Origin of the sequence: Microcoleus sp. MON2_D5 (assembly GCF_036701905.1) — a bacterium.
In the GTDB taxonomy this organism is placed as follows: domain Bacteria; phylum Cyanobacteriota; class Cyanobacteriia; order Cyanobacteriales; family Microcoleaceae; genus Microcoleus.
The window spans coordinates 1-51,206 of the sequence record NZ_JAUBRM010000056.1 but is presented as its reverse complement, the minus strand read 5'-3'; the positions used below and the strand labels follow the sequence as shown (position 1 = coordinate 51,206).

The following is a 51,206-nucleotide window of genomic DNA, read 5'->3' as shown; positions in this document are numbered from 1 at the left end:
TGCTAAATATAATCTTTTCAATTTTCCTAACTTGAAAAGATTTGATGCCTTTTCACAATTCATATAGGATTGCTATACAACAAGAGTTAGGAAACCTGCTGCGTGCCCTTGCCAACCCTGACGGAATTTATGCCACAGCACGAACCCCTGAGAGCATCACTCCGACAACATTTGAGCAGTTTGCTGCATACAAACTACTGCCAAAATTGGTCTGATGAATACTCATATATTTTGTGTTGCTTTCAGCATAAGGCGTGGCTCATTTGGTAATCCAGCTATCTCAAAAGCTGATTTCTTTGTAGAAGAATCATCACTCTTGAGCAACAACCTACTTCCAACGTAATTGGCTAGAGTTATTCTATCGTGATTGTCAGAAATTGTTAGGATTATGCCTAGTATCCCGTCAGAGGAATGAGCCGTCTTTATGGGCATTGAATATTAGTATTTTGGGTCTACCGTTTGGTAATTTGGTATCAGTTGAAGGGTGAATTGCGTCCTTGCTAAGGGCATCACAATTTTTAACTACTTTTACGGAGATATTAAAAGCTTTGACAACAGCTATATCTTATAGATTTGTGGGTGCGCTATAAGCCAACAGTGACCTATTTCCTGTCGAGCAAGCTAGTTTGGGCTTGAAATTTGTTTAAGCCCCGTTAGTTGTAGGTGCATGGTAAAACAACCGATTTCTCCGTCATTCCCTAGAGATAATCAAAATTAGGGGTGAGTGCTTTTCACTTACCCCTGCTATTTTTTGTCAGCCGTTTAACCAACAAATTGCAGCAAGAAATCGCCCAAACAGCGGCGCAATTGCTACTAGATAGCCTTGTCGATACTCAGCGTCAAAATCGCCAATACTCCCAGCAAATGACCGGCGCTCATGCAAGCCAGAAATGCCGGCACGCTAACATTGTTGAACAAAGACGGGAAGGGCAAAGGCATTTTCGGCCCGACGTGGGGATACCAAATTCGGCGGCTGAGAACTAGCAAGGCTAAGATATTGCAAATAAACATCACCAGAGGCTTTTGCCAATTTCCTGATGCTGTGTCAGTCACAGTCGATGCTACTACTGCCAGTAAATTTGAGTTAATCATTGTTGATGCTCCTATTTTTCATAAACTATCAGAAATGCTCGATGAGATTTCTTTCCACCAATATAATAGCAGGAGCGATCGCCTTTACGTAATAAATATCTGTTGCTGTCAATATTCACCGCGCCAGCGACATCGCCCCCACCCGTAATCATCGAATCACAGCAAGAAGTCTCTTAATGCCATTCAAAAGTAACGAAAGATACAAAGGGACAAAACCATACTCGCTGCCATTTGTAACTTTTAGCCTGTCTGGCAGTGGCGGCATTTACTCACGCTGCCAGACAGGACAGACAGCTACTCATTACTGAGCAATGTAGGTAGGCAGAAAGTGAAGGATGTCACGCAGAACGCTATATCCAGCGGCGTCCCACAGCAAATAAGCTAAGAAACCAATCATCGCTAAGCGACCGTTCCAAAGTTCTGCTTGCGGGTTGAAGCCAAACAGAAAGGCATTCCGATCTTTACCGTTGTAAGCATTAGCCGTAGGAGGCACGTTAGTAGGACGAGTTTCCATGTTTTTACATTCCTTAACAATGTTCGCTTCTCATGGTAGCGACCTAATTTCTGCTTTGCTATCTGTCTCTAGGCCCATGATACACACAAGTCTAAAGGAGGATTTTGAAACAAAAAATAAAGTGTTAAGTTTTGTTGCGCGAAATTTTTCAGCGATCGCGTGTATCTGTAAATACTAAATACAACTGCAAGCTGAGGTGGCCACTGTGAAAGGCTCGATCGCCCCGTAGCGACAAACAACGGCGCTGGTGACTCGACAAGACTGAATCCGCGCTCTGCTAGAGGCAAGAAAATTTATTAAATTTGAACTTAAAACCCGAACACGATCGCCCTTGAGTTAACTAAAATAGGAGATAAACAGATCGATCGGGAGAAACAGTTATCGAAACCATCTACGGCCATCTTCAAGGTTTAAAGTCCAGCCAGCTCAAGCAACTCGAAAAGCTGTACCACCAGCGACTACCGGGCGATCGCATCACCACTGCAGAATTCGCCCAGCGCGTCGCCGCGATCAGCACGGAAATAGACAAACCCATCTGCACCTACATCAACCGCCGCGGACAAGTAATTCGCGTCGGCGTGGGTACACCCCGCCAAACGCAGATTGCGCCCTTAGAATTACCCCGCTACGGGGGAGGTCGCCTCAGCGGCATTCGCTGCATCGCCACCCATCTGAAGCCAGAAACCCCAAGCGAAGCAGCTCTCACAGCAATGGCAATTCAGCGCCTCGACGCCCTCGTTTGGCTGACACTGACTGGGGGAGGATTTCAGCGCCGCGGCGGCGGTGCGACTGGTTACATCCAAGAAACTTATCTCGCTCACTTGATACCCCAGGGAGACCAACCAAATTTTGAGTTCTCTGTTTTGAGCGCTCAGTTAGAACCAGATTCAACTGATGAAATAGAAGAGCCTTCAATTCAAAAGTCACTAATCAAAACTCAACACTTTCCCTGGAAAATATCAGAACCGCTAAATTTGGACGAACTCGCCAACCAAGACTTTCTGGATTTGGTGGAAGGACTCGAAGCAGAGTTTGAAGCAGAGTTTGTCGCTAAGCAGGTCGATGCAGACCAAGATAAAGTGCTGTTGGTAGGTGTAATGACTCAGCACATGACTCAGTTGGAGTTTGAGGACGGGCTCGCAGAAATCACGCGGCTGGTTGAAAGCGCGGGGGGTCAGGTGCTGCAAACAGTGCGCCAAAAACGATCGCGCCCCCATCCGCAGACAGTCGTCGGCGAAGGCAAAGTTCAGGAAATTTCCCTCGCCGCTCAAACGGTTAGCGCTAACCTCGTGGTATTCGATCGCGACCTTGCCCCCGCACAAATACGGAACTTGGAAACTCAGATAGGTATCCGGGTCGTCGATCGCACAGAGGTAATTCTCGACATCTTTGCCCAAAGAGCTCGAACGAGCGAGGGTAAATTACAAGTCGAACTCGCTCAGCTAGAGTACGCCCTGCCCCGGCTCAGAGGTCGCGGTCAGGCAATGTCGAGACAGGGTGGCGGCATCGGTACCAGAGGTCCCGGGGAAACCAAACTAGAAACCGAACGGCGGACGATCGCCAAACGCATTTCTCGATTGCAGCAAGAAGTAAATCAACTCCTGGCGCACCGATTCCGGCTGCGGCAGAACCGCCATCATCACGACGTACCCTCAGTGGCGATCGTCGGCTACACCAACGCCGGTAAATCGACTCTGCTCAACCTGCTCACGAATTCCGAGGTCTATGCCGCCGACCAGTTATTTGCCACCCTCGACCCCACAACTCGACGGTTGACCATTCCCGGCGTCACCGGGGAACCCCTGTCGCTCGTCCTCACAGATACAGTGGGCTTTATTCGCGAACTTCCCCCCGCCTTGATCGACGCTTTCCGGGCTACCCTCGAAGAAGTCACTGACGCCGATGCTTTGCTGCACCTTGTCGATCTCTCCCATCCGGCGTGGCAGAGCCAAATTCGATCCGTCATGAATATTTTGACAGATATGCCCGTCACTCCCGGGCCAGCCCTTGTAGTTTTTAACAAAATAGATGCCGTAGATGGAGATACTCTCGCCCTCGCCCGGGAAGAATTTCCTCAAGCAGTATTTATTTCTGCTGCCAAAGGTTTGGGGATGGAAACTCTCCGCGACAGATTAGCTCAGCTCATTCAATACGCCCTCTACCCTCGGTAAATACTGAAATATTTCTTTTGGGTAGTTGACATGGGGGAATATACGTACATATACTGAGGACAGATCTAGTCGAACTATGAGATTATAAAAGAGTAGTCAGATTGTGCATTGCAAAGTACAATACAGCATCTCTATTTTGCGATCGGTTAAATAAATAATTTCCGGAGGCCCCGGTCAAGGTAAAAACACTCTTTGTTAATGGCTGTAACGGCTATTGGTTCAGAGGTTGCAAAAAGATGTTGCTTCACTCTGGCCCAACCACGGTACGCGACGTAAAGGTGAAAGAGAATAATATTATTATTAAAGTGTTTGGGCACTCACCTCAAGCGCTATACTATCTTTTACAGACGTCCGCCAGAGAATACATCCATTTATTGTAAGAACTCTAAAATCCTTGCCCGTCGTACAGCGCTAATCTCTAGGACTATTTCTATTTTTCGATTTTACCACTGTTTAACTAAATAGTTATGTGTACGCCACTGGCAAAACTAGCAATTGGACTCTCTGCCACAATGGCAACAGCGTTTTACTATCTAGCTGCCGCCCCTCCGGCTTCAGCACAAGTAGATGTGTGTGGGCCTGGAAATTTTTCTAGTGCCTGTACCCCCAGCCAGGGATCAACAGCAACGCAACCGGACCCGCCATTGGCGACCCAGCCGAGCTTGCCCGAAATATACCCAAGCACACCTTCGAGAAACTCAACTTCTATTCCTGAACCGGGTACTGCGATCGCAGTCCTACTGACAGGTGCAGGCATGATCTGTTCGTGCAGAAAGCGAAACAAGCAGGTTGGTCCGCAGCGCTAGGCAGGCTGAGGACCAACCTGTTTGCCTTCCCAATGTCTCCGTTTATTTAAGCATGGGTATTTGTTTACTTAATATATAAAATAATAAAAACTTGTATACAAAATAACTTCACACCTAGCTTGTGCGCTGCAAATAGAGCCGGATGTTGAAGGAAGAAAGCTATAGCGACTTCAGTCAGGGTAAAAACAAGGAAGAAGGCAAATGCACTTCCCGGGAAGGGTTTCAGCAATGAATAACCTCCGGTGCAACGCCGAGAAGGTTGCTAGATGTAATAAAAATTAAAATATAAAAATTAAAATAAGATTGGTTAAGATCAATCCCTCGGACAGTTTTTGAGAGTCAACCGTATAATAAGGGTTTCAAGGCTCCAAGGCAAGTTCGCTACCAACGAAAAATCAAGGGTTTCAGCCTAGGAACTAAAAACAGTCCGCACTAGGGTTAAGATTACAATTAAAAAATATTGTTATTGCTTGAGCGTCCATGACCCCTAAAGTAGAAATTTACACTTGGAGAACCTGCCCGTTTTGCGTTCGTGCCAAAGCACTGCTAAAGCGAAAAGGGATTGATTTTACAGAGTACGCGATCGACGGAGATGAAGCAGCACGGGCTCAAATGAGCGATCGAGCCAACGGAGGCCGTACCCTGCCACAAATATTCATTAACGACCAACACATAGGTGGCTGCGACGACATCCACAAACTTGATGCTCTAGGCCAGCTAGACCCGCTGCTAGCAGCAAAATGAGGCATTCCTTGTCGAATTTTCAGTTAGCCCTAATTTTCCTGCGACCAATTCTTAATTTTAACTGACAATGAAATTTGCATTCATCATCGATCCCCTCGCGCGACTAATTCCAGGACACGATACCAGCGTAGCGCTGATGGAGGCAGCTCAAGAGTTGGGCCACGAAGTCTGGGCGACTCAAGCCAACGAACTAAGCGTCATCGGCGGCAAAACCTGGGCAATGCTGAGTCGGGTAGCCCTCACCCCAGTCAAACTGGTAGATGGACGCTGGGAGGCTGCTGAGGCTTGGTATGAGGTGGAACAGCCTACTTTGCAGCCTCTGGAAGCAATGGACGCAGTATTTATGCGGACAGACCCCCCAGTCAACATTCCTTACCTCTACGCTACTTACCTTTTAGATGGCATCGATCCCACTAAAACTTTGGTAGTTAACAGTCCCAAAGGATTGCGGGCGGCCAATGAAAAGATGTATGCTTTGCAATTTGAGGGAGCGATCCCCGAGACAATTGTTTCTCAAAACAAGCAGGTAATTCGGCAATTTGTTGAGAAAAAAGGAGCAGCAGTTCTTAAACCCTTGGGTGGCAAAGCTGGCGAGGGGATTTTGTTCTTGGAAGCCGACGATCGCAATCTTAACTCCCTGGTGGAAATTAGCACTCAACAAGGGCAAATTCCAGTGATGGTTCAGACTTATCTGCCGGAAGCAAAAGAGGGAGATAAACGGATTATATTGTTGAACGGCAAGCCCATTGGTGCTATCAACCGCATTCCCACTGGCAATGAATTTCGCGGCAACATGGCCGTCGGCGGCCGAGTGGCAAAAACCGAAATCACCGATCGCGAACTGCAAATTTGCGCTCAGTTAGAAGCCGTGCTGCAACGGGACGGACTGTACTTTGTCGGCATTGATATCATTGGCGGTTATCTCACAGAAGTTAATGTTACCAGCCCTACAGGGATCAGAGAAATTGACTTGTTTGACGGCGTTAATTTGGGCAAACAAGTAATTGAATGGGTGGAGAAGGAAGAAGGAAGAAGGAAGAAGGAAGAAGGATGAGGGAAGAAGGAAAGCACAACACAGATTAGGACACGGATACACGGATTAATTATCGAGCGTCAGGCAGATGTTGCAGTCGTTAGTTATTTGTTAGTTGCTACCAATTCCCAATTCCCAATTCCCAATTCCCAATTCCCAATTCCCAATTCCCAATTCCCAATTATTAAATTATGTCAAAAATTGGCGTTGCAGTAGTCGGTACAGGTTTCGGTCAAAAAGTACACCTTCCCGGATTCCAGGCCCATCACCGGACAGAGGTTGTGGCTGTTTACCACCGGAATTTAGACAAAGCAAAGGATCTCGCCTCTACCCACAATATCCCCTACGCTTGCGACTCGATCGCCGATATAGTAGCGATCCCCGAAGTAGCGGGCGCCAGCATTTCCACACCGCCATTTTTGCATTTTGAAATGGCAAAAACCGTCTTGGAAGCAGGCAAGCATTTATTATTAGAAAAGCCCACAGCCCTAACAGCAAATGAAGCCAGGGAACTATACCGATTGGCCAACAACGAATCTCAAACCGATTTTAAAAATGGTGGTTCGAGAGCAATTGCCACAATGGATTTTGAGTTTCGCTTCATCCCCGCATGGCAAATGCTAGCAGAATTATTGGCAGCAGAATATGTGGGAGAAAAGCGTTTAATTAAGGTTGATTGGCTGGTGTCGAGCCGCGCTGATGCGAGTCGCCCCTGGAATTGGTACGCGCAAAAAGAGCGAGGGGGCGGAGTTTTGGGCGCGACAGGTTCTCACGTTTTTGATTATATTAGCTGGCTGTTCGGCCCGCCTCAGAGGCTTTCTGGGCATTTGATTACAGGAATTTCGCGGCGGCCCGATCCGAATGATTGGGGAAATTTAAAATTAGTTGATGCCGATGATTCGTGCACGTTGATGTTGGAATTAGCCGGGGGAACTCCTTGTCAAGTTTGTTTGAGTTCTGTTACTTATCAAGGGCGAGGACACTGGGTGGAAATATACGGGAGTAAGGGTACGTTGGTGTTGGGAAGCGATAACCAGCAAGATTACGTCCACGGATTTCGCTTGTGGGGTTCCCAAGGTGGAGAACCTTTAGCTGAAATCAAAATTCCTCAAAGATTGGAGTTTCCTCAAGTTTATCCAGACGGGAGGATTGCACCGTTTATTCGAGTAGTAGATAGGTGGGTAGAAGCAATAGATGCCGGTAAATCGTTGATACCGTCGCTCAGAGAAGGGGTTTACTCGCAGTTGTTGATGGATTTGACCCAGGAGTCGAATGCTACGGGAACTTGGGTAGATTTACCGAAGATAGATAAATTTTTGGATACTAAGTAAAAGTAAAAACTGCCAAAGCAATCTCACGCACTCGATCGCACCCCAAACCCGATAAACTACAAATAGAGAAACTCAATCCAACCCTATATCCAGAGTCGGTAGTTGTGAATGGCGCGCCCTGAAAGTCCTTGCCTCAGTATAGCGATCGCTCGCCTGAGAACCGCTGGGGCAAACCATTTTGCCACTTGGGTTCTACAAGCTCCCTATCCCAGCGGGTACGTTCACCACGACTGTATGTGGCCCGATACCCTATCTCAATCTTGGAAAGCTTGGCAGGAAATGTTTTCGCCCTCCGGGACAATTCACGAATTGCCCCTAAATCCTGATGGCAGTTTCGTCTCGCCGGAAAACAACCAGAATATACTGGCAGAAACTGAACAACGAAGTCCTCAGTCGCTAGACCTCGCTCCAGCGACGCCCTCTGTGCCGCTGCACCTCGGCCAGCGGGGGTGGGGCGACAAAGGGGATCAGCATCCGCCTCGGCCACCGGCAAGCTACAGCAGCCGCCTGATGCAGCATTTGGGGATTAATCTTTGGCAGTGGCTGTTTGAAGGGCCGATTCAGGGTAGTCTCCAGGAAAGTAAAGGTATCGCGATCGGGCAAAATCTACCCCTGCGAGTGCGCGTAGACTTGCGCGAACCGTATTTAATTGCTTTACCTTGGGAAATTATGCAGCCTCAAGCCGGTCAACCGGCAATTTCTCTGTCGCAGCAACTGCTGTTCAGCCGCACTACCAGCAATGTTGAACCTTTGCCACCCCTGCAGCCTGCAGAGTCGCTCAACATTTTGCTAGTTTTGGGACAAGCAGAACCCGGCCGCGGTGCTAATTCTCAATTTTCCAACAGCAATAACGGTCATTTGCAGTTGGGAGAAGAAGCACTCGCCTTAGCTGGCATTCTGGAAAGTGCTTTTCAAACCGACGACAGCGGCAAATATTTTGACATCAGCGTTCCGACTCGCGTCGATACTCTGATCGAACCTAGTCCGGCGGAACTAATTTCTCGGCTGGAAACGCAAGCTTACAACATTCTGTTTTACGCCGGCCACGGGATACCGGGCCCCGACGGCGGCTTGCTATTTTTGGGGCCGGAAACGGCGATTAATGGTACTGAACTGGCTCAGGTTTTAGTTCGGTGCCGCGTGACTCTGGCAGTGTTTAATGCCTGCTGGGGAGCTCAGCCGGCGGTGGAGAGGCTGCACTCAACTAACGGCCAGCAACAGGCGATCGCCCGTAGCAGTTTGGCTGAGGTACTGATCCATCACGGGGTGCCTGCGGTGTTGGGGATGCGGGACTCGATCGCCGATCGCGAGGCCCTGAGTTTTATCCAAACTTTTGCCCAAGCTTTGGCCGGACGGATGTCGATCGATCGCGCAGTCGCCGTCGCCCGACAGCAGTTACTAACGCTCTACAAGTTCAATCAACCGGCTTGGACGCTGCCTGTGCTGTATATGCACCCTGAGTTTGACGGTCAGCTAACTGAGCCGGTAGATGACCTCAAAACAGAATTGCCTTTAAATTCTTCTACTTGGCTGGGACGCTTGCCGTCTTGTGCTTATTTGCGGGGGCGCGATCGACCAAATGCCAAATCCACCGAATCGACCAATCAGGTTTGGCCGATTCGCGCAGGTATGGTTCGAGTCGGACGCTGGGAAGAAAACGACGTAGTGATTCGAGAACAGTGGGTTTCTCAAAAACACGCCGAGATTTTCTGCCGAAACACTATCGGAGATAGCCGGGGCGAACCTAGCTACTTCCTGCGCGATTTTTCTCGTTATGGGACTCTAGTTTTGGGGCCTGAGGGATGGCAGAGAGTTCACCACCAAGAATTGCTGCTGCGATCGGGCACTCAGCTAAAATTTGGCAGTTCTCAAGGTCAGATTTTTGAGTTCACTATTGAGGTTGCTAAAACTTCGGGCTACAGTGAGACTGATTGCGGAACGAATTAAGGTGCGCGTGTAGCTAATGAAGGCAAGCGGCGAGTGGCACAGCAAAGTTCTGGGCGTTGAGTCTCCAATCTGAATTTAAAAGAGTTACTTACCACTGATAGCTCCCAACTAGCTCTTGGCACAGTCCCCCTTCTATATTTTCCTTTTCCCCCTGAGGTATTACATCATGGCTACCCAATCTCCTGATTCTGAATATTTTCGCGACTCACAAACTCAGGCCCAGATGGAACTTCTCGCCACAATAGTTCAGACTGATGTTGCTTATCCCTGGAATCCTGCACAGCTTGAATCAGAATCTTATTTGGCTGCCCTAGAGCAGGAATTTGCGCTATCTGATTCCTTCAGCGACAGCGATATTGCCCTGAAGTCGCAAGTTTTATTCTCGCAATTAGAACAAGTTTGGCTGACGACTGCTCTGCAAAAGTCTTTGCGCGAAAAATTTGCTCGCGTTCCTCAAGATTTTCTGGCCAGCATCGCTCAAAGCGTGCAAAACGCAACTGTTAAGTATCAATCTTTAGCTGACCAAATGGTAGAGTGTGTCTTAGATATTTTGCCTCAGTGGGCTGAGGAAGATTTGCAGGTGTTGGCACGTCCTTTGGCTTATGCGATGCGAGATGTTGATTCGGAAGGGGCGGAATTAGTCATGGCTACTAAAAGACCTTGGGCCCAATTGTCCGAAATAGAACAAGCCAGAGTTAGTTTGGCTGTTGCCCGCTATGCAATCTCGCAATTAGAAATTGCTGATTAGTTTTTTGATGGCTGGGTTTTTGGGCTGCGATAGCGGTAATTTTTTTTAAATTAATATAAAATTAATCTACCTTTAGTTAGATGTCAAATTCGTCTAATTGTTAAGTCCTATGGATTGCTATAGTTTGATATAGCAATCCTATTTGATTTGTAGACAAGATAATTTTTTTTGAACTATAGCAAGCGCGCCCGACGGTTAGGACTCAGATGTGGCAGCATTTTCAATAAGCTTTTTAGGGGTGGCGTCCGAGAAACGGCCCCCAATAAAAATTTTTTATTGTGGAACAGGCCCGAAAGCCTTTTGCAGCAATGTCAGCAAAAGGTAAGTTAGGAGGTTCTTAATTGCTGAAATCCTTGCCCAAGATTGCTTCTGACCGAAAGCATCCAGGATACAAGCCCCCGAATTTATCCGTGGGGTCAATGCTTCAATCTAAAATCTAAAATCTAAAATCTAAAATCGATTGAGTTCTCTCGCGACGATAACTAAAGCCTTTTTCCTTCTTCCTTCTTGCTTCTGCTATATTTTGCCAGGTTTGGACTCGCTAAGAAGTTTGGCAACACCAAGCAAGATGAATTATCATACAATGGTCAGAATGTTAAAAAATGTAAATATAATAATTGGGGTGTGTCGGAATTTTCAACTGAATTAAAAAGTGGACAGCAGGAAACCGTTACTGTTGTATGCACGATCGGGACTTTAAAATTATTTTATGACAACTTCAAGATTTGATCTTCAAGACTTGAAACGCCGCTTTTGGCGGATTTCGCGGGTGCCGACGGCCACGCTAGTCGTGTTGGGGGCGGTTGCTTTCGCAGGTGCGATCGCTGGGGCCTGGTTTGCCCGTGAAGGTACAGTCAGCGGTATTTTTGCCACAATCAACACTTGGCAGCAAAACCCGCCTGTGTGGCTGCAAGTGCCTGCTACGAGCAAGATGTATTTGTTAGTGCCGACTATCGCGCTTGTCTCCGTTGCTTTAGCTGCAATTAAAATTTCGCCTCAACCGCAGAAATGGTCGCGCGCTGTGGTAGTTGCAATAGTTCTGGCTTTAACCATTCGCTACGTTTTATGGCGATCGCTCGCTACTCTAAATTTAACCGATCCCCTCAACGGTATCTTTAGTTTGGGGCTGTTTTTCCTAGAAATGCTACTGGTTTTCAACACCAGTATTCAACTGTATTTAATGCTGAGAATGAAAGACCGGCGTCGAGAAGCCGATCGCATGGCAGTTGCAGTGGAAGCTGGAAACTTCACCCCGTCCGTAGATATTTTTATCCCAACTTACAACGAACCGGCTTTTATTTTACGGCGCACTGTAATCGGCTGTCAAGCTTTAGATTATGCCAACAAAAAAGTATATTTGCTCGACGATACTAAGCGCCCTGAAATCAAGTTGCTGGCAAAAGAACTGGGATGCGAGTATATAACCAGACCCGATAATATTCACGCCAAAGCTGGAAACATTAACCATGCCACAGGCTTAACTCATGGAGAACTAATTGTAGTTTTCGATGCAGATTTTATCCCAACTAAAAACTTTTTAACTCGAACAGTTGGATTTTTTCAAAATCCCGAAATCGCCCTCGTTCAAACACCGCAAAGCTTTTACAACCACGACCCCATCTCCCGTAATTTAGGTTTAGAAAATGTGCTCGCGCCGGAAGAAGAAATATTTTACAGGCAAATTGAAATCATCAAAGACAGCGCCGACAGCGTGGTTTGTTGCGGTACATCTTTTGTAGTTAGGCGGAGTGCTTTAGAAGCAGCGGGAGGCTTGGTCACAGATTCAATCTGCGAAGATTATTTTACCGGAATTCGGCTGTCAGCAACCGGATATCGCTTAGTTTATTTAGATGAAAAATTGAGTGCTGGTTTGGCGGCTGAAAATATAGAGGCTCATCTAAATCAAAGGCTACGCTGGGCGCGAGGCACGCTTCAGGCATTTTTTATTGATTCTAATCCTTTAACAATTCGCGGTCTCACATTCGTACAAAGGCTGTCTCATTTGGAAGGATTGCTGCACTGGTTTACCAGTTTAACCAAGGTTTTATATCTGTTGATACCTTTAGGTTATTCGTTTTTCGACATAATTCCTTTGCGGGCAAGTGCGCGGGAATTGCTGTACTTTTTCCTGCCTTACTATTTGGTGCAACTTACTGTGTTTTCTTGGCTGAACTGCCGATCGGGATCGGCTTTGCTTTCCGATATTTATTCGTTCGTCCAGTGTATTCCTTTAGGGGTGACGGTAGTGAGTTCCATGCTGAATCCCTTTGGGAAAGGGTTTCAGGTGACGCCAAAAGGAATTGCGAGCGATCGCTTTAGTTTTAACTGGAATTTGGGATGGCCTTTGATTGTCTTGTTCGCAGCTACAGCAGTCAGTTTGTGGCACAATTTACACATTAATTTAGTTAGAAATGTTGGCACCGTACAGTCAATATCAGAAAGTGCACATTTGTCAAAAGGAATGAGTTTGGGATGGATTTGGAGCGCTTACAACCTGCTGATGATCGGGATTGCATTACTGATTTTGGTGGATATTCCTAAGCCGGACATTTACGAATGGTTTAATTTACGCAGGGTTGTACAATTGAATATTGGCGGTCAAAGTTTTTGGGGTGTAACCACTGTAATTTCGGAAAGTGGCGCTGAAGTTGCTCTGACGCAGTGGCCAAGTTTTGCGGTGAAAAATAAAGGCAGTAAAGAGAGTTTTACAGCAGCAGAAATTTTGCCAAAATATGCCTTTGAGACAAGTTTATCGCAGGGTAAAATAAAAGCGGTTCCTCGAAGTGCGGCAGTCAAAGCGAGGAACTCGCTAGCGCCGTCTGTTCTTGAGTTGGGTACTAAGGGGAGTTTGGCCAAAAGTTTGATTGATTGCGATTCGGCGACTCTGGAAATTATGGAAGAGAAATGTTTTATTCCTGTGGCTAAGATTGAGTTGGTGAGCGATAAATCTCAGTTGGAGTCGAGTTTTCGGGATGGGAAAGAGTGCAGTTTTGGGGAATTTCCCACTGTGCGAATTGCGTTCGATCGCCTGAACATTAGCCAGCACCGCTGTTTGATCGAAATGCTGTACTGTCGCCCGGGCCAGTGGAAGCGGCAGGAAACTCCCGGAGAATGGCGATCGCTGTGGCTGTTGTTGAGAATCGCTTTGAAACCGAGGGCTGTTTTTGAGAGGAATAGGCCAGTTAGGCCGATCGGAGTTTCGCAACTTTAGAGTGAATTTTTCCTAGTTGGGAATTTTGCACCGCTGATATAGCAATCCTCGCATCATTTGTGAAATTCTTACCGACTCAGAGCGGGTTCGGGGAGGGTTGGGGTGGGGTAAAAATTTACGACTCCTGCAAGGATTGCTATATCAGCAGATGAAGGCTGAGGAATTTTTAGATTACCTTACCTCATATCTTTTAAGTAATCGTGCAAAAATATTTATACATTTTCAGTTAGCAAATAGAGAAATTTTTCAAGATTTGGAGAGATTCTTGCGGTGGTTCTGCGCCAATGTCGGTTTGGGTTTGCAACTGGGCAATCAAATAGCAGAATATGGGGAGGATCTATTTGGCAGCCCGGTTAGCTGCAAGATGTACTTCGAGCAGTATTTGCTACTCTCAACAACCAAACCCTTAGTATTAGCTTTAGACGATATCGATCGCTTGTTTGCCTATCCCAATTTGACGATCGACTTTTGCGGACTTTTGCGAACTTGGCACTCCTGAAGCCAAAAATCGGGGAATTGGGCGAAAACTCCGGTTAGTCGTGGTACACTCCACTAAGCTGTATATCCCGCTGAGCGCAAATAAATCGCCGTTTGATCCGGAACTACCGCCCTTTAACAGCGAGCAAGTGCAGGATTGGGTGAAACGGCAAGGACTGGATTGGTCAGCGGAAGATGCCCAGCAACTGACGGGTTTTGTAAACAGGAATACCTATTTAGTACGGGTAGGTCTTGATCGTATCGGGCGTGGGGATGTCACTCCAGAGCAAGTATTGCAAAACTCTCCCATCTCTGCCGGAATTTATAGCGATCGCCTAAAACGACAACTGTGGAACTTACAACAGCAGCCAGAGTTGCTGGCAGCCTTCGTGGGAGTTGTCAAAAGCAGCACACCTGTGGAGTTGTATTTAGTGGAGGAATTTAAGTTGGAAAGTATGGCGTTGGTAAATTTACAAGGCAATCTGGCGACGGTAAGTTGCGAGTTGTCTAGGCAGTATTTTGGCGATCGTTTGAAGTAGCAGTCGATCAGATTTTTCAGGAAGACCGAGCGAGCAACGCTAAGTTGTCATTTGTATCATGCTACGTTGTTTTGCTTGCTTTGCTTTTATCCGAGCTGCAATAACAGCTAAAAGAGCTTAACAACTTACCTCTTAGCAGCTTTAATTATATAACTAGCAATTTGCGTTACTACCATAACTGAAACACATTTTGCGATCGCTGGGAGGAAGTTACATTTGAAAACGGGATCTTTAACTGTTGTCGGGACGGGAATTCAATTAGTTGGTCATCTGACCTTAGCAGCGAAGGCGTCGATCGAGCAAGCTGACAAAGTTCTGTTCGCCGTAGCCGATCCTGTTACTGCTAAATGGCTACAGACACTCAATCCCACCGCAGAAGCCTTACCTTACAATACCAACAATCAGCGGCGTAGAGAAACTTATCGAGAAATGGTCGATCGCATTTTGGCTGAAGTTCGTCAGGAGTTGAATGTTTGTGCTGTTTTTTACGGTCATCCCGGTGTCTTTGCTTACCCTACCCATGAAGCAATTAAACAGGCGCGTCACGAAGGCTTTCGGGCGCAAATGTTGCCAGGAATTTCAGCCGAAGATTGCTTGTTTGCAGACCTCGGTATTGACCCAGGACGCAATGGATGTCAAAGTTTTGAAGCGACAGATTTTCTGATTCGGCGGCGGAAATTTGACCCGACCAGTGCTTTAATTTTGTGGCAGATTGCGACGATCGGCAATCTGGGTTTTTATCAAGAAGAGATTCTATTGCGCGGTCTAAACGTGTTAGCTGAAGTTTTAGAAACATACTATGGTTCTGACCACGAAGTAATTGTTTACGAAGCAGCGGTTTATTACCCGGTTTGCGAGCCAGTTATCCAGCATATTCCTCTGTCTAAATTGGCTGAGATTCGTGTTACTCTAGTTTCGACACTTTATGTTCCGCCTCAAGCGCCTGCACCTGTAAACAGTGAAATGATGGCACGGTTGGGTATGTCTTTTGTTAAAGAAACTTAAGGTATTTTGCAAAGAGAATGTAGTAAAAACTACACTTTTTATTCAGCAGATAAAAAATGTATGTGTTAGAGGAGAAAAAATGTGGTAATGTCGCTTTATATAGAACAAAACCCCGACGATGCTAGGGCTCTGGCTCATCATGGTGAACACCATCGGCTGACGGGACATTTTGAAGCAGCTTTAGACGATTTCAACCGATCGCTCGACTTGGAGCCTAACAATGCTTGGGCGATCGCACACCGGGGCGAAACCTATTATTTGATGAAACGCTATCAGGAGGCATTCGCAGATTTCAACCGCGCCATTGAACTGAACCCTGATTATAATTGGGCGATCGCACACCGAGGCGTAACCTACCGCTTTCTGGGAGAAGCATATTACACAAAGGCACTGGCTGACTTGGATCGAGCAATTGAGCGTCAGCCGGATTACGTTTGGGCGATCGCTTATCGCTGTCGCGTTTATGAGTTGATGAAGTGTTACAAGCAATCCCTGATTGACTTCGATCGAGCGATCGCCCTTGACGAAACCATATTTGCGGGGAAAAATTGGCAAATTGAGAAAGGGTTGATTCTTTGCTATGACGGTCAATATTCTGAGGCGATCGCCTGTTGCCAACAGAGGTTGCAACAGGTTTCCGATGACACTACAGCTTTGTACTGCATCGCGGTATCTAAGGCGCGCTGGCAGGGATTAGACAAAGCCGCAAGCGAAATCGAGCGATCGCGGACAGCATTACTTGCTCAATGGGAAACAGGCGATCGGGGAGATATTCTGTACCGACTCTGCGGCTTGGCAATTTTGACAGGGAACTGCGAACAAGCATGGCAATATCTGCGAGAAGCTATTCCTATCAATGATGAAGCCATTGAGTTAGTCGGTCACGATCCAGCTTGGTTGGATTGGCGGGACGACCCGAGAACTCAGGCATTACTCGCTAGTTAAGTGTTTGAGAAAACAAATTTCAAGTAATTAAACATCAAGTGTCTTTTCAGGAGAATTTTATGCAGATGGATATCAGCGATATGATGATGGCTCAACAAGCAGAAACTCTTCGCTTGTCAGGGGCTTACGAACAGGCGATCGAGATATTTGAACAACTCCAAATGTATCCTGACAATGCTTGGGTTAATGCTCACTTAGGAGCAACCTATTACCATTTGATGGATTATGGGAAAGCAAAACATTATTTAAAGAAAGCGAGCGACAAAAACGATAAGTATTTCTGGGCTCATGCACAGCTAGGTGAAACCTATCGTCTTCGAGCAATTACGGAAAATAACAAAAGACCAGAATATGTTGAATTAGCTATCGAGCATTTCCAAAAAGCGCTTGATAAACCACCAGAAGACAGCAACTATGCGTGGGCCTTAGCTCACTTGGGGGCAACCCATCGCCTGTATATAACTAAGGGTATCAGCCAATTCCTGAAGGAGCCGATATCTCAGCAACCTAATCCAGAGAATTATTGCGGAAAAGAAAAGATAAAACACCACGCCGAAGACGCTTTGAAATGCCTTAACAGAGCGATTGAACTCATGCCTACATACGCTTGGGCATGGGGTATGCGATCGACAGTTTACAGATTGACTCAAGACTACGAAAATTCATTCTGGGATTTGGGAGTTGAAGCTGTAATAGCTCCCAGTATGGAGATTATGCAACAGTCTTCTTCTCCCGTTCCATTCTTGAAAAGTGGCAGGGTAAATCTTTACGAACACGCTTTCTTGTCTTTTTATTTGACCAAGAAACACTCAGACCCAGAGGATAAAAAAATACACTACATTAGGGCGATCGCTTTTCTCCAACAAGCTTTGATACTTAGTCCAGGGGACTTGATGGCTAAGCTAATTCTCACCATAATTGAGGCTAACCAAAAGAAGGAAGAAAGGGGGTCATTAAAACCCAATGACATTAAAAATATTCAAAGAAAATTAGATCAGTTTTTTGCAGATACAGAAGTGGAGTTTTGCCAAAAAGGTAAAAAGCTATTGCGACATCAAATTAATGTTCCAAAACCGTCAGTTAGTATCGAGCAGTTGAAATGGATAAATAGTCATGCTGAGGAGGGACATAAATTAAAGAAGCTTGTTTTGGAAGAGGTGATCAAGAACCCTACATCAGGTGTTGAAAAAGAGCCTCAATTATGGCTATGGAAAAACTTTGAGGTGACAGAGATGTGGAGTTATATTCTTTTCTTTCTTGCCGAAGTAAGCCATATTCTGGGAAACAAAAGTAATATTGGTACAGAAACGGCTTATCTAGAGCTTGCATTCCTCATCAATCCTTACTACGTTACAGAAAGGCTTTATCAAACTCCAGTGTTTTCACATGAACACAGAACAAAGATATTTAAAAAGTTGCACGATGATGGAATAGTGTTAAAATTTTCTGAACCCAATTAATGAAACCCTTAATTGCCAGAAAATCAACTGAAAAAATCAATGACGATTAGTTTAGTTCTTCACTGTTCGCGACCTTAGAGATTTAGGAGAATATCCCATGAGTAACCTATTGGATTTATTAACAGATTTAGCACTTGACACGAAGAAACAAAGTGCTTTCCTCAATAACCCCAGTTCCTTAATGGAAGAAATGGGTTTAACGGAAGCAGAACAAACTGCAATGATGAGCGGTGAAAATGCTAAAATTGCCGCACTCTTTGCAGACGAACGAGTGCCGCTTGCCATTACTGCCGTCGATCCCGGTCCCGATCCCTTGCCAGATCCAGACCCTTTTCCTCCTTCTCCACCGTCAGACCCCCAACCTGACTCTAACTAGGATGTGGTATTGAAGTCAAACCACTAATAATTTTATACACTTGGGAAAGTAGATTGATATTTCACAAGCTCAAACCGCACTTGTTGCGGTTTTTTATCCTCAAAACCTAACTATGCAAAATTACCAAATTACTGAAAAACTGCATGAGAGCAGTAACTCGTTAGTCTATCGCGGATATCGGCAAGCAGACAATCTGCCTGTTATCCTCAAAATGCTCAAACAAGCCTATCCTTCACCTGAAAAAATTGCCTGGTTTAAGCGAGAGTATGAAATAACCCAAAACATTAACTTACCAGGGGTAATAGATGTTTACAGCTTCCAAAACCTAGAAAATCAGTGGGTAATTGCCTTAGAAGATTTTGGTGGTGAATCCCTCAATCGGATAATCGCTAAGAAGCAATTTACAATTGCTGAATTTCTCCACCTGGCAATTGAGATTGTTGACATTCTCGGTCAGGTTCACCAACAGCATATCATTCATAAAGATATTAACCCATCAAATATTATTTTAAATCAGCAGACAGGTAAGCTGAAGCTAATTGATTTTGGCATTTCCACAACACTGTCGCGAGAAAACCCAACCTTTCTTAACCCGAACGTATTAGAAGGAACGCTGGCTTATCTCTCGCCAGAACAAACAGGTCGCATGAATCGAGCCATTGATTACCGCACTGATTTTTACTCGCTGGGCATAACCTTTTATGAATTACTAACCGGACAGTTACCTTTCCCCACGAATGATGTTTTGGAATTAGTGCATTGTCATATTGCTAAACAACCTACCCCACCGCACGAACTCAAACCAGAAGTTCCACCAATTATTTCGACCATTGTGTTGAAATTAATGGCAAAAAATGCTGAGGAACGCTACTTGTCAGCATATCAAATAAAGGCAGATTTACAAGAATGTCTCAGACAGTGGCAGAGCAAAGAGCAAATTGACCCTTTCCCAATCGCTCGGCACAATATTTCCGATCGATTTCAAATTCCCCAAAAACTGTACGGGCGAGAACGGGAAATTTCTGCCTTATTAGCTGCTTTTGAGCGAGTTAGTCAAGGAACCAGTGAAATGATGCTGGTTTCTGGATATTCTGGGATTGGAAAAACAGTATTAATCCAGGAGATATATAGGCCGCTGACTCGCCAACACGGTTATTTTATTTCGGGTAAGTTTGACCAATTTCAACGAGATACTCCCTACGCATCCTTAATTCAGGCATTTCGTTCATTAGTACGGCAGTTACTAACAGAAAGCGATACCCAAATTAGCAAATGGCGAGAGAAGTTACAAGCGGAATTAGGGGAAGCTGGAGGGGTAATCGTTGAAGTTATTCCTGAAGTAGAAATAATTATTGGTTCCCAACCACCCCTACCAGATCTCCCGCCAGCAGAACAGAGAAATCGCTTTAATCGGGTTTTGCAAAAATTTATTAATATATTCACACAACTCGAACATCCCTTAGTAATTTTCTTAGACGACTTACAGTGGGCAGATAGAGCCTCGCTAGAATTAATTCAACTGTTGATGACAGTAGCCGATAATAAATATCTATTTCTAATTGGTGCATATCGGGATAATGAAGTAAGCGAAGCACATCCGCTAACTCAAATTTTGGAAAATATTGCCAAAGCAAAAGTAACAACCATTAATAAAATATTTTTGACACCTTTAGCCTTAACCGATATTACGCAACTTTTAGTTGATACGCTTTTTGCGGAATCAAAAAATGCTAAGCCACTTGCCAAATTGCTCCAGCAAAAAACTGGTGGTAATCCGTTTTTTATCAATGAATTCTTAAAATCCCTGCATTCTGAAGCATGGTTATATTTTAACTACGAATCTCAGAAATGGCAGTGGGACTTAGAACAAATAAAAGCGCAACCAATTACAGATAACGTTTTAGATCTGACGAGCAAAAATGTAAAAAAACTCCCGACAGCAACTCAGGCAGTATTAAAATTAGCAGCTTGCGTGGGGAATCAGTTTGACTTGAGAACGCTGGCGATTATCTATGAAAAATCCCTCCAAGAAACAGCAACAGATTTACGGTCAGCACTCCAATCCGGTCTAGTTATACCCCTCAGCCATGCCTATCAGTTGGCGGAACTTAATGTAGCAGGTTTGTCCGATCAGTTAGTTGCAGAATACAAATTTGCTCACGATCGCATTCAACAAGCAGTTTACTCTCTCATCTCCGAACCTGATAGACAATCAGTACATCTGCGCGTGGGCAGGTTGTTACTTCAAAATACACCATCTGAAGAAGTGGCACAGAAGCTGTTTGATATTGTCAATCAGTTGAACAAAGGCCGAGCGCTGATAGATCAACAAATAGAGCGATACGAGTTAGCTCAATTAAACTTACAGGCAGGTAAAAAAGCCAAATCTTCAGTGGCTAGCCAACCCGCTTTCAATTACCTTCAGATCGGCTTAAGTTTGTTAAATAAAAAGAGTTGGTCGCAGCAGTATAACCTTACCTTGGATTTGCATTTAGAAGCAGCAGAAACAGCTTATACAATTGCCAACTACGATGAAATGGAGCGCTTATCTGGGGTAGTTTTGCAAAAAGCCAAAACGCTGTTAGAGAAAGTAAAAATATATGAAATTAAAATGCAAGCTTATTGCGCCCAAAGGAAATTCCTAGAGGCGATCGACATTGGGCTAGAAGTTCTGAAATTACTTGGGGTAGAATTACCGCAACGACCGAACCAATCCGATCTGGCACAAGAGATGGAGCAGATAAAATCTGCTTTAGCGGGCAGGCAAGCCCAGGATCTAATCGACTTACCGCAAATGACCGACCCGTATAAACTAGCAGCTATGCGGGTGATGAACTACTTGTTGGGTCCTGCGTTCATAGCAATGAATCAACTGAGCTTATTAATTTGGTGCCGACAGGTTAATTTATCGATTCAGCATGGTAATGCTGCTAGCTCTGCTTTACCGTATATAGGTTACGGAATGATCCTCTGCTCGTCAGGAGAGCTTGACACTGGCTATCAGTTTAGTCAACTTGCTTTGAAGCTACTGGATCGATTCAAAGATAGAACATTTAAAGCAAGAATTTATGCAATATATAAGACATTTATCAAGCATTGGAATGAACCGCTCAAAGACACATCTTCTTTGTGCATGGAAGCTTATCAATGTGCGATAGAAACAGGAGATATTGAATATGCTGCTAGTATTACCCTTAGCTATGCTTACGCTTTGTACCTCAGCGGTGTGGAGCTGATCGATGCCAAGAAAGAAATGGCGAAAGCCCTTGAATTTACTTATCAAACTCAACAGGAAGCATACATTCATTGGGGTAAAATCTCTATGCAGGCGATCCTGAACATGGGGGAACAAGTAGAAAATCCCTGCTGTTTGATTGGTGAAGTATACGACGAACAAAAGATGATACCCGTTCATCAAGCAGGTGGCGATCGAACTGGGCTCATGCACGTTTATTCACATAAAGTTATCCTCTGTTATCTTTTCGAGGAATTTCAGCAAGCTGTGGAGAATGCAGACCGCTTTGAAGAATACTCAGCTAATGCAGGCTCCTTTTTTATTCTCCCTGTTGTCTATTTGTATGATATGTTAGCCCGACTAGCGCTCTATCCTAATTCCTCAGAAACGCAAAGAGAAGAAATCCTGACAAAGGTGGCTACTAAACAAGAAAAAATGGAAACATGGGCAAAGCAAGCTCCCATGAATTACCTGCACAAATTCTATCTAGTGGAAGCGGAACGCGATCGCGTATTAGGCAACGATAAAGATGCCAGAGAATATTACGATAAAGCCATCATCTTAGCCCGCGAAAACGAATATCTCAACGAAGAAGCCCTCGCCTACGAACTAGCAGGCAGGTTTTATTTAGCCAGAAATCAAAATCATGTTGCCCGTCACTACTTGCAAGATGCCCACTATGCTTATCAGCGCTGGGGGGCTGTAGGTAAAGTAAAAGATTTAGAAGGGCGATACCCGCAGTTTTTAGCCATTCAGTGGCTTGGTTCAACCAGAACAGATACTGACAATAATACCATCAATCCAGTCACCACAACTGGTAGAAATTCCGGGGAAGCGCTAGATTTTGCCGCAGTAATGAAAGCATCCCAAGCTATCTCCGGTGAAATCGTTCTCGAACAATTGTTAAACCAGGTGATGAAAACTGTAATTGAAAACGCAGGCGCTCAAAAAGGTTTTCTCCTTCTGAATCAAGGCGGGAATTGGGCGATTGAAGCCGAAGCTGCAGTAGAATGCGAGATCATTACCATTATGCAATCCCTTCCCGTAGATTCTGTAGATCCTGCCACCGGAATTCCCTTGCTGTCAACCGCCATAGTTAACTACGTCGCTCGCAGCCAAGAAAATGTAGTATTAAATAACGCCACCGATGAAGGACTATTTACTGGGGATTCTTACATTACCGCAACTCAACCCAAATCGATCCTCTGCACTCCCCTACTCAATCAAGGCAAACTAGGTGGTATTCTCTACTTAGAAAATAATTTGGCGATCGGTGCATTTACCTCGGAAAGAGTCGAAACTTTAAAAATCATTGCCGCTCAAGCTGCGATATCCATTGAAAATGCAACTCTCTACGAAAAATTAGAAGATTACAACCGAACTTTAGAGCAAAAAGTAGAAGAGCGAACCGCACAATTAGCCCAAGCTAATGCAGAAATATTGGGTTTGAACGAACGGCTCAAAGTAGAAAACCTTCGCATGAGTGCCGAACTAGATGTAACTCGCCGCCTCCAACAAATGATTTTGCCTCAACAGCAGGAATTAGAGTCAATTGAAGGGCTAGAAATTGCTGCATTCATGGAACCGGCTGATGAAGTTGGCGGCGACTACTACGACGTACTAAATCACGGCGGTAAAGGCACAATAGGCATCGGCGACGTGACAGGACACGGTTTAGAAAGCGGCGTGTTAATGATTATGGCTCAAACAGCAATTCGCACTTTGTTGGTTCGCAATGAAACCGACCCAGTTAAATTATTGCAGACAGTCAACCAAACGCTTTTTGACAACGTAGAACGCATGAATTCCGGTAAAAATATGAGCCTTTCGTTGCTGGAATATCGGGACAACACCCTGCGTTTGAGCGGACAGCACGAAGAGGTGATTGTCGTGCGTTCCAGTGGCGAAGTAGAGCGGATTGATACCATGGACTTAGGCTTTCCCATCGCCTTGGAAGCAGATATTGCCGATTTCATTGCTTCTACTGAAATACAGTTAAATTCGGGGGATGTTGTCGTACTCTATAGTGATGGAATTACGGAAGCTTTTAATATGAAGGACTCTCAGTACGGTATCGAGCCATTGATTGAAGTTATTGCCCTTCACAGGGGACAGTCAGCAGCAGAAATCAAGCAAGCTGTTATTGACGACCTGCGGCGATACATCGGGGAACAAAAAGTATTTGATGACATTACTTTGGTAGTAATTAAACAGAAGTAAGTATGGAAAAATTTAGTTGAGGAATGATACCGAGAACACGGCACTGCCTTTCGTCGTGTCAACTTAAGCTTTTAGTTTATCAGTCCTCCCGCCTATCCGGCAGTCCGCCAGGGGTTGAAACCCCTGTCTAATAGCTAAAGTCCTCTGAAGAGGACTCATGAGTTTAAAAAATTTTCTTCTCAGTCCTCTGGAGAGGACTTTAGCTTTGAGGCGGGGAATTCATTCCCTGTCGGACTGTCGGACTACCTGTTTAACGTTAAGTTGACACCAATGGGCACTCGCGGTGTCTCTACGGTCAAATAATCAAGAACACTTAATGAGAGATGTAATTCTCACCCGATTAATTGTAGGCAAATGGCACGGCCGTGTCCTGATTGGGGGTAATATTAATTCCGATGCAAGCGGGTTTGATATAATTACTCATCTTGTTAGCATTTCTGCTGGATAATTCAGAGAACTTATTACTGAATGTGATCACCTAAATTTCGCGATCGCAAATAGTTTACAAACCGGATATCGGCACAAACTCGTAACCGTAACTCGTGCGATTTCCGGGTTTAACACTTACTAATTGGACTGCTCGATTGCGATCGCCCGAAGGTAAAAACCGAATCGGGCCGGATGCTCCATTTGCCGAAAAATCTGACGCCGATAAAGCTTGTTGAATGCCTGTACGAGTCGGATTGCGCCCTAAACCGGCAATTAACGCGATCGCCGCATCGTAGGCTAAAGCTGTGCGCCAACTTACTTCAGCATTCCAAAGTTGTTTGGATGTTTGGGGAAAGTTTGACTGCGGATCTGCGAGAATGTGCCAAGGAACAGCCAGCACCATATCTGTTGCTCCTGCGCCACCGATTTGCAGTGTTTTAGCACTATAAGCACCGTCTCCCGCTAGTAATGGCAGCCGCTTGGCGTTTACTTGCACTACTTGCAAAGCTTGGTCGAGCGTGGCTGAATTGGATGCTAACAGAATCACTTCTGCTCCTTGGGCGATCGCACTTTTAACGCTATCGGCCGCATTAAAATTGCCATTAGCAAAGTCAAATTCCAATAGTATTTGTCCTCCATCTCCGTAAATAGCAGTGGTGAATTCATCTTTTAAAGATTTGCTGTAACTGCTGGCAGAATTGAAAAATACAGCAGCTTTTTGCTTTTGCAATTTTTCCACCATATAGCGGGAAAGAGCATTAGCCGCAAAGCGATCGCTCGGCACAGTCCGAAATATATTCTTGCCAACTCCTGAAAGCTGCACAGAGGTACTTGTCGGAGAAATTGCTACTAATTGTTTTTGCTGGTAAATCTTGCTGGCTGCTAGGGTTGTATCTGAACCAAAATGCCCGATAACTCCTAAAATTTCCGAGTTATTGGCTAAAGCACTGGCAATTTGGGCCGCCATTTCTGGCTTGTTGTCATCGTTAGCAATTAACACTTTTAATGGAGTGCCGCTAATGCCGCCGCTTTGGTTGATTTCATTTTGAGCTTGAGCTACGCCCCGCATAATTTCTAGAGCAGCATTGATATCGCCGCCAATGGGAACTGCTGCGGCAATTGTGTAGGATTTTTGATCGCCGATGCGGGCGTTGTTGAGGTAAATTAGTGCTTCTGGATCGTTGCGATTGGTTTTCAGCGAAGCTTGTAAGTCGGAAATAGCTGCGTTATAGTTGCCAGATGCGATCGCCTTTACTGCTGCTTGTTTGGTGGTTGTTGCTCGCTCGGGAATTAACAGTTTTTGTCCGGCACTCAGACGCTGCCCTATTGCCTCCTCTGACTGCGGCGAATTCCCCGTCGCAGAGTTGGGAAATGTCTGATTTTGGGGTGATAAACCTCCGAGATTGATGCCGCCTCGGCTTGTGAGCCACCAAATACCTGCACCGGCTAGCCCGATCGTAATTAGGAGCGATAATACCAGAACCGCGGTTTCGTTTTTTTGGGACATGGCGGCAGAATTTTAGATTTTAGGTTTTAGATTCAAAGAAGGAAGGAAGTTCGGCAACGAGAAATGTACGGGATGTAGCGCATTTAATAAGAAGTTTTCCTTCATTTAATAATTTATATAGCAATTATTCTACTTGTACTACTGGAGATAGATGATTTTTGGCTGACATCTACATACATTTTAGCGCGTGGTAATTTATTTTATCTTGATATTCTAGAATCTAGCAGCGTAGCAGCTTAGCTCCCAGTGAAGTTGACTCTGATACCTGCAAATTGTCCCGTCTCAGAGGGTTTGGCTTCTTCGTCGTATTGGGCGCTGCTGGGGGTGGGAGGCTTTTCTGGCGTGATTTCTGGTGCTGTTTGAGGCACCGCGTCTCCTGAGCCTGGGCTCAGCGGGGGTGCGATCGGGGTGTTGTACAATTTGAGGATGATTCTTGTGGGGAATAGGGGTTAGCGTCCCGCCTGCTGTGAAAATACACGCCTTCGGGCGACGAGATCCCATCCCACAAAACAATCAAAATCCCCCCGCTATTATGCAACGCCATAAATAGGGCTGTGGCGATCGCGATCGTCACGTTATAAAAGCCTCTACCATCGGTGCTTATTCTGAGGCTTGCTGTGGTATCAGGTGGTTGTTTTGACCGTACCACAAGCTGATTGCTGCGATCGCTATGCAGCCAACTAGGGCCAACAGGGAAGCTGGCATTTCTCCTGTTTTTTTTTCCATCCTTTAACTCCTTGCTCGCGCCTATAACGCCTAGAGTAAAGAGTCGCTGGCTTATAGCTTGCTTAACTTGTTGACTGCCGTTTTATTTGCGGTCATACTTCCTACTAGGGTAGAACAATCAGCTAAATATAGTTTGTTGGGAATCTACTTTATAGGTTTTTTTATATTGCTTAGTTTTTTGTAAAAATTTTTGAGCGTTTCATATCACAATTATTTGATAAATGGTTTTTCTTAATTAAATCTTTATTTTTCCGTGCAATCTCGACAGTGGGGGAGTTCTTAACGATCCAGGGGCGGGGAAAGATTAAAGTTTTTTTAAGTTTGACAAAATAAAGGACATCTTTTGTAATATAAAGAAGAAAGTTGAAAAAAATATAAAGACAAACTAATTGGATAAAAGTGTCGCTAAGGTAGTAAAAATGACGGTTGGTCAGAGAAAAAGAGTGTTAAGCTCGGCTAAGCTCAGTCAAAGCAAAACCTCGATATTTAATTAAGTTCGATCGATAACAAAGGCTAAGGTAAATTCCATGGCAAACTCAGTTTTAAATCAGCCAAACGCAGCAGCAGGAGTGCAGTGGCAGCCAAAAGATATTATCCGCGGCCTAGTGTGGAAAATTGCGATCGCAACCTGGCTGTTAATGGCTGTAGGCAGCGCCACGCGAGTCATGAATGCGGGGCTCGCTTGCCCCGACTGGCCGCTGTGCTACGGTCAATTAATACCTGCAGCGCAAATGAATTTGCAGGTATTTCTGGAATGGTTTCACCGGTTGGACGCAGCAGCGATCGGTTTAAGCGCGATCGCACTTTTAGGACTATCTTTGTTTTACCGCAGCCGCCTGCCAAAATGGCTGCCTTGGGCGAGCGCTGGGGCAGTATTTCTAATCGTTTTTCAAGGCGTATTGGGCGGCTTGACAGTAACACAACTGCTCAGATTTGACATCGTTACGGCTCACTTGGGAACAGCTTTACTGTTTTTTGGCGCCCTGCTAGTCATCGGTTTCATGCTGACTCCCTACGAAGCTACAGGAAATGTCGGCAAATTGGCTTGGGTAAGTTCGATCGCAGTATTGTTAGTTTACCTGCAAAGTTTGCTAGGAGCATTAGTAGGCTCTAGATGGGCACTGCACCAATGTTTGGACTCCTCAGAATTGTGCTCGGTAATGAACAGCCACATCGCGGGTATCGTACCAGCTACAGCAGCGACTTTAGCCGTAGCAGTCATGGCTTGGCGGCAGCCTGCACTGAGTCCAAATTTGCGAAAACTGGCTAATTGGGCGAGTGTTTGCCTAATTGCTCAATTAGTTCTGGGATTAGCAACTTTCCGGCTGCACCTTCAGGTAGAACCGCTGACAGTCGCCCACCAAGCAGTCGGTGCTGCTTTGCTGGGAACCCTGATAGCTTTTAGTGTTTTAGCTTGGCGCGATCGAGTTTTATCAGCTTGAGAGATAACACTAAAGCCAAGTAGGGTGCGTCAGACATTGATTATTTCGACTTCAACAGGTTTTCCTGTTCTGACGCACCCTACCTCTTGAGAGTAAGATGGGGCGGGTTTATTAATCCTTGTAGCTACAGCAAATATTTATCGTAAAACCCGCCCCTAAAACCTAATGACTAATGACAAATTCGCAAATAATTACTAACAGCTTACAACCGATGCAAGAAATCCTTACCAACGACAGGCCCCGCCTCCACGAAAACTTTTCGCAAGTGGTGAAAAGTTACTATCAACTAACAAAACCCAGAATTATTTTACTGCTGCTAATCACTACCTCAGCAGGAATGTGGATGGCCGCCAAAGGAGAAGTAGACCCGCTATTGCTGGTATCAACTATTACTGGAGGCGCTTTAGCTTCCGCGTCGGCGAATACGATTAATTGTGTCTACGACAGCGACATCGATTATATTATGGAGCGCACCCGGTGGCGGCCGATTCCTTCCGGGCGAGTCAAGAAGCGGGATGCTTTGATATTTGCGATCGCCCTAGCTACAATATCCTTTACATTGCTCACAGTTGTTGCCAACTTATTAGCCGCATTGCTAGCAATGTCAGGCATCGTTTTCTATGTCCTAATTTACACCCACTGGCTGAAGCGTCACAGCGTGCAAAACATCGTCATCGGCGGTGCAGCAGGGGCGATTCCCCCGCTAGTTGGGTGGGCTGCGGTTACGGGAGATTTGAGTTGGGGTGCGTGGCTGCTGTTTGGGATTATATTCCTGTGGACACCGCCGCATTTTTGGGCATTAGCAATGATGATTCGCGATGAATACAAGGAAGTAGGCGTCCCGATGTTGCCGGTAATTGAGGGCGACGAAGAGACAGCCCGCCAAATTTGGATTTACACGCTATTGATGATTCCTGCCACTTTGCTGCTAGTTTATCCCCTGCATTTAGCGGGCGCGGTGTATGCGGGAACAGCTATTTTCCTCGGTGCTATTTTTGCCCAAAAAGCTTGGTTGCTGTTGCAGACTCCAGAGGATAAGATTGTTGCGCGATCGCTCTTCAAATACTCTATTCTGTACCTGATGCTCTTGTGCGCTGGCATCGTGGTTGACAGTTTGCCTGCGACTCATAATTTTACTACTGCTCTTGTACAAAATGTGCAAACTTTGATTAGTGCAGTTGTGATGTAGTAATTAGTTAAATAGCAGTTATTAAAATGAAACCCGCATCTAGCGGGTTTTGTTTGTTTAGGGTAAAATAGCGAACGCCATTCTCCTATCTGCGTTAATCAGCGTTAATCAGCGATTAAAAAAGAGCGAATACCTATCCTGTCAATAACTGAGGATATTGTGATGACGTTACACGAGTATGATGTTGTTGCCTTGACCGCAGAAATTCAGGCAATCCATAAAGCAACCTCTCAGCCAATTTTGCTCAGACCGGGACAAGTTGGCACTATTCTGATGAGCTTTGACGATCGCGCTTATCTAGTAGATTTTGCGGATGCTCAAGGTAATACCTATGCAATGGAAACCGTTCCTTCAGAAAAACTCATGCAACTCGTTTATGAGCCACTTCCTGCCTGCGCCTAACCTGCAAATAATACTTTACAGAGTATTGAGTTGGAAGTGGCGATCGAGGAATTATATCGTGGTGTGAGTTTCGATCGATTGAGCAACGGGTAATTTTGACGTTCGATCGCAAGGTGCAAAATATTATATCCCTTGCTGCTTCTGGAACCACCGCTTCCATGCCGCCTCTGATGCTTCTCTCACCACTAAGCTCAAATCACACTGATACAAGGCTGAACACGATAGAAAATTAATCTCTAGAACGTAAGCCCAATTACCAGAACAACAGAGATCTAGAACCCAAATTGGGTCAGGCTGCCATTGTTGTTGCGCCACCGCTTCGGCTACTTGTCGCACAATCTCAGGCATTCCGGATTGATAGTAAGGTTTCTCAATCTGCCGATATTGAGAAGCACACAAGATTTGCCCTTGGGCAATAATCACTCTCCATTCTGCTTCAATGGACTGTTCCGGTGCAACCAGCACCAAAATGTTCGGGTCTTCGAGGTAATGGCGTTTCATAAAACTGTCTAAGTCCGTCACTTCTCTAGGAGAATACAGACTACCTGCAAAAGGTTTAAGTGGACTGTTGGGACGGATAAACAAACGTTTGCTCTCCTCAATATTGAAAAGTAATTTAGGCTTTTCAACCACAGAGGAAGACAACTCTGATAGTGGCAAAATATAACCCCCTGCATTCAACAGCCAAGGTTTAAGATGAGGATAATAGGCTGTGCAATGATAATGTTCAATAGTCCCGATAATTCCTGGTGTCCAAGACAAATCCCAACTGAGAATCTGTTCAGCTATATAGAGTGACCCATAGAAGATGACACACTCTGTTTGGGGAAAGAAGCGTTGATAGTCTGTTATGCCTCTGGTATAGTCAATAATCTTAACATTGTGTCCTTGCTTGCGAATCTCCGTTGCAAGTGGAGCCATAGAGCAGCCAAATACACCATCTTCTAGAATCCAGCTAACCATCTAGCTACCCTCGCCCAAGTCATATGGCAGATGAATTTATTGTTGTAGCGCAAATTTCGACTAAAAACCAGGAGCGATCGCCCACACCAGTCTTGTTATCATTAAAATCAATGGCTGCAACAGGAAGCTTAGACTATGTTTGCCCTCGTCTCACCGGAAAAAATTCAATTGCCTGCCGGTTCTCTAGTGCGCTTACCTGCAACCTGGCAAGATTATCAGAGTTTGTACGATCGCCGAGGAGACACCTCTATTTCGCCTATTAATGAAAGGTGAATGCCATGCAAGCCAAACTTCAAGAACAACTTTCTCCTGCTGATGCCGAAGTTATTTTGGGACGTTTGCCAGAAGGAAATAGCGGTGTTATACAGACAAGCTGTCCGTTTGCTGAGGCAAGTTAATGCGGATGAGGAACGGGTGATTTTGAGGTTCGATCGCGATTACGGCGAACTCATTTATCGCTTGCGGCTGCGATCGCCAAGAGGTGTCATTTATTTGCGGTTTCGTCCTCACACGCCGGAAGAACCAGCATCAATATTGTTAAATTTATTACAGACCGAAGGATTGTAATTTGAGGAACGGTTTACGGTGGTGGAGGGCGATCAAATTCGTCAACGCCCCCTACCGTAGTTATTGCCGGAAGCAAGTAGTTGTGTCGATTGAGGCAGGCTTTGGGTGACGATCTTTCAGAGTATTGAGCTTGAAGTGGCGATCGAGGAGTTATATCGCGGTGTGAGTTTGGGGCGATAAATGAAGTAAGCTAGAGACAAAGGTTTCAGACCATTCTAACCAATGCCAGCATCTGTCAATGGTCTCAACCAAATTCTGACAGCAACATTACCCAATGCGATAGAGCTTTTACGTTCTGGGGAAAGTGTTGTCGAAATTACAGGTAATATGTAGAAAAACTTCAAGGCAAGCCTACAACGCACACATCCTATGGATTATCCCTTTGAAAACCTGAATCCCGAAAAGTTTCAGGAGTTTGCTCAGGCATTATTGGTTAAGGAATTTCCTGATTTGCAATGCTTTCCAGTAGCACAGCCAGATGGAGGAAGAGATATCCTAACTTATGAGTATAGGATTCCATCACATAGCTTTGCTGTTTATCAAGTCAAATACGTCAGGAGACCGTTGGCTGAAAAGGATACTCACAAGTGGCTGCTTGAAATTATTAAGGGTGAAGCCCCTAAAGTAAAAGCACTCATCGAAAAAGGTGCTCAGCAATTTTTTCTCATTACGAATGTTCCAGGGACAGCGCATCCTGATGTAGGTTCAATCGATCAAATGAATCAACTTTTAGAGAGTGAACTTGGTCTTCCCTCACGATGTTGGTGGAGGGATGATCTCAACCGAAAAATGGATGACGCATGGAATCTAAAATGGATATACCCAGAATTAATGACAGGTCCAGATCTCATTCGGTCAATTATAGAATCTGGCTTGTCAGAAGATAAAGAGAGACGTGCAAATGCAATAAAGGCTTTTGTTTCAGAACAGTTCTATGCCGATCAAGTCGTTAAATTCAAGCAGGTAGATTTACAAAATAGGCTTCTTGATTTATTTATTGATGTTCCAGCTTTACCACCTCAAAATGCTGAAACTGGCAAAAAAGTGCTGAATTATCATCGGGTGTATGAATATATTGCTTATACATTACGTAATAGAGGAGGAACTACGTTCGATGAACAGCACTTTGCTTACTTTAATGATACTAATAGAGTAATCGGCTCTGCTACTCTATTTCTTCATCCTCTTATCCAGAAAGAAGCGCCGTGGATTGTACTTGAGGGCGCACCAGGACAAGGTAAGTCAACCATTACGCAATATTTATGCCAAGTTCACCGTATGCGTCTTTTGGGTTCGGAGGAAATTAAAAAAAATTTACCAGAAGCCTACAAAGAATCCGAGGGATTGGGTGCTATTCCAAAGCACCATATGATTTCTCATGCCTGTCTTCCATTGAGAATTGACCTTCGAGATTTAGCATCTTGGTTATCGGGATACAATCCCTTCTCTCCTGAAGATGAGAGAAGCAAAATCTCAAATACACACAAATCCCTTGAGGAGTTTTTAGCTTTTTTGGTCAACCATTCCTCAGGAGGTCTTGAGTTTTCAGCAGCAGATTTAATTGCGGTATTTAAAAAAAGCCGCGTCCTTTTGGTTTTTGATGGGTTAGATGAAGTAGCAGATATTGAGAAACGTCGCGAAGTCGTCAATGCAATTCATACAGGCTCTCGACGATTAAAAGCTAACGCATTATCACTTCAAGTAATTGTTACAAGTCGCCCAGCAGCTTTTGCCAACTCACCAGGACTACCAGAAAGTGACTTTCCTAGATATTATCTGGACTCATTAACTAAGCCATTAATTGATGAGTATGCAAACAAATGGATGGATGCAAAGAAACTCGATCAACGAGATCGTTCAGAAGTAAAAAGGATATTGCGAGATAAATTGGATCAGCCACATCTAAAGGAGCTGGCAAAGAATCCGATGCAACTTACCATTTTCTTAAGCTTGATTTACAATCGTGGTTCATCTTTGCCCGATAAAAGAACGGCTTTATACGATAATTATGTGGACTTATTTTTTAATCGGGAAGCAGAAAAAACACCAGTTGTCAAAAAATATCGTGACCTTTTATTAGGTATTCACAAATATATTGCCTGGGTGCTTCATTCGGAAGCTGAGCAACATGATAAGAATGGCCGTATCACTCAGAGTGAGCTTCATAATAGTATTCAGGTATATCTTGAGGAACAAGGTTACGAAGTTGACCTCGCTCGTGAATTAGTTACTGGGGCACTTGAGCGTATTGTTGCATTAGTCTCTCGTGTCGAAGGAACGTATGAATTTGAAGTTCAACCATTACGTGAATATTTCGCAGCACGATATCTTTATGAAACAGCTCGCCACTCTTCACCAGGAATGGAATATTCGGGTACGAAGCCCGATCGTTTCGATGCAATAGCCCGCAATTTTTACTGGCTAAATGTGACAAGGTTTTATGCTGGATGTTATGACGTGGGGGAACTTCCTTCACTAATAGATCGATTAGAAGACCTAATAGGCTCAGAAGGCTATTGTCTGATCAGTCATCCTAGAATCCTGGCTGCAACTCTTCTGAGTGATTGGGTGTTTTCTCAACATCCCAAGTCAGTTAAAAAAGTAATGAATTTGATTTTAGATGGTATTGGTTTGCGCTACGTTTTACCCTCTGCTAGCCGTCGCATGGGTCAGAGTGAGCCGATGATTCTTCCTCCAGAATGTGGGCGTGATGAATTAGTAAAATATTGCTTTAGCCTCTTGGGAAATCAGCCCCCTCTCGATTTTGCTTTAGATATTATTAGCTTAATATCGGCAAATACATCATCTCCTAAAGAAGTTCTCGATTTATGGTTTGGCGGAATAGTAGCACAACATGGAGAGGCACGTACTAAAGCATTAGAATATGGACTCTATCTTGGACTTCTTACGCAAGCTTCTATTTTATCCCCAACTCAGTTAGAAAATATCTGTTCTGATTCACCTCAAGATCAGTGCAGATTAAACTTGCTTTATAAGGCACGCCGTTTTGATTATTTTGAAGCTGAAGAAGAACGATTTAAAGCTGCCTTAAAAGTAATATTAACTGGCAGTTTAGACCTCATGCCCCGTCATAATCGTAATCAGAAAAAGACTTCTCTTTTAGAGAGAGTAAGTTATGCAGTTAATGTTACGCAATATGCCTATGCCTTCCAAAACTCTCGTCCTGTTCCTCTCTCGAATGTGAGGCAAAGTCATTTCTATATTGAAGAAGATTATTTGGACGAAAGTATACATGAGCCAGAAAATAACTATTTTCCTAAATTTGAAGATGCTCGAAAATGTCTGAAGGTTATTGAAGTAGTCAAACGGAATAAACAACTTGATGCTTATTTATGGGCAACAAATCTTACTCCTTGGAATAACTTAGTCGAGACCATCCGTCAATGCTGGGGAGATGTGTGGGTTTGCTTTCATTTGGCTAATATTGCGAGTGGAATTAAGTCTTCTACAGAAACGTATGTAGATTATTCCGATTTGCTCGATCACTCAAAAGAGTTATGTAGGAGAGCAAGATATGCAAGACTTCGAGCAGGACAGTATGCGTGGTGGATAAAGCAAATTGAAGGTTCTAAGAGTGAGAGCGAGAGAGCATTTACTTTACTTATATTGGTTACTTGGGCAAGTCCTAAAACTTTAGAGAAAATAATCCCTCAGTTAGATAAGTTCATTCAGGACCTCCCTGATGCAATCTGGAAAAATGTTTATCGTTCTGTAGAAGAAGCTCTTACTTTAAAGCAATCATCACATCAAGATGTCTCTCTTGAGCCTAATCAAATGGATGATTTTTTGACTCCGAGAACGGCTGTTTTGATTAGTCTTAGAGCAAAACCTGAGACTCGCAAATTGCTCTATTCAAAATACTTGAAGGAGTATGATAGATCGGACGCATTAATTCTCAAGATTTGCCAAGATATGTCTCTAGAGTTTTTAGTGAATGATTATTCACTTTGGGATGAAGTTCGTGATGTTATTCAAAGAAGTTATGCCAAAGGAGTAATATTTGAACCTTATGCTTTTCATCGGCTTAACCGAGAAATTACGAGTCGGACTATTCCGGACGAAATAGCTCTAGAGATCGCATCTAAACCTAGTAGTTATCCAGGATTCTTAGTTGCTGTTGCTGAGATGAAAATGAAAGAGAAAGTTGCCCTTAAAGTAGTTCCTGTGGGCGAGACGGCAATTAAAGATAAATGGTTCGATCACCTGTAAGGCTACACCAGCATGGATATAAGCTATCCTTGAGATGCAAAATTTCTCTGCATCCGGTAAACGAGAAGGTTAAAAAATTCCCCTTTTCCGTGACCCTGTTTGAACGACAGGTGAAACTCCATCGCACTCAATGCCTTACGATCGCCCGCACCACTCTTGTTATCATTAAAATCAATGGCTGTAAAAGCGAGCTTAGACCATGCTTGCCCTCGTCTCACCATAAAAAATTCAATGGTTTGCGCGTTCTGTAATACGCTTACCTGAAACCGGGCAAGATTATCAGAGTTTGTACGATCGCCCCGGAGACGGCTCAATTCCGCGTCTGAAGCATCGCAACCGAGAAGTGCGATCGCCGGCTGTGTAGAACTTGCTCAGCCACGCAAAACCAGCGCTGCGATCCGGGATTTAAAGTAACAACTAGCTAAGCGATAAGCGAGGAAAGCGCATCGGCGATCGTGAATGTGCGCTACCAAGCTGATGCTGACTTGAATTAGGAACTCGTCACAGAATTACTGCGACGAGAACCTAACTATAAGATTAATTCGACTGAATCTGTGAATTCAAAACCTTAGAAATTCGATCGCGCGTTTCCTCCAAATGAGCCCGCGTATAAGCATCCGCATTCCGATCCAAATTCCGAATACTCTTGCTCAAACCCTCCCGTAACTGCCGCAACTCGTACCAAGCCAAACTCCGCGCATCCTCTGGAACATTCGTTTTTCGCAGCACCATTCCGATCAAAATTGCTAAATGTTCCCGCTGCAAAGAACGCCGAAAAGTTGGAATTTGCATCTTCTTTTCCGGCTGCAATACCTCTTGCCAGATATCCTTTTGCACAGTATCCAACACTTCCGGCAACCTCAAAGCAGTTTCCGGCGTTGATTTTAACTCCGCATCCCGCAGCCTCGCCAAGCGCATCGGAGATAGCAAAACTCGCAACACAAACCGCTGCAAAAAAGTAATTCGATCGCCGATCGGGTAATCTAGAGGAAACACCAAAGCCGGACTCCCCCAGTGATCCCAGCGCGAAGGCGCCAATTTGTTGAGCAATTCCGGCGCAAAACTAAACGCATCCGGCGCAAATACGTACTTCTCTAATGTTGCTAAAGCTTCTCGCTGCTGAGAAAGTTCGATCGGCACAAACGGCAACTTCGCATTAGTATCTCCAGGGCGAATCCGGTTAAACGACTGCCCGCCGACGTACAAAGTAGCATTCATCACCTGCTGAACATAATACCCGAACACCGAATCAAACATCACCCGCAGTTCGTTATAACCGTCTTCCCCAACCGGCATTCGCTTTTCTAAACGCTTCCACATCGCCCTAGCATTATCCAATTGCCATTGCGAATACCTCAGCATATTAGCGCTGAGATCGAAAGTATTCGCAGCCGGATCGAGAATATCAACAGAATCCTCATCCGCCGCGTAAGCTAATTGCTGTTCCGCACCGCGGCTGGCAATTTGTTGCAGCGCTGGCAAGTCGCTGTTCGGGTTTGGGCCGCCAATCACCTTGTAACCGTACTCGATCGCCCAATCGTCATAAGGCCCTACAATCGTTGGAAAATAGTCGCCCTGCACAGTTCCCTGCGGTGCCAAATTAATCGGCACATAATCCATCACCGACGCCACCATACCTTGCGTGCGAGTTACCTGAGTATTGTTCAAATCCTCCGGTTGCAGCATCGTACTCCCGTGAAAATTGTGCCTCAAACCGAGAGTATGACCGACTTCGTGGGTAGTCAAAAATCGGATAAATTCATTCACATAATTGTCAATCGTCCCACTGCTAGGCGCTGCATTTTCCAACAGTGACCTCGACATTGCCCCGATCGCAAACTGCCGACTCGATTCCAACCCAAAACACATATCCGAACTCGACATCAACCGCGATAAAGGCGAGCGTTTTTGCTCTTGGTATCTTTCTACCAAAGTCGGCAAATCATCAGCAATTCCACCTCGATCATTTTCCCCGCTGCTTTTTCCTAAATCCCCATTTTCTAACAGATTCAAATAGCGAGAATACATCCCGAACTGACAGGGATTAGTATTAGAACCGTTTCGCCCTTGAAAACTCTTAGATACCGAGCGATTTTGTTCCACCAAAGACCGATACCCCTGTTTGATTTGCCAGACAATATTAGCATCCAACAGAATGTCAGCATCTAAAATTTGCCCCGTCAGCGGGTTTGTGCGAGACGGCCCAATGCCGGCAAACTGAGGATCAAAAGAACTCGACCAGCGAATAGTATTGTAGCGAACGTCAGCCGGGTCCCATTTAGCATTGTCCGGCATTTGTTTGACCTGAATGGCCTCAGTAAAACCTGCCTTTTCAAAAGCTTTGTTCCACTCCAAAACGCCCTCGCGAATTGCGTTTCGGTATTCGGGAGGCACATTATTTTCAATCCAAAAGACGATCGGCTGCACCGGAGGCGACATCGGCGCCGTCGGGATTTGCTTTTGCAAATGCCAGCGATTGATATAGCGGACAAAAGGCTCGCGGCCGCTCTTGTCAGAAAAGTCCTTATATGCTGTGAGGAAATAGCCCACTCGCTCATCCGCAAGTCTGGGGCGGTAGCCGTTATTTAGCGGCACTTCCGAGAAACTGTAGTGAATGCGGAGGTTAAAAGCCCGACTGTCAGGAACCGAAGGTAAATAGTTAACCGCACTGTCATCATCGCTAGAAAAACCGTAAATAGAAGCAATTTCCACATTCAGCGGAAACGCTTTAACATCTTTAAAATAAGACTTGTCTTCATCGATCGAATAAGAAGCGCCCAAAATCATCGGCAAAATCGCTTTTACCCCTGGTAAATCCCGCTTTTCGCTCATCAGCAAATCGCCTAAATCGATCAGCAGAGTTTGTCTTTGCGAATGAATGCTTTTGAGCGGCAAAGAATAGAGAATCGACTCGCTAAATCCCCGTTCTACCGAACCTGCTTGCGGGTCGCCCGGACTTGTGCGAAAATTTATATTAGGAATCACAAACTGCACGTTATTTTGGACGCGCCGCAGTTGAAACAAGAAATCGCCGATCGGCATTCCGCTCAAAATGCCCGCTTCCCCCAAACCAGATGCCAATGTCACAAAGCACAGGAACTTTTTGTCGAGTTGTTGCGGTTTAATTTCCAGATATACTTTATCAGTTGCTTGATTGCGGTAAAGAGTAAATAGTCCCTCTAACTTTTGTGCGCCTTGGACAACCTGTTCAAAGGGTGCCAGAGTTTGCTGTTCGCTACTTTGTTCGTTGCTGGGCGGCCCAGAGGATAAAGCTAAAGGTAACCAGAAACCTTTATACAAACTGAAACAGAAAAATGCTAAAGATAAGATAAAAAATATCAAAGGCAGATTTTTTCTCGGAATTTTTATCTGTTGATTTTGGCTATTTTCAGGAAATATCAATCTTTTCATTTTCAGTATTTTGCCGCCGGAAAGAATAGTTTTGAGATAGTCGCGCCGCACTCGCAACGCTGGGAGCATCTAACTTCTAAAATAGCTCAAAACTCAAAATTCAAAACTACTGTTTCGCCGGCCAGGGAATCATGGGATCTTGAGCCAACCGCTTAGAAACTGCAATAGCACCGTAACGGTTGAGGTGGCTGGGGTCGGAAAAAGATTCCCGCGCCTGGGGCCACAGTAAACTATTATCTAGGAAAATTAGTCCGCTTTGGGCTGCTAATTCTTGCATATATTGCCGGAATTCTTGTTCGTAACCTGTCCGCACCGGGTCTAAATAATCTTCAGTCAGAGGCATATTCACAAACACGAGATTGATGTTGCGAACCTTGGTAAATTCGATCAAATTTTTGAGTGCTAGAGCTTGTTCGCCTATCAATTTAAAATTTTGATAGTCGGAGTCGTAATAACCAGATACTTTCGGGTGCTTCTGAAAGTAAGTCTCGGGATTGAAGCGGATATCGATCGGCAAAAAGCCATTTGGTTGAAACTCGCTGACGGGTTTACTCGCAGCAGTTGGCTGGGCATTTTCCGTTGTTTGTTCACCCAGGGCTGCGGTTTGGGGGCTGTCGGTTGCAGCAGGGGCTGATGGATTAACGATCGATCGCAAAAACCCTTTGAGTCGATCGCGCTTTTTGTAAATTGCAGAACCCTCAACCAACTTTTTACTCACCAATTGCTGAACGTTAGCTTGAGTTTGTCCCAAATTGTTCACCAATTCAGTCGCAGTCGCCACCGGATTGTTGGCGCTTGCGTTCGATGTTTCGGCTTCTAATTGATTGGTGCGGATCAGAAAACTACCCCGGCTCAATTGCCTGTAACCTTCCGAAGAAGCGATCGCACTAAAAGTCAAATCCGGCCGCCCGCTGTTGAGAGCCCTCGCCCCGTCCGCCAACACCAGCAATTTCGGCAGTTGTTGCGGCGGCAAAATCCGGCGGATGAGCGAATCTACAACCTGGAGAGTAGCTCCATTAACCCCAAAATTGTAAGCCCTCAGCCCCGGGTAGCCCGAAGCTGCCAAAGCTGTTTCCAAAACCGCCGGGTCGATGCCCCGCAGCGCCCTCGAACTACCGACAATTAAAATATCCGGCGGTTTTTTGTGCAGGTGGATGTACTCTTGATAGCGCGCTATCTGCTCGTCAAGCTGCTGGCTCCTCAAAGTTGGGAACACCGCAGGAGCAGAAACATCAGCTACAGGAACGCTAGTATTTCCCGGTTTCGTAAACCCAGAGCCATTGAAAGCCTCTTGCTGGTTCGCCGGCGGCGACGGCTGCAACGGAATTTGAGGCAAATTTACCTCATCAGCAGGGGGAACGGGGTTCGGGGTTTCGTTCGGAAGTGGGGCTGTAACGTCGTCCACAGCCTTGGGAGAGGGATTTTGACAATTTGGGCCGCTGCAAACTTCCGAGGCGCTAGGAGCTTGACTGACAGTCGCAGATTGCAGAAATAGACCGAGGAGCCAATCGGTATTGAAAGTCAGCAGACAGCCGGCGATCGCCCAAATCAAAGCCATGCCGGCCGCGCGATCGGCTCTCACGCCTCCCGGCGCAGCAGCATTCGTTGACAAACCATCGTTGGGAACAAACAAACCCGAAGCGACAAGCGGTTGCACCGCAGCTTGAACTAACTGCTCGCCCAGATTGTATCCGGGGAGTCTGATTTTGAAGCGGGGTCGCCAGGAGTTGGGCGCCGGAGCATCGAACACCAAATTGTCGCCCAAACCCGAAAAACTCCCATCCTCCGCCGGCGCAAACTCCGGCACCGATTCCTTTTCCAACACAGCCAGTTGCGAGGGAGCCGGTGCGGGTGCCGCTGCTGATTCCTCGTCAACAGCCGTTCTGAGGTCAATTGCGTAGCGCCACAGCGGCACTTTCTGGCCCGCGCGGCGTCCGTAGACTCGCACCCCTGACACTCCCGGAATTTGTAACTGCCGCAAGAATTTAGCCACCGGCGGCCCGACCTTCGACTGAGAAGGGCAAGTCAGAGCTTCAGTCATGACGTGCAGCACGTCGGCTTTTTGCAGCACGACCGCCCGAGTCCCTCCTGTTTCCAGCTTGCGCCTGAGACTGGGGTTGAGCAACCTGTTCAATAAAAAAGTCAAAGCCAATTGGTCGCCCTCAGCAGCCAGCGTTCTGGTGCTCGCAGCCAAGTCGGGATGGTGGGCAGCAGGCAAGTCCACCCAGTCTATCCACACCGGCGACTCCGGCGCTGCCTGAGAGTCCTTGGCTGGTTCTACGCCGTAGATAGTAGCTGCGCGGATGCCTTGGGGCGCGAAGGAAGCCAACAAAGGGGCGATCGTGTCGGTGGTTTGCTGCTTGTCGGGGTATTCTTGCCGTTTAGTCTTTTGTCCTTTTTTGGCAGTTTTGCTGCAAAACAGGTGGAGGGTTGCTTCTTTGAGGGTGGCCCGCACTTCGACTCTCGATGCTGCCAAGTGTTGGTTTAGCAGTTTGGCGATCGCAGGTACGTCTCCCCACCTGGCCCATTCCTTGAGAATTTTGTCCGGCGAAGTCAAATCCACCCGCAGCACCCAGTCCGGCTTCGCTTCGCCGCTGACTTGGCTGCCGATTAATGCTTCCCCGAAATCCTCTAGTTGCAGTTTCCGCAGCCTGGCGGCGATAGGTTCTGCCAGCAAGGAAGGGTCGGGGCTGTAAGCTGACTCGCACAGCACCAGCAGCCGGCGTTCCTTGGGCTTGATATTTTCCGGCGCCTGAGCCGGCAGGTTTTCCCGGCTGCTTTTGAGTTCTTTTTCGCGAATGCTTACTTTCACCGAAACTCCCATCGGCCCGAGGATTTCGCTGAGATAGCTGGCGATCGCCTCTGGATAGCCCCGGCGCGCCAAAGTTTCCGGCGAAACCGTCAATGTTCCACCGCCATCGCCCTCGCCTGAGTCAGCTTCGGGGGATTGAATCAAAGCCACCGCGCCACGGTTCGCTTTCTGCTGCGGGGGAACGGCGGAACGGAAAACTTCCCGCGTCGCAGCACCCGAAGTGTCGATCGTCACGGCGGAAGTTTCAAAAACTTCTGGGTATGGAATCCGGGAGGCGACGGGCAGACTTTCGGCGTCAAAATCCAGTTCTTCCCGTACTTGCGGCGGGTGGGTCGATGTTTTTACAGCCTCTGGTGTCTGTTTGAGTTTGTGATTTTGATTCTTAAATTGGTCGAAAAATCCGCCTCTTTTAGGGCTGGCTGGCGGTTCGTCGGGGGAACTCGCTGGCGGCGGCACTTCGGCAACTTTTGGTTCCGGTTGCTGTGGCTGTGGCTGTTGCTGTCGCTGCGGACTGCTGCAATCGAGCCGGACTGTCCAGTCATTTTGTCGGGAACCGATTTTGCGACCGCACAGAAACAACTGGTAAATTTTAGGTCGATCGGGCAGCAGTCGCGTTAAATCAGTGTGTTCGAGCGCGTTGGTAAATCTCGCCGTCACCAATTCTTGAGACGGGCACTGCGCTGCTTCGCACAAAATGTGCAGGTGATTTCCCCGCAAACGCGCTTGTACTTGAACTTCGGGAAGCCCTAAAGCTTCCCCGGCCCACTGCGACGCGCTCGATCGATTGTCTGCCAATATGCTCCCGTTCGCATTCAACATGAAACTCTAAATTTTGCCAAAGCTGGTTTTGTTTTCTAGAAATAGCACAGTTACAGATTTTACAGACAATTATTTGATTTGCCGAGCCTAACCGTTTTGTCTGGTTTAAGCCATGCTGGACTTAGTGTCTTGCCTTGTATCCCCTCGGCTTCGAGCCGTTGGGGAATATTTTTTTGATAATACCTCGACATTTTGGCACAGATAGGTCCAACTTAAGCCAAGTAACAAGTTATTCGTCATTAGTCATATCGTTTCCGTTTGCATCCGAATAATAATTAGACCTCTCTCATAATTCTTGTGGAACAGGCATCCTGCCCGTTCAAGACAGGCTTTTCTGGAAATGTCTATTATTTTCCGACTGTAGTGCTGTAGTTTCGTCATGCTCCGCGGAGAGAGTCGCAGGATCGATATAATTCGGGAAGCATCCCGATTTTATACAAAGCGTTTTTTCAGAGTCCGAGCTTAAGATCTCGCGAGAAGATATTTATAGACTTGGCTGCGCGGGGACGATCGCTTGCAGGATATCATTCGGATATCACCGGATTTGATATCAGAAGTCATTAGTCAGAAGGCAGCGGTCAAGATGATTATTTGCCTTGTAAACTGAGGATTACGGATTGACACAGGAGAAATTTATGCCGTCAGAAAACCAAGACTTGCTCAAAACTAAAACACCTAACAGTCCAAAGTTGCCAGTTCCCTCAGACATTTTATTGAGCTTGGTCGCCTTACCCATGCTGGGCGGGTTGGTGGTGGCTAAAGCTGCTGCTGAGTTTGTTGCGTCGATCGGCGTTGAAAGCGAAGAAGTCTTTCGGGGTTCGCGCCTCCCCGTGCTCAACTTTCCTCAATCACACGACTAGAAAGCCCAAGGAAGGATGCTGCAGCTAGAAGTTTAATTTTTTGACCCCGCCTAAAAACGGATACCAGCCCCCGACTCCTGTCGTGGAGAGATAAAAATTTTCGACCCTAGTTCAACTTCCCAGATTTATCTTTGGAGTAAATCTAAAATTGTTCGACTGAGCGCGACTCAACTGACCGCTCGCCGAACCTCTCAGGCTGAGCGTCTAAAATCTAAAATCGCAAGTCAACAGATATGAAAGCTTGACAATAGGTACAATCTGTGGCCTAAGAATTAATCTTTCCTTATACTTTGTACATAAGTGCCTTCTACTTTCTACGTTGCAAGAAGTTGTCTCAAATTTGACTGCAAACAAAAGTGTTTTAGGCGAAACTAAACCATACAATTTTCTTGACACCCGCAGCTATTGAGGAACAGCCCGATGAGTTCAGTCCTCCAGTCTTCAGAACAGGCTATTGATGCAACATCTATTTCCCATTCTCCCGCTTACTCAAAATCAGACCTGTTTCTGCGCAATCGCCTCAAAGTAGTAGAGGACTTGTGGGAATCGGTGCTGCGACAGGAGTGCGGGCAGGAATTGGTGGATTTGCTCCAACAAATGCGATCGGTCAATTCCGCTGAGGGACAAGCCACTCACTTTCGCGACTCGAATGTCGTACAGCTAATCGAAAAGCTCGACCTTAACGCCGCCATCCGCGCCGCTCGGGCTTTTGCACTGTATTTCCAGTTAATCAACATTGTCGAACAGCACTACGAACAGCGAGACCAACAGCTAGCTTACGCTAGCAGCAACGACGCTGGGGGGCGGATGTTTTCTAAGCTGCCAGGACAAGCAACGGATGCCCCCGATCGCCCCCGGCATAGGGAAGGCCCAAGCCCCACCCAAACAGCTTTGAGCAATGCAGACAGCAGCGAGACGATCGCCCGAGATGCCGGCACTTTTCACCAACTGTTCCCGATGCTGCTGCGCTTGAACGTGCCGAGCCAGCAAATTCAGCGCTTGATCGATCAGTTGGACATCCGCTTGGTATTCACCGCTCACCCGACGGAAATTGTCCGCCACACGATCCGCACCAAGCAGCGGCGAATGGCGAAGATTCTCCAACAGCTAGACCAAGTTGACGAGAAATTTCAGGTGATCGGGGCCGACTCTCCAAGCCCCTATCCGGTGTCTTGCTGGGAAGCGGCGGCTCTCCAAGAGCAACTGATGGAAGAAATTCGCCTCTGGTGGCGCACTGACGAACTGCACCAGTTCAAGCCGACTGTGCTTGACGAGGTGGAGTACACTCTGCACTACTTTGATGAAGTCTTGTTTGATGCAATTCCAGAACTCTACCACCGACTCAAGCAAGCGCTGCACGCTTCTTATCCTTACCTGAAACCGCCGAGTTACAATTTTTGCAAATTCGGTTCTTGGGTAGGTTCCGACAGAGACGGCAATCCTTCTGTGACTCCGAAAGTTACTTGGCAAACCGCTTGCTATCAGCGCCATTTGGTGCTGTGTAAGTACATCAACGCCGTGAAGCGGCTGAACGAACTTTTGAGTTTGTCGCTGCACTGGAGCGACGTGCTGCCGGAATTGCTGGAATCTCTCGATCGCGACAAATCGGAATTCCCGGAGGTTTACGAACAATGGGCAATCCGCTACCGCCAAGAACCTTATCGGTTGAAGCTGGCCTACGTGCTGCAGCGACTGGAAAATACGCGCGATCGCAATTGGCGGCTCTACAAAGGAGACGAGTTGCAGCGGGAGCGCGAAGCTTTGTCAGAAAATCCCGGAATGACCGGCCTTTATCGATCGGGCGCTGAGTTTTTGACCGAGCTGAAGCTCATCGAACGCAATTTAGTGGAAACAGGTTTGAGCTGTCGGGACTTGGAAAATCTGCTCTGCCAAGTAGAAATTTACGGATTTAATTTGGCTTACCTAGATATCCGCCAAGAGTCAACAGTACACTCTGACGCTTTGAGCGAAATTGCTGAATACTTGCAAATTTTGCCCAAGTCTTACAATCAAATGTCGGAAGGCGATCGAATTATTTGGCTGGCAACGGAACTGCAAACTCGCCGCCCTTTAATTCCAGCAGAATTGCCCTTTTCTCCCAAAACTTGCGAGACGATCAATACCTTCCGGATATTGCGGCAAATGCACCAGGAGTTTGGCCCGGAAATTTGCCAAACTTACGTCATCAGCATGAGCCACGATGTCAGCGATTTACTGGCGGTTTTGCTGTTAGCAAAAGAAGCCGGACTTTACGATCCGGCGACAGGAATTAGCAGCATTCAAGTAGTTCCACTGTTTGAAACTGTGGAAGATTTGAAAAAAGCGCCGGAAGTAATGCAAAAAATCTTTGATTTGCCGCTTTATCGAGCTTTGCTAATAGGAGGATACGCGCAGGAAGTAGCGGAAAAAAGCGAAGAAAATATCCAATGTCCAATCGACACTCTCAAATTGCAAGAGGTGATGCTGGGCTATTCGGACAGCAATAAAGATTCTGGTTTCCTCAGCAGCAATTGGGAAATCCACAAAGCTCAAAAGGCTTTGCAAGTGGTTGCGGAAAAATACAATGTAGAGTTGCGGATTTTTCACGGCAGAGGCGGTTCTGTAGGACGCGGCGGCGGGCCTGCTTACAAGGCAATTTTGGCTCAGCCTGGAAAGAGTATTAGCGGGCGAATTAAGATTACCGAACAAGGCGAGGTTTTGGCTTCTAAATATTCTTTGCCGGAGTTGGCGCTTTACAATTTGGAAACTGTGGCGGCGGCGGTAATTCAAGCTAGTTTGCTGCACACTGGTTTCGATGGCATCGACCCTTGGAATGAGATTATGGAAGAGTTATCGGCGAGATCGCGATCGCACTACCGCCATTTAATCTACGAACAGCCGGATTTAGTTGATTTCTTCCACCAAGTTACCCCGATTCAAGAAATCAGCCAGTTGCAAATTAGTTCTCGCCCGGCCCGTCGCGGTGGCAAAAAAGACATCAGCGGTTTGCGAGCAATTCCGTGGGTGTTTAGCTGGACTCAAAGCCGCTTTTTGCTGCCTTCTTGGTACGGTGTCGGCACAGCTTTGCAAGAGTTTTTGCTGGAGGAACCGGAAGAACACATGAAACTTTTGCAGTATTTCTACTTGAAGTGGCCATTTTTTAGAATGGTAATTTCTAAGGTGGAAATGACTTTATCTAAGGTGGATTTGCAGATTGCAGAACATTACGTGCAGGAGTTAGCTTTGCCTGCTGATAAGGAGCGGTTTAAGGCTTTATTCGATCAAATTGCTGCCGAATTTCACTTGATTCGCGATTTGGTTTTAACGATTACTGGACACCAACGTTTGTTGGACGAAGATCCGGCATTGCAGCGATCGGTGCAGTTGCGAAATGCGACGATTGTGCCTTTGGGTTTGTTGCAGGTTTCGCTGCTGAAACGCTTGCGGCAGCACGGTAGTGGCGGGGTTCCGGGGGTGATTCACTCGCGTTACAGCAAGGGTGAATTGTTGCGGGGAGCTCTGCTGACGATTAATGGAATTGCTGCGGGGATGCGGAATACCGGCTAAGGAAATAGTTTTGAGTTTTGAATTCGTGGTGAGGTGCGCGCTTACGCACCTTGCTACTGCTAGTTTCAGAATTCAGGCGATCGCCCATTGTAGTCACAGCCATAGAAAACTGTTCGCTATCCTAGCTGAGATTTTTTATGTCTAAACGCAAACAGTCTGAAGGTTGTCGCCCGATGCTGCGGCGCACTTTTTTATTTTTAACCGGCATAGCTTTGGCGCGGGTTGCGGCTGACTATTTTGCGATCGCCCAAAACCGAGATAGTTTCTTGACTCTCGCTGGTCAACTGTGGCAAAAGTCACTCGCTTTTTTATCCAGTATACAATCCAATCAAACTCCTCAACCTCTGCCTAGTAATTCCATTCTAAAATCCGCAAAAACTCCTCAAACTCAGCCCAGCAATCCCATCGTTAAATCGCCGGAAACTCCTCAACCAAAGGCCGCGAATTCTCCTTTTGTGAAGTCTCAAACTCAAGTTATTAGACGTTCCGCTAATCAAGCAAAACCTGTACAACTCAGCAGTCAAAATCTAGCGGGCGCAAGTTTTTATCTGACAACTATTGACCTCGCCGACCCAGAAATTTATATCACTATTGGGTTAGCTAATGATGCAGCTTTTGCAAATACTTCTAAAGTAACGCGGGGTGACGAACCTTTTGAAAATATGGTGGCGCGTTACCGGGCTGCTGTTGTTGCTAACGGGACTTTTTTTGGTAAAGATGAGCAGAAATCTGTGCTGGGCAATATGGTGGCGGCGGGTAAGTTTCTCAAATACAGCCGATGGGAAAATTACGGCACGACTTTGGGGATTAAAGCGGGAAATCAATTGGAAATGGTGACGGCTAGAACTGAAGGTAAGCCGGATTGGAGTCAACATTGGTTTTCTCTGACTTGCGGGCCGAGATTGGTTAAAGGGGGGAAAGTTTGGCTGTCTCCTTTATCGGAAGGTTTTAAAGATTCTCATGTTTTGGGCGTGGGTTCGAGAACGGCGATCGGCTTTTCGGCTTCCAGAGATAAGTTATTTTTGGTAACTTTTTTTGACAGTTTGTCTTTGGAAGCAGAAGCTAAAGTTATGCAGGCGATCGGCTGTTTTGAAGCGATGAATTTGGACGGGGGCGCTTCGGTGGGTTTGGCTCATCAGGGGCAGATTTTATTGCCACCGGGCCGGAATTTGACGAATGTCCTGGTGGTTTACGATCGCGAAAATCCAGCGCCGGCTCAGTTAAAGGAGTCCTGGGAACGCTTTCAAAAGGGATCTCGACCTTCCCCCGATCCGTCCGTTTTTTTTGATTGATCTAGCAGAAGGAAGTTCGGCTTCCGTTGCACGCGATCGGGATGTAACGGATGGAAGAAAGAAGTCCGATGGAAGTCGGAATCGAGGGAGCATCGCGATTTTGGGTAGTGCTCCCGAAGGAAGGATGAGAGAATTAGAGATAATGCTATAACCAGTGCTGGGGATACGTCCTTTCTGCCGCTAAATTATTAAAGATGACGGCGCACAAGACCAAGATTATTGATCCCTCAAAAGCAGGTGTTAGCAAAAATTTCCAGTCTGGTTTGGTCATCATGACGACTAAGGCAACTGCTCCCGAAGGCGGATGTAGAGTTCTGGTAATCTGCATAATTCCGATCGCACTAGAAACAGCCATTCCCATCGCCCAGGGAGAAGAACCGAGAAAATGCACAATCATTAAACTGGTGAGAGCAGCTAAGAAATTGCCCCCAATGACATTCCGGGGTTGAGCCAAAGGGCTGTCAGGGACACCAAAGATCAGAACGCTTGTAGCGCCAAACGGAGCCATTAGTAAAGGAGTATTAGTTTTTAGAGCAAGATAGGACGTTGCAGTAATTGCCAAAAAACTGCCAATCAAACTCCAAAAAATATGCCGAGGATGAGGTCTGTCTATTGGGCAGGTCAATGGACACGATCGCCATCTCCCAAAGGTTTTAAACCAATAACTTTCCCATTTCAGTCGAATTTTTTTACTGTCAATCATAAATTAGGTTACTTGATAACCACGCTTCTTAAATTGTCTGAACTAACCTCCGGTAAAGTTAAGATATCATAACAATTGCTCAAAAAGTAGCTAAAGGCACAGATTTTTTACTTCTATGCCACTCAAGCAGCAGCTAACCACTCGCTTGGAACCCACTAGCAAGTTTGGTCGGTTTTGCAACAGACTTTATCGGCAGTCGCACAACTTCACCGTTAGCCGTCAGAGTTATTGATGAGGGTAAAGCCAGAGGTTACTTGTAAGGTGCGATGCCCAGTAAGCATAAATTGAAAGATCGCACCCACACTTTGGATAAGTCTCTAGGTCAGAATGCGATCGCCGTTTTCTGGTTAGTGCGTTGCCGTAGCCCGCCGCAGGCATCGCTCCCAAGCTTTGGATAAGCCTGTGGTTTAGCCCTGCGATCGCGCGATATATCCACAAGGCTCTCTCCCGAATTCACCATGATTTCCTCAGAAAGCCCTTAGATTTCCGGTAGTGGTAAAGACGAAAGGACAGTTTAACTGGCTTGCGTAGCATTGTAGTGATGGATGAACGTCCAAATTGCACCACTGTGGTTCTTTAACTTCTGGGAAAATGACAAGGTTTTTCTGACGAGTCGCTACAGGCGTTGTCGCCAAGTGCAGCTGAACCGTTCAATGTAGCTGGTTTTTCCATCTGCATCGTCAGACGGCGTTTCGGCTTTGGGCGCACTGGCACTTTTTTCTCCACCTGCTGGTATTTCGCGTTGACCTACTGTTGCAGCTAGAGTTCCGAAATCTGCAAGGCACGGAGGCATATATTTACCGGAATCCTGCACCGGGAGGCTATCAGTCTGAGATAGTTGTTGCAGATAATGCTGCGATCAGAATGCTAGCTTTTCCTGAGATTGAAATTAGTTTTTCAGAACTGTTTTTGCCTGTTTAGTTTGTGTTTGAGCTTTAACCGCAGATGGAGCCGATAAACGCAGATGGACGCAGATAAAGTGTTAAAACCAAGATGTTTGGGAGTGGTTTAAATTTCAAAGTCGTGGTAAAATGGAGAAATGAATTCAATGGCGTTTTATTTCAATTCTTGAATTATTAGACAAACTTCGGCAGTTATCCCCTGCTGAGAAGTTTCAAATAATGCAGTTCTTAATGGCTGAGTTGGCGAAAGAAGAAATGTTAAAACCATTAGATTATGGGGCGGATTATCGTGTTGGCTCGCCTTATAATTATGGTGATGCTGCTCAGAAATTAATGAGCTTATTAGAACAAGAAGAAGCGAAAGAAGAAAATAGGAAATGCTATTAGCTGTTTCACCAGAAAGCTATAATTGAGGAAATTATTTGTAATGTCAGAATTCTCTTTAGAAAATCTTTCTGAAAAAATACATTACGGCAAGACAAAAGATTATTTTCAAGAAGTTCTATCTTCGTACCACAATGGCAACTATCGTTCCGCAGTGGTAATGCTTTGGTCTGTCGCTGTGTGTGACATAGTTTATAAACTTGGAGAGCTTGTTGATTTATATGAAGACACAGTTGCAAAATCAATTCTTGATGAGCTTACAACATTACAAAAGGGTGATTCCAAATCCTCCTTGTGGGAAGTTAAACTGATTGACGATACCCGTGCAAAGACAAATCTGTTGGATAACTCAGAATATGAAAATCTGCGATATCTTCAAAAGCAACGCCATCTATCCGCTCACCCTATATTAGACTCAGATAAACAATTACATACACCTAACAAAGAAACTGTGAGGGCGCTGATTAGAAATACTCTGGAGGATTTGCTTATAAAGCCACCTTTCCACACGAAAAAAATAATTGACGAACTTGTAAAGAATATTGCGGAAGCAGCGCCAGCACTTAATACTAGACAAAAAGTAAAAAAATATCTAGAAAGTCGATATTTAAGTAAACTTAAACCTGAAGCTGAACTTTCTATTTATAGAAGTTTGTGGAAGTTTGTATTTAAGCTGGACAACGAAGATTGCACAAAAAACAGAGATATCCATTTGCAAACACTTGAGGTAATCGGAAATCGGAATGCCGAAACTATTCTCAACCTAATAAGAGGAGATAAAGACTATTATAGTAATGTTTCATTGATGCCGCTCATTTTGGATTATTTAGTATTTTATCTGTCAAAAAATCCTAAAATTTATGCTCTTCTTAATGAAGATGCGAAACTTAAAATACAGCATAATGTAGAAAATACTAAGACAAGCAAAATCTGTGGATGGTTTGTGAAGGAGAATTTAGAGCGACACTATGAAGACATCTTATCTTTAATAGAAAACGATATTGACTTCAATTTTAGGAAGGGACAATTAAAATTTTTGCTTGAGACACCTGATACAGAAGAGTGGCAACATTTATTTTGTCGCATACTATCTAGGGCTTGCTGAATATATCGATCGCACTTGATGTAGCCTGGGCTATGCGATCGCGAGAGCGAGGGTAAAGTGCAA

Annotated in this window: 38 protein-coding genes and 2 pseudogenes; 25 read left to right on the top strand and 15 right to left on the bottom strand. The window is 45.7% G+C overall.

Going from position 1 to position 51,206, the window contains the following annotated elements:
- Positions 1 to 813: 813 nt before the first annotated feature.
- The 3 genes from QUA47_RS20545 to QUA47_RS20535 all read right to left on the bottom strand — a co-directional run bounded on the left by QUA47_RS20545 (position 814) and on the right by QUA47_RS20535 (position 2,141).
- Positions 814 to 1,092 (bottom strand): Photosystem I reaction center subunit PsaK, encoded by a 279-nt coding sequence (locus QUA47_RS20545; RefSeq protein WP_333216098.1) that lies wholly within the window; start codon positions 1,090 to 1,092, stop codon positions 814 to 816.
- A gap of 301 nt (positions 1,093 to 1,393) precedes the next feature.
- Positions 1,394 to 1,606, bottom strand: a complete 213-nt coding sequence (locus QUA47_RS20540; protein ID WP_190656884.1) for a chlorophyll a/b-binding protein — start codon at positions 1,604 to 1,606, stop codon at positions 1,394 to 1,396.
- Between the two features lie 403 nt (positions 1,607 to 2,009).
- The gene (locus tag QUA47_RS20535) at positions 2,010 to 2,141 is read right to left on the bottom strand and encodes a hypothetical protein (protein ID WP_333432113.1); all 132 of its coding nucleotides are present in this window, start codon (positions 2,139 to 2,141) and stop codon (positions 2,010 to 2,012) included.
- A gap of 43 nt (positions 2,142 to 2,184) precedes the next feature.
- Between QUA47_RS20535 and hflX the strand changes: the two genes are divergently transcribed.
- Positions 2,185 to 3,777, top strand: a complete 1,593-nt coding sequence (gene hflX / locus QUA47_RS20530; protein ID WP_333432112.1) for a GTPase HflX — start codon at positions 2,185 to 2,187, stop codon at positions 3,775 to 3,777.
- A 529-nt stretch (positions 3,778 to 4,306) separates the two neighbouring features.
- Here the strand turns inward: hflX and QUA47_RS20525 are convergent.
- On the bottom strand, positions 4,307 to 4,534 hold the full coding sequence (locus QUA47_RS20525) for a hypothetical protein (RefSeq protein ID WP_333432111.1): 228 nt from the start codon (positions 4,532 to 4,534) through the stop codon (positions 4,307 to 4,309).
- A 529-nt stretch (positions 4,535 to 5,063) separates the two neighbouring features.
- Between QUA47_RS20525 and grxC the strand changes: the two genes are divergently transcribed.
- The 13 genes and pseudogenes from grxC (at position 5,064) to QUA47_RS20460 (ending at position 23,854) form a co-directional block, all read left to right on the top strand.
- Entirely contained in the window at positions 5,064 to 5,327 is a 264-nt protein-coding gene (gene grxC / locus QUA47_RS20520; RefSeq protein ID WP_190656887.1) for a glutaredoxin 3, read from the top strand.
- 67 nt (positions 5,328 to 5,394) lie between these two features.
- Positions 5,395 to 6,381, top strand: coding sequence for a glutathione synthase (gshB, locus tag QUA47_RS20515; RefSeq protein ID WP_333432110.1), 987 nt, complete (start codon positions 5,395 to 5,397; stop codon positions 6,379 to 6,381).
- A 170-nt stretch (positions 6,382 to 6,551) separates the two neighbouring features.
- Positions 6,552 to 7,691: a Gfo/Idh/MocA family oxidoreductase gene (locus tag QUA47_RS20510; RefSeq protein ID WP_333432109.1), complete on the top strand. Its 1,140-nt coding sequence runs from the start codon at positions 6,552 to 6,554 to the stop codon at positions 7,689 to 7,691.
- A gap of 108 nt (positions 7,692 to 7,799) precedes the next feature.
- On the top strand, positions 7,800 to 9,638 hold the full coding sequence (locus QUA47_RS20505; protein WP_333432108.1) for a CHAT domain-containing protein: 1,839 nt from the start codon (positions 7,800 to 7,802) through the stop codon (positions 9,636 to 9,638).
- A 166-nt stretch (positions 9,639 to 9,804) separates the two neighbouring features.
- A complete protein-coding gene (locus QUA47_RS20500; protein WP_333402832.1) occupies positions 9,805 to 10,386 on the top strand; it encodes a hypothetical protein in 582 nt (193 codons plus the stop codon).
- A 709-nt stretch (positions 10,387 to 11,095) separates the two neighbouring features.
- Entirely contained in the window at positions 11,096 to 13,597 is a 2,502-nt protein-coding gene (locus QUA47_RS20495) for a glycosyltransferase family 2 protein (protein WP_333432107.1), read from the top strand.
- Positions 13,598 to 13,745: 148 nt separating this feature from the next.
- Positions 13,746 to 14,096 carry an AAA-like domain-containing protein gene (locus tag QUA47_RS20490; RefSeq protein WP_333432106.1) on the top strand — a complete coding sequence of 117 codons (351 nt, stop codon included), beginning with the start codon at positions 13,746 to 13,748 and terminating at the stop codon, positions 14,094 to 14,096.
- A gap of 10 nt (positions 14,097 to 14,106) precedes the next feature.
- Positions 14,107 to 14,613 (top strand): annotated as a pseudogene (locus QUA47_RS20485) (AAA-like domain-containing protein); the annotation flags it as partial.
- Positions 14,614 to 14,829: 216 nt separating this feature from the next.
- Complete coding sequence (locus QUA47_RS20480) at positions 14,830 to 15,618, top strand: SAM-dependent methyltransferase (protein WP_333432105.1); 789 nt, start codon at positions 14,830 to 14,832, stop codon at positions 15,616 to 15,618.
- Positions 15,619 to 15,705: 87 nt separating this feature from the next.
- Positions 15,706 to 16,563 (top strand): tetratricopeptide repeat protein, encoded by an 858-nt coding sequence (locus QUA47_RS20475; protein WP_333432104.1) that lies wholly within the window; start codon positions 15,706 to 15,708, stop codon positions 16,561 to 16,563.
- A 65-nt stretch (positions 16,564 to 16,628) separates the two neighbouring features.
- Positions 16,629 to 18,023 (top strand): tetratricopeptide repeat protein, encoded by a 1,395-nt coding sequence (locus QUA47_RS20470; RefSeq protein WP_333432103.1) that lies wholly within the window; start codon positions 16,629 to 16,631, stop codon positions 18,021 to 18,023.
- A gap of 97 nt (positions 18,024 to 18,120) precedes the next feature.
- Positions 18,121 to 18,399 (top strand): hypothetical protein, encoded by a 279-nt coding sequence (locus QUA47_RS20465; protein ID WP_333432102.1) that lies wholly within the window; start codon positions 18,121 to 18,123, stop codon positions 18,397 to 18,399.
- 112 nt (positions 18,400 to 18,511) lie between these two features.
- Complete coding sequence (locus QUA47_RS20460) at positions 18,512 to 23,854, top strand: AAA family ATPase (protein ID WP_333432101.1); 5,343 nt, start codon at positions 18,512 to 18,514, stop codon at positions 23,852 to 23,854.
- A 502-nt stretch (positions 23,855 to 24,356) separates the two neighbouring features.
- On the opposite strand, the gene QUA47_RS20455 is transcribed toward QUA47_RS20460, so the two are convergent.
- The 4 genes from QUA47_RS20455 to QUA47_RS20440 all read right to left on the bottom strand — a co-directional run bounded on the left by QUA47_RS20455 (position 24,357) and on the right by QUA47_RS20440 (position 26,516).
- The gene (locus tag QUA47_RS20455; protein WP_333432100.1) at positions 24,357 to 25,790 is read right to left on the bottom strand and encodes an ABC transporter substrate-binding protein; all 1,434 of its coding nucleotides are present in this window, start codon (positions 25,788 to 25,790) and stop codon (positions 24,357 to 24,359) included.
- Positions 25,791 to 26,026: 236 nt separating this feature from the next.
- Positions 26,027 to 26,158 (bottom strand): hypothetical protein, encoded by a 132-nt coding sequence (locus QUA47_RS20450; protein ID WP_333432099.1) that lies wholly within the window; start codon positions 26,156 to 26,158, stop codon positions 26,027 to 26,029.
- 20 nt (positions 26,159 to 26,178) lie between these two features.
- Positions 26,179 to 26,439 carry a hypothetical protein gene (locus QUA47_RS20445; protein WP_333432098.1) on the bottom strand — a complete coding sequence of 87 codons (261 nt, stop codon included), beginning with the start codon at positions 26,437 to 26,439 and terminating at the stop codon, positions 26,179 to 26,181.
- Positions 26,391 to 26,516 carry a hypothetical protein gene (locus tag QUA47_RS20440; RefSeq protein ID WP_333432097.1) on the bottom strand — a complete coding sequence of 42 codons (126 nt, stop codon included), beginning with the start codon at positions 26,514 to 26,516 and terminating at the stop codon, positions 26,391 to 26,393. The genes QUA47_RS20445 and QUA47_RS20440 overlap by 49 nt, the downstream gene beginning before the upstream one ends.
- A 527-nt stretch (positions 26,517 to 27,043) precedes the next feature.
- Here QUA47_RS20440 and QUA47_RS20435 point away from each other — a divergent pair.
- The 3 genes from QUA47_RS20435 to QUA47_RS20425 all read left to right on the top strand — a co-directional run bounded on the left by QUA47_RS20435 (position 27,044) and on the right by QUA47_RS20425 (position 29,549).
- Entirely contained in the window at positions 27,044 to 27,958 is a 915-nt protein-coding gene (locus tag QUA47_RS20435; RefSeq protein ID WP_006634563.1) for a COX15/CtaA family protein, read from the top strand.
- A gap of 211 nt (positions 27,959 to 28,169) precedes the next feature.
- Positions 28,170 to 29,147: a heme o synthase gene (locus QUA47_RS20430; RefSeq protein WP_333259774.1), complete on the top strand. Its 978-nt coding sequence runs from the start codon at positions 28,170 to 28,172 to the stop codon at positions 29,145 to 29,147.
- Between the two features lie 162 nt (positions 29,148 to 29,309).
- Complete coding sequence (locus QUA47_RS20425; RefSeq protein ID WP_333402819.1) at positions 29,310 to 29,549, top strand: DUF4926 domain-containing protein; 240 nt, start codon at positions 29,310 to 29,312, stop codon at positions 29,547 to 29,549.
- A gap of 123 nt (positions 29,550 to 29,672) precedes the next feature.
- Here QUA47_RS20425 and QUA47_RS20420 read toward each other — a convergent pair whose 3' ends face one another.
- Positions 29,673 to 30,512: an ATP-grasp domain-containing protein gene (locus QUA47_RS20420; protein WP_333432096.1), complete on the bottom strand. Its 840-nt coding sequence runs from the start codon at positions 30,510 to 30,512 to the stop codon at positions 29,673 to 29,675.
- A 135-nt stretch (positions 30,513 to 30,647) separates the two neighbouring features.
- Here QUA47_RS20420 and QUA47_RS20415 point away from each other — a divergent pair, with 135 nt between their 5' ends.
- The 3 genes from QUA47_RS20415 to QUA47_RS20405 all read left to right on the top strand — a co-directional run bounded on the left by QUA47_RS20415 (position 30,648) and on the right by QUA47_RS20405 (position 35,309).
- Complete coding sequence (locus QUA47_RS20415; protein ID WP_333256242.1) at positions 30,648 to 30,785, top strand: hypothetical protein; 138 nt, start codon at positions 30,648 to 30,650, stop codon at positions 30,783 to 30,785.
- Positions 30,786 to 31,079 (top strand): DUF5615 family PIN-like protein, encoded by a 294-nt coding sequence (locus QUA47_RS20410; RefSeq protein WP_333432095.1) that lies wholly within the window; start codon positions 30,786 to 30,788, stop codon positions 31,077 to 31,079. It begins immediately after the preceding gene.
- Positions 31,080 to 31,448: 369 nt separating this feature from the next.
- Positions 31,449 to 35,309, top strand: a complete 3,861-nt coding sequence (locus QUA47_RS20405) for a hypothetical protein (protein WP_333432094.1) — start codon at positions 31,449 to 31,451, stop codon at positions 35,307 to 35,309.
- Between the two features lie 23 nt (positions 35,310 to 35,332).
- On the opposite strand, the gene QUA47_RS20400 is transcribed toward QUA47_RS20405, so the two are convergent.
- From QUA47_RS20400 to QUA47_RS20390, 3 genes are all read right to left on the bottom strand, one after another.
- Positions 35,333 to 35,530, bottom strand: a complete 198-nt coding sequence (locus tag QUA47_RS20400; protein ID WP_333432093.1) for a hypothetical protein — start codon at positions 35,528 to 35,530, stop codon at positions 35,333 to 35,335.
- Between the two features lie 316 nt (positions 35,531 to 35,846).
- The gene (locus tag QUA47_RS20395; protein WP_445302531.1) at positions 35,847 to 38,720 is read right to left on the bottom strand and encodes a zinc-dependent metalloprotease; all 2,874 of its coding nucleotides are present in this window, start codon (positions 38,718 to 38,720) and stop codon (positions 35,847 to 35,849) included.
- Positions 38,721 to 38,826: 106 nt separating this feature from the next.
- The gene (locus QUA47_RS20390; RefSeq protein WP_333432091.1) at positions 38,827 to 42,351 is read right to left on the bottom strand and encodes a hypothetical protein; all 3,525 of its coding nucleotides are present in this window, start codon (positions 42,349 to 42,351) and stop codon (positions 38,827 to 38,829) included.
- Positions 42,352 to 42,986: 635 nt separating this feature from the next.
- Between QUA47_RS20390 and QUA47_RS20385 the strand changes: the two genes are divergently transcribed.
- From QUA47_RS20385 to QUA47_RS20375, 3 genes are all read left to right on the top strand, one after another.
- The gene (locus tag QUA47_RS20385; RefSeq protein ID WP_006634576.1) at positions 42,987 to 43,211 is read left to right on the top strand and encodes a hypothetical protein; all 225 of its coding nucleotides are present in this window, start codon (positions 42,987 to 42,989) and stop codon (positions 43,209 to 43,211) included.
- Between the two features lie 420 nt (positions 43,212 to 43,631).
- A complete protein-coding gene (gene ppc, locus QUA47_RS20380) occupies positions 43,632 to 46,757 on the top strand; it encodes a phosphoenolpyruvate carboxylase (protein ID WP_333432090.1) in 3,126 nt (1,041 codons plus the stop codon).
- A gap of 137 nt (positions 46,758 to 46,894) precedes the next feature.
- A complete protein-coding gene (locus QUA47_RS20375) occupies positions 46,895 to 48,049 on the top strand; it encodes a phosphodiester glycosidase family protein (protein ID WP_333432089.1) in 1,155 nt (384 codons plus the stop codon).
- A gap of 145 nt (positions 48,050 to 48,194) precedes the next feature.
- On the opposite strand, the gene QUA47_RS20370 is transcribed toward QUA47_RS20375, so the two are convergent.
- From QUA47_RS20370 to QUA47_RS20360, 3 genes and pseudogenes are all read right to left on the bottom strand, one after another.
- On the bottom strand, positions 48,195 to 48,752 hold the full coding sequence (locus QUA47_RS20370; protein ID WP_190656936.1) for an HPP family protein: 558 nt from the start codon (positions 48,750 to 48,752) through the stop codon (positions 48,195 to 48,197).
- Positions 48,753 to 49,074: 322 nt separating this feature from the next.
- Positions 49,075 to 49,212 carry a hypothetical protein gene (locus QUA47_RS20365; RefSeq protein WP_333432088.1) on the bottom strand — a complete coding sequence of 46 codons (138 nt, stop codon included), beginning with the start codon at positions 49,210 to 49,212 and terminating at the stop codon, positions 49,075 to 49,077.
- Positions 49,213 to 49,266: 54 nt separating this feature from the next.
- Positions 49,267 to 49,404 (bottom strand): annotated as a pseudogene (locus QUA47_RS20360) (IS1 family transposase); the annotation flags it as partial.
- 469 nt (positions 49,405 to 49,873) lie between these two features.
- Here QUA47_RS20360 and QUA47_RS20355 point away from each other — a divergent pair.
- Both QUA47_RS20355 and QUA47_RS20350 read left to right on the top strand, forming a co-directional pair.
- On the top strand, positions 49,874 to 50,041 hold the full coding sequence (locus tag QUA47_RS20355) for a hypothetical protein (RefSeq protein WP_333432087.1): 168 nt from the start codon (positions 49,874 to 49,876) through the stop codon (positions 50,039 to 50,041).
- Between the two features lie 40 nt (positions 50,042 to 50,081).
- Entirely contained in the window at positions 50,082 to 51,143 is a 1,062-nt protein-coding gene (locus QUA47_RS20350; protein WP_333432086.1) for a hypothetical protein, read from the top strand.
- Positions 51,144 to 51,206: the final 63 nt, after the last annotated feature.

Coding starts and splice junctions, on each gene's coding strand:
- QUA47_RS20545 (WP_333216098.1), bottom strand. CDS start 1,092: ATGATTAACTCAAATTTACTGGCAGTAGTAGCATCGACTGTGACTGAC.
- QUA47_RS20540 (WP_190656884.1), bottom strand. CDS start 1,606: ATGGAAACTCGTCCTACTAACGTGCCTCCTACGGCTAATGCTTACAAC.
- QUA47_RS20535 (WP_333432113.1), bottom strand. CDS start 2,141: ATGGGTTTGTCTATTTCCGTGCTGATCGCGGCGACGCGCTGGGCGAAT.
- QUA47_RS20525 (WP_333432111.1), bottom strand. CDS start 4,534: ATGCCTGCACCTGTCAGTAGGACTGCGATCGCAGTACCCGGTTCAGGA.
- grxC (WP_190656887.1), top strand. CDS start 5,064: ATGACCCCTAAAGTAGAAATTTACACTTGGAGAACCTGCCCGTTTTGC.
- gshB (WP_333432110.1), top strand. CDS start 5,395: ATGAAATTTGCATTCATCATCGATCCCCTCGCGCGACTAATTCCAGGA.
- QUA47_RS20510 (WP_333432109.1), top strand. CDS start 6,552: ATGTCAAAAATTGGCGTTGCAGTAGTCGGTACAGGTTTCGGTCAAAAA.
- QUA47_RS20505 (WP_333432108.1), top strand. CDS start 7,800: ATGGCGCGCCCTGAAAGTCCTTGCCTCAGTATAGCGATCGCTCGCCTG.
- QUA47_RS20500 (WP_333402832.1), top strand. CDS start 9,805: ATGGCTACCCAATCTCCTGATTCTGAATATTTTCGCGACTCACAAACT.
- QUA47_RS20495 (WP_333432107.1), top strand. CDS start 11,096: ATGACAACTTCAAGATTTGATCTTCAAGACTTGAAACGCCGCTTTTGG.
- QUA47_RS20490 (WP_333432106.1), top strand. CDS start 13,746: ATGAAGGCTGAGGAATTTTTAGATTACCTTACCTCATATCTTTTAAGT.
- QUA47_RS20475 (WP_333432104.1), top strand. CDS start 15,706: ATGTCGCTTTATATAGAACAAAACCCCGACGATGCTAGGGCTCTGGCT.
- QUA47_RS20470 (WP_333432103.1), top strand. CDS start 16,629: ATGGATATCAGCGATATGATGATGGCTCAACAAGCAGAAACTCTTCGC.
- QUA47_RS20465 (WP_333432102.1), top strand. CDS start 18,121: ATGAGTAACCTATTGGATTTATTAACAGATTTAGCACTTGACACGAAG.
- QUA47_RS20460 (WP_333432101.1), top strand. CDS start 18,512: ATGCAAAATTACCAAATTACTGAAAAACTGCATGAGAGCAGTAACTCG.
- QUA47_RS20455 (WP_333432100.1), bottom strand. CDS start 25,790: ATGTCCCAAAAAAACGAAACCGCGGTTCTGGTATTATCGCTCCTAATT.
- QUA47_RS20440 (WP_333432097.1), bottom strand. CDS start 26,516: ATGGAAAAAAAAACAGGAGAAATGCCAGCTTCCCTGTTGGCCCTAGTT.
- QUA47_RS20435 (WP_006634563.1), top strand. CDS start 27,044: ATGGCAAACTCAGTTTTAAATCAGCCAAACGCAGCAGCAGGAGTGCAG.
- QUA47_RS20430 (WP_333259774.1), top strand. CDS start 28,170: ATGCAAGAAATCCTTACCAACGACAGGCCCCGCCTCCACGAAAACTTT.
- QUA47_RS20425 (WP_333402819.1), top strand. CDS start 29,310: ATGACGTTACACGAGTATGATGTTGTTGCCTTGACCGCAGAAATTCAG.
- QUA47_RS20420 (WP_333432096.1), bottom strand. CDS start 30,512: ATGGTTAGCTGGATTCTAGAAGATGGTGTATTTGGCTGCTCTATGGCT.
- QUA47_RS20415 (WP_333256242.1), top strand. CDS start 30,648: ATGTTTGCCCTCGTCTCACCGGAAAAAATTCAATTGCCTGCCGGTTCT.
- QUA47_RS20410 (WP_333432095.1), top strand. CDS start 30,786: ATGCCATGCAAGCCAAACTTCAAGAACAACTTTCTCCTGCTGATGCCG.
- QUA47_RS20405 (WP_333432094.1), top strand. CDS start 31,449: ATGGATTATCCCTTTGAAAACCTGAATCCCGAAAAGTTTCAGGAGTTT.
- QUA47_RS20400 (WP_333432093.1), bottom strand. CDS start 35,530: ATGGTGAGACGAGGGCAAGCATGGTCTAAGCTCGCTTTTACAGCCATT.
- QUA47_RS20395 (WP_445302531.1), bottom strand. CDS start 38,720: ATGAAAAGATTGATATTTCCTGAAAATAGCCAAAATCAACAGATAAAA.
- QUA47_RS20390 (WP_333432091.1), bottom strand. CDS start 42,351: ATGTTGAATGCGAACGGGAGCATATTGGCAGACAATCGATCGAGCGCG.
- QUA47_RS20385 (WP_006634576.1), top strand. CDS start 42,987: ATGCCGTCAGAAAACCAAGACTTGCTCAAAACTAAAACACCTAACAGT.
- ppc (WP_333432090.1), top strand. CDS start 43,632: ATGAGTTCAGTCCTCCAGTCTTCAGAACAGGCTATTGATGCAACATCT.
- QUA47_RS20375 (WP_333432089.1), top strand. CDS start 46,895: ATGTCTAAACGCAAACAGTCTGAAGGTTGTCGCCCGATGCTGCGGCGC.
- QUA47_RS20370 (WP_190656936.1), bottom strand. CDS start 48,752: ATGATTGACAGTAAAAAAATTCGACTGAAATGGGAAAGTTATTGGTTT.
- QUA47_RS20365 (WP_333432088.1), bottom strand. CDS start 49,212: ATGGTGAATTCGGGAGAGAGCCTTGTGGATATATCGCGCGATCGCAGG.
- QUA47_RS20355 (WP_333432087.1), top strand. CDS start 49,874: ATGCAGTTCTTAATGGCTGAGTTGGCGAAAGAAGAAATGTTAAAACCA.
- QUA47_RS20350 (WP_333432086.1), top strand. CDS start 50,082: ATGTCAGAATTCTCTTTAGAAAATCTTTCTGAAAAAATACATTACGGC.